The sequence below is a fragment of the Mammaliicoccus sp. H-M34 genome, assembly GCF_022386495.1.
Classification (GTDB): Bacteria; Bacillota; Bacilli; order Staphylococcales; family Staphylococcaceae; genus Mammaliicoccus; species Mammaliicoccus fleurettii.
Genome location: NZ_JAJNIK010000003.1, coordinates 57672 through 115342 on the forward strand (window position 1 = coordinate 57672; position 57671 = coordinate 115342).

Below are 57671 nucleotides of genomic sequence, written 5' to 3' on the forward strand. Positions count from 1 at the left end.
ACAAACAAGAGGTACTATGTTTCGACAAAGTCCAGTTGGATTTCTAATCGGTGTTTTACCAGGAGCTGGTGGTGCTATTGCGGCAATGTTAAGCTATTCATCAGAAAAACAAATATCCAAAAATGGTAAGAATTTTGGGAAAGGCCAAATAGAAGGCGTAGCTGCACCAGAAGCTTCTAATAATGCGGCTGCAGTAGGCGCTTTAATCCCCTTATTAACGATGGGCGTACCAGGATCAGGGACAACAGCTGTAATTTTAGGTGCGGTGGTTATGTTAGGCTTACAACCAGGACCTTTATTATTTGAAAACGAACCTGAAATGATATGGACACTCATTAACAGCATGTTTATTGGTAATTTATTTTTAGTTATTATAAACATTGCTTTAATAGGCTTATTACTAAAGATATTACGTACACCACCTAAAGTTTTATATCCAATTATTTTGGTGCTAGCGTTTATCGGTACATATACATTAGGATATAGTATAACTGATTTCTATATTTTAATTATTTTCGGCATTATTGGATTAGTTATGAAATTATTAGATTTTCCACTTGCACCTTTGATTTTGGCAGCAATTATAGGTTCAGATATGGAACAGAATTTCCGTAAAAGCTTAATAGTAAGTAATAATAATGTAGCAGATATATTTTTGGGATCCCCAATTAGTATCGTGTTATCATTGATGACTATTTTTGCATTGTTTTATCCACTGATTATACAATTTTCTAAAAGAATGAAAATGAAAAAAATAGGATAATTAACATAGTATTCGTTTATACACCAATCCCCTCACTATTACGAGTAGTGAGGGGATTTTTTTATGACTTAGTCGCTTTTATAATAAAATACGATTTGTAAGAGAACTATGAATATGAAATATTCTCATTTATTTTCTAGTCTTTTCCTGGACCATGAGTGAATTTTGTTCCTTTACCTATAGCATAAAATTGTCCTCCAGCTACGTAGTGTACGGTACGTAATTCATCAGGAGCATCGTCAAAGATCCAATGACCATTGTTAAAGACACGATCGTCACTCCAAGCACCAACAATTTCGCCCATAAACAAGTCATGATCTTGTTCATTTTGCTTATTTGGCATTACTTTACATACAATCCAGCCAGCACTACCTTCAACCAATGGGATGTCAACGTCATCTTGATAAAATATAGGAAGGTTATCAAGTTTATTATCCATTTCTTTAGAGCTATGTTCACCAACATATAAGACTGTTTCCATTTGTTTAACAGTTGGTATATGCACTACAAAATAACCACTCTTCTCGATGAGTTCACGTGTAAAAGCTTGTTTGCCAATATACGCCATAACTTTATAGTTTCCAACAAGACCAACCCAAGCAGCCGCCATCACATTTTCAACATTATCGTGCTTGGCAGAAATCATTGTTGTTGGTCCTACTTGTAATAAACGGTAAGCTTTAGATCTTTCAATAGGTTTAATTGCCATTATATATTCTCCTCTTTTATTTCAATTTATTTCTAATTGCTAGTATAATATGATGATATAAAAAAACTAGTATGCACTTTTTAGTAAGATACTATCAAAAAGGAGAGTATTATATGAATTACTCTAAAACTACAAATGGACAAGTACTCAACAATAAAGGCTTTGATTATACGTTATCGCTTATTGGAGGGAAGTGGAAAATGCATATACTATTTTGTTTATTAACAGAAGAAATTATGCGCTATGGTGAACTGAAAAAATCACTTCAAGGCATTACTCATAAAATGTTGAGTAATCAATTAAAAGAGTTAGAGTTCGATTCACTTATTATCCGCCACGAGTACCCACAAGTCCCACCCAAAGTAGAATATTATTTATCAGAACGAGGTAAGTCATTAATGCCTGCGTTACAGGAGCTTTGTAAATGGGGTTCAGAACATATAGAAGATGAATAATTAAGAGGCTCCTTATTGAAAAAGGAGTCTGAGATATATATTGTGTGTCTTTTGTTATACTTATAAGCACTATTAAGTGTGCAAATAAAGGAGGTATTTTAATAATGGATAATATTTATGATAACTCAGCATTTTTTGAAGGGTATAAGAATAAGAGGAATAGCCATTTAAGTTATAATGAGGTAGTGGAAATGCCTGAAATGATACGCTTGATGCCTGATTTATTTGGAAAGCAAATACTTGATGTTGGGTGTGGAATGGGGAATCTTATAACCTACATGTTAACGTATAATCCAAACCATATAGCAGGTATCGAACAATCAAAAAACATGATTGATGAAAGTAGTAAGAAATTTAAAGATAAGCCTGTGACATTATATCATGAGGATTTTATGAAACTTAATATTGATGAAACCTTCGATGTCATAGTGTCTTCACTAGTATTTCATTACATAGAAGACTTTAAAAAATGTTGTCAGAAATTAAATCAATTATTAAAAAGCGAAGGAACTCTTTTATTTACTATGGAACATCCAATACAAACTGCTACAATGGATCCAGAAGTTAGCAAAGAAGATGAAAACGGCGTTTATTTACGAATGGAACACTATTTTGATGAATCTATACGTTCTGCTAACTGGATAGGACAAGACGTCTTCAAATACCATCATACGATTGAGACTATTTTCAATAGTTTAATAAATAGTGGCTTTGAAATCGAATGTGTTAAGGACCTTGGACAATCAGAAGAAGTGTTTAAATACTATGATGAAGAACGTATCAACAAGTTAAAACAGTTTCCACCGTTTATTTTAATTAAAGCGAAAAAGAAATAAAGTAGCACTTATTTTCATTTTTTATGGATATTTAAGTTTAAAAACTTTGTTGATTTACAAATTAAAGGTATGAATGTATCGGTCAAAGATACAATGGGTAAGAAGTTCTTTACTATTATGTTATAATGTATTTAACAAGAATATCTGCATTTGATGCACCAAACCCCTCACTACTGAGAATAGTGAGGGGTTTTTGGTGTGACTTAGTCGCCAATTTTTTATGCTCATTTTTCTCTTTTTTTATATTCTGCTATTGCCAACTTAATTATTGTGTGAATATTACTAAACACAGCAAAACAAAAAATAAAAGACCTGTTAAAATATTATGCTTTTTTGTATTTTTGACTTCTACATCATTCTTTCCAGTTCTTCTTTTTTGAAAATTACTCATGCTAATTTTTAACAATAACAAAATAAAAGTAATAACAATCACTAAAAACAACTTATATATAATATCCAAAATATCACCCACTATACAAAATAAATACCCAATACAAAACCAAGTCTAACAAATTATTACGTGAAGTTAGTCCTAAATTCTAAAAATAAATAATTTCCTATCTGATAAGGTTTATGTATGTTATGTATTTTGTTTTTCATATGGAATTTATGGGCCGATTTTTAGTATCTAAAGTGGTATTAGTGTACCTTTTTACTCTAAAATAAATAACACGTTAAGTATATTTAATAAAAGTGACAAAAGTCAGTAGGTCTAATTACAAAGGGTTATTAATAATTAAATCCTATTCTATTATGTACTTTGCATTCGAAACCACTATGATGTTATAATTTATGTAACGAAAATAAGTATTCACTTATACACCAATCCCCTCACTATTACGAGTAGTGAGGGGATTTTTTGGTGTGACTTAGTGCATTTTTGAAAACTACAGTATAAGATATACCTCGGAAATTATGAACTTTCAAAGGCAAATGATTATAAATTATAAAAAGCATTAAAGACTTGGTCTAAGTCGTGCTCTGCGTTTTGTAAAACTGTTTCTTCGGTTAATATGGCTGTACCTTGGGCTCGTGCAATATAAAATGCATCAAATGCCATAATATCTTCAAACATTGCTTTTAAATAATTATAAGAAAAATCTAAAGCTGTATATCGATCATCATTTGTATATATTGAGCCACTGGCTTGTAAATATAAAGCTTTATAGTTATCAGTCATTAATCCTACTGAACCTTCCGAAGTATATTTGAAAGTTTGGCGTGCAATCAAAATATTATCTATATAGTCTTTTAGTTGAGAAGTTACATTAAAATTGTGAAGCGGTGAGATAATCACAATTCGATGAAATGATTTAAATTGGAAAAGTAAATTATTAGTGATTTCGGATATGTGTTGTTCTTCTTCAGTCATTGTTTTACCTGTTTGTTGTTTGTCCCAAATATTTAATAGCTGAGTTGTGTCAATACGAGGTAAATCAATAGCATGTAAATTTAAAATTTCTGGTGTATCATTTGCAAAAGTGTCTTTATACTTTCTTAGGAACAATTCTTGTAGTTTATAAGAAAAACTATTCTCATTGTTAAAATCGGGATGTGCATTAATAATTAAAGTTTTCATAGTATATACTCCTTATTTCTTTGATAGAATAAGTATAAAACTTAAAGGTGCCTAAATAAGGCACCTTTGAAGGAGGAATTATGAAAAAATCTGAGCGATTAAATCAAGAACTCATTTTCTTAAGTAATAAAACTACATTCCATTTAAAAGATATTATGCAAGAGTTTAGTATTTCCAAACGAACGGCACTAAGAGATATTCAAGAACTTGAAGCCATGGGGTTGGCACTATACGTTGAAAGTGGACGGTATGGGGGATATAAGTTGATTTCTCAAAATTTATTAACTCCTATTTATTTTAATAACAATGAAATATTGGCAATATTTTTTGCATTAAAAGCTTTAGATATTTTATCAAGTACCCCTTTTGAAAAATCTTATGAGCAAATTAAAGAAAAATTATTTGCAAGTTTACCTAATGAAAAGCAGCAAGATATCGCTAAGATATTAAAATATATTCATTATTATAATGTTGCGCCAATAAATAGTGCAGATAACTTAGATCGAATTTTAACTTCCATTATGAATGAAGATAGAGTTTATATCACATATACGCAATATAAGTATGTAGAAACTGAAATTCAAATTTATGATTTGTTTTATAGAAATGGTATTTGGTTTTGTAGTGCTTATGATTTCAATAAGAAGTCGTGGGGAATTTATCGATGTGACTATATAACAAAGCTAGATATAAGTGAGGGGAAGCAGCCTTTTTCTCGAAAAAAACTAGAGGACATAAAGCAGACTCATGAACAGATGTTTAATGATATACCATTTAAATGTAAATTAACGAATTTTGGGATAGAACTCTTTTTAAAGAAAAATTATCCGAATATGAAACTAGAATATATAGAAGATGTACCTTATATCACAGGCGGCTATAACATTGAAGAATTGGGCTATATGACTGATTATTTAATATCATTAGGTGAGCATGTAGAGATTATATATCCTAAGCAGCTTAAAGAAAATTATATAGGAAAACTAAAAAGTATTTTAAATAAATATTAATATTGGAGTTTGCCTTATGTTATTGAAGCAGATATTGGTAGTGCGATAGCATTAATTAGAAATATAGATCAAAAAAAACCATTCCCAACTTTTGGCAGAGTGGAATGGTTAATTAAAATTATTTAATTTTATTTAAAGCTTGTTCTAAGTCTTTTATAATATCATCACTTGATTCTGTGCCTACTGAAAGACGTACTAAATCTTTTGTTACGCCTGATGCAACTTGTTCTTCTTCGGATAGTTGTTGGTGAGTTGTACTTGCTGGATGTATTACAAGTGATTTAGAGTCTCCAACATTTGCTAATAACGAGAATAGTGATAGGGCTTCTACAAAGTCTGGAATTGCTTCGGAATCGCCTTTAACTCCAAATGTTAGTATTGCTCCTTGTCCTTTTGGTAAATACTTCTTAGCGAGTGTATGATATTGATTTGATTCAAGTCCTGGATAGTTCACCCAGCTTACTTTATCATGTGATTCTAAAAATTCTGCTACTTTTTGGGCATTTTCAGAATGACGTTCTGTTCTTAAATGTAATGTTTCAAGTCCTATTAAGAATTGTTGGGCATTAAATGGTGATAATGCTGGTCCAAGGTCTCTTAGTAGTTGAACACGTGCTTTTGTAATATAAGCTGCTGGACCTACGTCATTAGCGTAAGAAACGCCATGATAACTTGGGTCAGGTTCTACTAATCCTGGGAATTTTCCGTTATCCCAATTAAATTTACCACTATCTACAATTACGCCACCGATAGATGTTCCGTGACCGCCAATGAATTTAGTTGCTGAATGTACAACAATATCTGCACCATATTTAATTGGTTGTAGTAGGTGAGGTGAAGCAAATGTATTATCTACTATTAAAGGAATGCCATTTTTATGTGCTACTTCAGCGACACCTTCAATATCCAGTACATCAATACGTGGATTACCGATAGTTTCAGCGAAGATCAGTTTAGTATTGTCATTTATTGCAGCTTCGAAATTTGCTGGATCATCTGGATCTACAAAATGTACTTTAATGCCAAATTTCTTTAGTGTAACTGCAAATAAATTATATGTACCACCATATAAATTAGTAGATGCAACGACTTCAGAACCACTTTCAGCAATGTTTAAAATACTTAAAGTAATGGCAGCTTGTCCACTACCTACACTTAATGCAGCTAAACCTTCTTCTAATAATGCGATACGTTTTTCAAAGACATCATTAGTCGGATTCATAATTCGAGAATATATATTACCTTCTTCAGCTAAGGCGAATAAGTTTTTAGCGTGTTCAGTTGATTTAAATGTAAATGACGTAGTTTGATGAATAGGAACGGCTGTTGAACCAGTAACTGGATCAGGTACTTGACCACCGTGAATTGCAAGCGTTTCTTTATTCCAATTTTCTTGTGTCATTAATAAATACCTCCTTAAGTTATATATGTCATTATAGTCAGACAATTTTTAAAATTCAATCTAATCCGAGTAAAAAGATAAGAAAATTTTATAAATGGCGTGAATTAGGGATTTTAAATTAAAACCGACTTTACTTATATGAATAGTTGTGATAAATTCAATTTAATATTTTGTTCGGGAGTGAATGACTTGATAAAGGTTGAAGGGTTGCATCATAAGTTTGGGGATAATGAAATTTTGAAAGATATTAATTTTGAACAAGAAAAAGGGACAGTTACAGCAATTATAGGGCCAAGTGGTTCAGGAAAAACCACTTTATTAAGAAGTTTAAATATGCTTGAAACACCATATAAAGGTGTAATTGAATTAGGAGATACGTTATTTAATATTGAAAATTTTAATAAAAATGATGTAGCAAAATTAAGAAAACAGTCGGCTATGGTATTTCAGCAATATAATTTATTTAAAAATCGTACAATTTTAGAAAATATTACTGAAGGTTTGATCTATGGACAAGGCATGAGCAAGAAAGAAGCAAATGCTAAAGGTATGGAATATTTAGACAAAGTTTCACTAAAAGATAAAGCAAATGCATACCCAGTACAATTATCAGGCGGGCAGCAACAACGTGTAGGTATCGTAAGAGCATTAAGCATTGAACCAGAAGTGCTTTTATTAGATGAACCAACTTCAGCATTGGACCCTGAATCTGTTCAAGGCGTGCTAAATATTATTCAAGAAATTGCTAGTGAAGGTAGAACGATGGTTATCGTGACACACGAAATACAGTTTGCTAAAGAAGTATCAGACCAAGTCATATTCATGGATAATGGAGAAATTATTGAAAGTGGTAGTCCTGAGGATGTAATTGATAATCCATCATCGGAACGTACAAGAAAATTTTTAAGTCGTTTAACTTCAACAGTTGGGGCATAGGAGGTATGAAATGAAGTATATCAAATTTCTAATCGTAAGTGCATTAATCATTTCATTATCTGGTTGTGGTCAAATTTCTAAAGAAAATAATGATAAAAAAGTTATAAAAGTAGCATTATCCGCTGAAGTAAATCCGCCGTTTTTATATACAGACAGTGATAACAATCCAGTTGGCTATGATATGGATTATATGAAAGCTCTTGAAAAGAAGTTACCACAGTATGATTTTCAATATGAATTTGGTGAAGAGGAATCAAACGTCGTAGGAATTGGTGTAGGTAAATTTGATATGGGGATCAATTGGTTCTTCAAAACGCCAGAACGTGAAGAAAAATTTTTATATCAAAAAGAACCTTACGTATATTCTTTAACGACTCTAATTGTACATAATGATACAAATGATATTGAAACATTGGATGATTTACATAATAAGAGACTTACACCTATGGCTCCAAGTGGTGGGCTTTATTCTATTCTTTCTGGATATAACAAGTCTCATAAACAACAGATAGATATTGATGAAATTCAAAAAGTATCTAATGGTGAAAATTTTAAAATGATTGAATCAAAACGTCGAGATGCAATGTTCTTAAATTTAACAACATATCAAGCGATTCAAAAAGAATTAAATGCTGATGTTAAAGTAGGTGGCGTTGTTTCAAAAGAATCTATTCATATCTTATATAACAATAAAAATACACAATTACAAAAAGACATTGATAAAGCGACTAAAGAATTAAAAGAAGATGGTACGCTCGTGAAATTATCTAAAAAATGGTTTGGATTTAATGTATTTGAAGACAGAGATTCATTAAATGACATTAAAGATAGCTTATAAGGAGGAGAAAAATGGGAACGACAACTTGGCCAGATTTGTTTATGCAAATTTTAGATAAATTACCAATTACGCTATTCATCATTATTATTTCTCTTCTATTTGCTTTAATTTTAGGGCTGATTTTAGCAGTTATAAGAATAAAAGAAATACCGATATTAACTCAAGTTGTGAAACTGTATGTTTCTTTCGTGAGAAGTACACCGCTTATTTTGCAATTATTTTTAGTTTATTTTGCATTGCCGATTGTCTTGCAATGGGTTTACATAGATATCAATCATTTTAGTCGTCTATTTTTTGTCATATTAACCTTCACTCTGCATACAGGTTCATACTTATCTGAAGTGATGAGAGCTGGGTATAATTCAGTTGATAAAGGACAGATTGAAGCAGGAAAAACAGTTGGTTTACGTGATAGAACAATATTGACGAGAATTATTATTCCTCAAGGATTTAGAAATAGTTTACCAAACATCGGTAATCAAGTAATAGAACTGATTAAGGATACTTCACTTGCATTTACTATCGGACTTATTGACATGATGGGGCAAGTTAACTTAATTATAGGGAATAATTACGGTTTAGGAATGTTTCCTGTATATGTGGCGATATGTATTATTTACTGGGTTATTTGTATATTAGTAGAATTTATCGTCATGCTTTTAGAGAAAAAATATAATATACCATATCAAACTGAACAAATGAGGTGAATAAATTGTCTATAGATTTTCCTTTTATGTATGAACATGTTGGAGATATATTAAAAGGTGTTCCAACAACATTATTAATTGCAGTTATAAGTATGGTGTTTGGTTTAGTAATAGGTACTATATTTGCGTTAATTCGAAAAAGAAAGATACCTGTTATCAATCAAGTTATAGTTGTATTTGTGTCATTCTTTAGATCAACACCTCTCATTGTTCAGTTGTTTGCATTTTACTATGGTACACCTGTACTTATAGAATGGTTGAATAAAGTTTGGCAATTGAGTTTAGACCCTGATGGTGTCAGTTCATTAACAATCGTTCTCTTTGTATTTACATTACATTCAGCAGCATACTTAACAGAAGTTATGCGGAGTGGATTGAAAAGTGTAGACGATTCGCAAATAGAAGCAGCTATAACAGTTGGTCTAAGAAGACGACATATCTTGATGAGAATTGTAATTCCACAAGCGCTAGGATATGCGATACCGAATTTAGGGAATCAATTTATAGCTTTAATAAAGGGAACAGCAATTGCGTTTGTTGTTCAAGTAACAGAAATATTAGCAATTAGCCAAATTATAGCTAATGACGGTTATAGATTTGTCGAAGTGTATATCATCGCAAGTGTAATATATTGGATTATGGCGCTGTTTTTCGAATGGGTTTTCGGAAAAATGGAATCAAGGGTTGGGAAATACTTATATCAAACATAAAAAAACGAGGTCAGCATTACGTTTGTTCGAAAATATGATGCAGGACCTCCTTTTTTTATAAATTTTTTCAATTGATGTGTATACTAATATTATAAATATAAGTTGGAGGTACATCATGATTGAAATTCGACCAGTTAAAATAGAAGATGCAAATGAACTTTTAGAAATAGATATTAGAAATAGAGAACTATTTGAAACATATTCAGCTGCAGATAGAAAAGACTCAGATTATCAACTATATAATTATAGAAAAAATATAGAAAAATACTTACAAGATATGAAAAATGACGATGGTTACCATTACGTAATCATGCAAAAAGAAGAAAATAAAATAATAGGTACGATCGACTTATTCGCAGTGGTTAGACATAATATCCAAAGTTGCATGATGGGATATGCATTAGACGAAGCATATAGTGGGCAAGGAATTACGACAATCGCTGCAAAAAAAGTAATCAAAATAGCATTTAATGAGCTAGGATTTCATAGAGTAGAAGCAGGCGCACAACCAACAAATGTAGGGTCAGTAAGAGTGTTAGAAAAAGCAGGTATGATAAGAGAAGGTCTAAACAGATCAAACGTTAGAGTCAAAGGAGAATGGAAAGACCATTATTTATACGCAATCGTAAATGAGAACTTTTAAGGATGTGGAATAGTATAGTGTTTTCAGGCCGATAAAAATAAATATCGACCCGAAAACGCAAAATACAGGCCGATAAAAATAATTATCGACCCGAAAACGAGAAATACAGGCCGATAAAAATAATTATCGACCCGAAAACGCAAAATACAGGCCGATAAAATAAAATATCGACCCGAAAACACGAAATACGGACCGATAAAAATAATTAGCGGTCCAGAAACGCGAAATACGGACCGATAAAATAAAATAGCGGTCCAGAAACGCGAAATACGGACCGATAAAATAATTATCGGTCCGTATTTTTCCTATATTCCTCTTTACCTTGTGTCGGGTTGGTCGATTTTTCTATGATGGTCTATATAAAGTCCTAGTGGTGTGAGTATGAGTGCGATAATGATATATGCCCAATTGGATGTATAAATTTTTGGTCCTAGTTGCAAGTAAAATCCTGGTAAGTAAAAGGCTAATATTGTTAGTACGAATGTGCCTGATATTAAAACATTCGTTATTGTTGTGGTCCAATTTGATTCGCTATATATCCTTATTTGTACTACTTTGAATATCATCCATATAAAAATGAATATCATCGTAAATCCTGTTACAAACGTTATAAGAAATGTATATAGGTATGTGTATTCTATTTGAGTGAAGAATCCTGTAAATCCTCGTATAAATGAAAATACGCCTAATAACATTAATATGTGTAAGCCTATAAATTTAAAGATATTTTGAAAAGTACGGTTAGGCATGTTTTTAATCATATTATCTGCATGCTGTTTTGGGTCATGATCAAAGAATTCCATTGCATGCATACCGTCTTTTTCTGCACTTAATAAATGATTAAGTATGTTAAGTAACATTTTTTCTGAATCATGTTCGTTAATACTTAAGTTAGCACGGACATATGTTATATAGTTTTCATATACTTCTCTATCGTGACTATTTAATCTTAGTCGTTTTACATTGTTTTCAATTATAAGGTCGCGTGTTGATTTTTTCATCAGCGTTTTCCTTTCTTTGTTCAATAATTTCATTTTACCAAGTATTTTATTATAAAACATTACTAATTTGAGGTTTATACTTTTTACAGATGATTAAATTTCCGATATTATTAAATATGACAGGTGGTGAATGCTTGGAGATGTTGACTTTATTTATTGTATTTTTAGTAGGTATTTTTGCCGGAACGATTAATATAGTTTCAGCAGGTGGATCGTTAATTGTTTTACCATTACTTATATTTTTTGGATTACCTACTACAGTTGCGAACGCTTCGAACAGGGTTGCAATTTTAGTTCAGAATATACTAGGTTTATATGTATTTTACATAAAAGGAATGCGCAATGTTAAGTTAAGTCTTATCTTGAGTATACCCGCTATTATTGGCTCTTTTATTGGCGTACATTACGCAATTAATCTCCCAGACGCAATTTTCAACCGCATGTTAGGTATTATTATGCTTCTCGTTTTAATTATTATGATCATTCCAACTAGATGGAAAGGTGCAAACAAGCAAACTGAAAAATTATCCATCTTTAGAATCGTTCTTCTTATTATTGTATTTCTAGCATTAGGTATATATGGTGGCATTGTTCAAGCTGCTGTAGGATTTTTATTCATTATAGCTTTAAATTTAATTATGCCGAAATTAAATTATGCTGAAGTTCAGTGTATGAAAACTTTAGTCATAACAATTTACTTATCGTTATCGACATTTGTATTTATTTTTCAAGGGTATGTTAATTGGCCATTTGCAATCAGTTTGGCACTTGGATCAGGTATTGGTGGACTTATAGGTGGTCGTTTGACTGTTTCGTTGCCTGAAAAGAAATTAAAAATCATTATGTTTATCGTTATATTTATTTTAGCAATTAAATTATTGATAGAGAACAATTAGGTAGGTAGAACAATGTTTATAATAAAATACATTCAAGATGATGCAAATATTTATAAGATTAGCCAAATGGCTGCAAAGTCTTTTAAAGATGAGAGATATAGTATGAAATTGGCAGTGTCTCTACAATATGAAGCAATCAAAGGCTCTCTTGAATACGAAAAAAGTATCTTGATTGGTGCTTTTATTGAAGAAGAATGTGTTGGCTTCATATGGGCTAAATTTGATTATAAGGATAAAGAAGTTAAAATTTATAACCTTCTTGTTATTGAAAATCATCGAAAAAAAGGAATCGCTAAAACTTTAAAGCGAGAAGTAGAAAAGTGGGCTCAACAAATGGGTGCGTATTCCATAGTTTCAACTGTCCATGCCCACAATGAAAATATGATTCATATTAATGATTCAATGGACTATGAAGTTGAAAAAATTATTATGCGTAAAAAGTTATTTTAAATAGAAGAGAGGAATTCTATGGCCATATTCGAAGGTTTCTTATGGTTCATTATGGGAATTATCCTAAGTTCAATTATTCATCATTACATTTCTAAAATACCATTAAGTTTTGTTCAAATTATTATTGGTTTTGTTATATTTCTATCTCCAATTCCAGTTGAATTAAACTTTGAATCAGAAGTGTTTATGGTGGGCATTATCGCGCCATTACTATTTTTAGAAGGTATTTCAGTTTCGCGTGTCCATTTAGCTCGGTATTTAAAGCCCGTTATGTCAATGGCACTTGTACTCGTATTTACAACAGTTCTAGGGGTCGGGTTCTTATTACATTTAATCTGGCCAGAACTACCATTAGCAGCGTGTTTTGCTATTGGTGCAATTGTTTCTCCAACTGATGCGGTGGCAGTTCAAGCTATTGCAAAAGGTAAGATGTTACCAAAAGGTTCTATGACAATATTAGAGGGTGAATCTTTATTAAATGATGCAGCAGGTATCTTATCATTTAAGATTGCTTTAGCAGCTTTAGTAGGTGGATCATTCTCATTAACAGGAGCAGTTGGACAATTTCTTATCACGGCAGTCGGAGGCGCAATTGTTGGTCTTATACTTGGTTATGGCGTAGTACAGTTGCGCGTTTACTTAACTAGAAATGGTATTAATAATGGGAATATGTTGACGTTTATACAGGTTATAACACCATTTTTAGTATATATCGTTGCAGAAACATTCCATTCATCAGGCATTATTGCAGCTGTTATCGCTGGTTTAATTCATGGTGTTGAAAAGGATAGAATTGCACAAGCAACTACAAAGGAACAAGTTACTTATAATCATACTTGGGATTTATTAAGTTACTTATTAAATGGATTTGTATTTATTTTATTAGGTTTCTTAATACCAGAAGTATTATTTAACATTTTAGAAGAACCAAAACAGGAAGTAATGCATGTTATTGGCATGACACTGTTTGTAGCAGCATTAGTTTATACATTTAGATTCATTTGGGTGCTTATTTCATACCCGTATTTCTACTTACCTGAAAGTAGATTTTCTAGAATGTTAAATAGTGGGAAAGATATAGAACCACAATCTCAAATAGATAAGCCGAATCGTTTTAAATATGCATTTATTATGACGATATGTGGGGTGCACGGTACAATTTCATTGGCAATCGCTTTAATGCTACCATTTAAATTATCCGAACACACAGACTTTATTTATAGAGATAATTTACTATTTATAGCGACAGGTGTTATTTTGATCAGTTTAGTATTAGCACAATTAGTACTTCCACTTGTAACGCCTAAAACTAAACCGAAAGAACAAAGCTTACTAACGTTTAATGAAGCTAAAATCTTACTTATAGAAAGTGCATTAGAGAACTTACAAGAATTTTACAGCAAAGAAACAAGTTATATTTACGGAAAAATTACGCGTAGTTATCATATGCAACTATCATTCTTAAGAGAGAACGATGAAAAAGATGAAGATATTAAAGAATTAGAGCGTATGCAAAGAATCGCTATTGATACAGAATTTAGAACGTTAGATAAATTGATTAAAGATGATAAAATTTCACAAAATACATTTGATAACTATAGACAAATTACTGAACGTTCAACTACCTTTAAGAATGCATCACTGTATACGAAAGTTAAACTAATGGTGAAGTTATTTGTTCGACGTAGAAAAATTAAAACATTTGTCAATGCAACAAGTTCACTTTCAATTGAAGCAAACTTAAAAGAGATGAGATATATAACTAGAGAAGTTCATTTCCAAGTTGTAAAAAGATTAACTGAAGAAATGAATGATGATAATGAGTTTGAAATTAGCATCGTTTGTGATTCTTATTTAAATAAAGTTGAAAGATTAACACCTAATCATTTTAAAGGTAACCATTCAGCTGTCTATACAGAAATGGAAATATACGCTTTAAGAATTCAAAGAGAAATGATTAATGAGTTAACTGAAGAAGGTAAAATTGGGCGTGCAATGGCTATAAAATTAAGAGAATCCGTTAATTACGATGAAATGATAGTACTAGGAAATAGTATCTAATTTGTTTTCAATAGATAGCTTACATGTAGTGTGGTAAAATATTTAAGACTATATATAGGAGGCGACACCTATGAAGAAAGCACTTTTACTTATGGTGAGCTCATCAATTATTTTAGCTGCATGTGGCAATGATGATGAACAGAAGAATTTAGAACAAGAAATTAAGTCTTTAGAACAATCATCTAAAGATTATCAAAAAAATAAAAAGTCTTTAGAAAAAGAGAATGAAAAATTAAAAGATAGTATTAAAGACAAAGAAGATGAGTTGAAAAAACTCAAAGATGAAGTTAAAGCAAATCAATCTGATACAGAAGAGTCAAAGAGCAGTAAAGAAGATTCTAAAGATAAAAAGGAAACATCAAGTACTGAAAAAGAGCAATCAGCAAAAAAGCCTTTTCCTAATACAATTCGTACTTCAACAAATGGTGAAGTTGAAGTAGTAGATGACATTGATGGTAAACATTTTCAATTTGAAGATAGTGGTATGAAAGTAAGCATTGACCATTTACAGATTTTCCAAGTGAATAATATGCCAGAAGGTCAGGTGTTGCTTTTCAATGGAGCTAAAGATGGTTATGTTGTCATGTATGAAGTCGTAACTGAAAATACAACAAATGAAAAGTTATTCTATGACAACACAGCATCTATCCAACATGGAGAACAAACACAACGTTCTGACTATGCTTCATTTATACCAGATTCTCATAACGAGAAATATATGAAGAAATCTAAAGAAAACACTGATGAATATCAACCAGGTGAAAAGACTAAAAGTTTAAAATCTATTCCTATTTCTAAAAAAGTGTATCAAGCAATTAAAGATAATAGTGCAACATTCAATATTCATGGCGGCGTGAGTAAGACATCTACATATGATGATGCGTCTGACAAAGTTAAATCTTTTAAATTGAATATATAGGTTTGGTTTAGTTTGAATTGTATTAGGGAATAAACTATAAATGATTATTTGAAAAGAGGGATGTTATCGTGCATGAAAAAGAATTTGTTCTCATAGAAGGAAAGAAAATAACATTATTAGAATTAGGCAAAGAAATCGAGAATATAACTGGTCGTACTTTGAAAGTAACAACAGGTGAAGTGAGAAGTTGGCCATCAGAAGCAGTTGTTTTCGATCGTAAATCTAACGTTAATCAAGTAACATATCGATTTAATGATGTTAATGATATAATTGATGCAACGATTGAAGTTCCTAGAGGATTTAAAGACTATGATACAGACCCTGTAACAGTTAAATTGTTGACTTATATTAGAAGAGCATAGAATATGAACAAACCTCTAACATAATGAGTTGTTAGGGGTTTGTTTTATACATAAGGAGATTATAATGAAATCAAAAATCATCATGATTAGTTTAATAGGATTAATGGCATTTGTAATAGTTGGTTGTTCAAATAATGTTAGTGAAGACAAAGGAAAAGATGGAAAAATAGTTCTATCACCAAACAGTGATGATATAAAGGGTAAAGTACTTTTTGATAGTGCTCACGGTCAAACTGCAGGCAGTGCAGATTGGGTTATTAATGGTGGATTTTCTGATTTTGCTGATGCATTGACGAAAGAGAACTATGAAGTGACAGACTTAGGATTTAATCAATTATTAGAATATAACAAAATGAAAAATTATGACTTAGTTGTAATACCTGAAGCAAATAATCCTCTTAAAGCCAGTGAACAAGATGCTATTGAGCAATATGTGAAGTCTGGTGGAAGCATTTTGATGGTTAGTGATCATTATAATGCTGATCGAAACTTTAATCGATATGACTCATCTGAAGTAATGAATGGCTATAGAAGAGGGGCTTTTGATAATCCTACAAAAGGTATGACTTCTGAAGAAAGTGCTTCTGAAAAAATGAATGGCGTTGAAAGTAGAGACTTTTTAAATGAAGTATTTGGTTTAAGATTCAGATATAATGCTTTAGGAAATATAAAAGTAGATGATTTAGCTGATGAAAAAGATAGCTTTGGAATTACAAAAGGTGTTAATGCGGTATCAATGCATGCAGGATCTACCATTGCAATTACGGATCCTAATAAAGCAAAAGGTATAGCATTTGTTCCAAATTTATCGAAAGATGATGCATGGAATCACGCAGTCGACCAAGGCATTTATAATGGCGGCGGAAAAGATGAAGGTGCGTATATAGCAATTAGTAAAGCTGGAGAAGGTAAAGGCGCATTTATAGGAGATTCTTCAATGGTAGAAGACAAATCTCCAAAATATAAACGTGAAGACAACGGTGAAACTAAGAAAACATATGATGGCTTTAAAGAAGAAGATAATCAAAAAATGATAATGCAAATTGTTGAATGGTTAAATAACAAAGAAGATAATAAAGACTTTTCTTCAATGGATATACAACTAGATGACAAGACACCATTATTAAATTTTGAAGAACCTGAAAATAGTAGTGAAGCTGAGAAAGAACCTTGGGGAACACCAAAGCAAGGTTATAAATGGTTTGATGCTTCCACATATGCATCAGGCAGTTATGGCGCTACTGATGAAAAACAAAGTAACGAATCAAATAGTGACAGTAATGATTCATCAACAAGTAGTAATAGTAATAATCAAGGAAATCAAGGAAATCAAAGTGAATTCGATATGCCAACATCTGTTCAAAAACAAGAGAAATTCGAAATAACAGTACATGTAGACGAATCAAAATTAGTTAATCAAAAATTTCAATTATCCATTAAGAATAAAGATGGACAAGAAGTTGGGATGTTTAATGGACAAGCACCAGGCGTATCTGATTCAGTAAATCCTAAAATTAATAACGGAGTAACAGATTGGTATTTCAAAACTAAAATCGCCAATGAAGCTGATAATGAAGTAGACGTTGAAGTCTTATCAGGTGGAAACGTTATAGCTAAGACAACAATGAAAGTAGAATGAAAGACACCTCTAAAGTGGAATTTAAATCCAACTTTAGAGGTGTCTTTTTATGTTTGAAAGTGGAATGAGTGGAAATGTAATGAATATGAGGGAGATTGAAGCGACTGAATATTGCTAGTCGAGGTCAACAAGCAACATAGAGCGGCTGAATGTTGCAAGACAGGCCAAACAAGCAACATAGAGCGGCTGAATGTTGCAAGATGAGCCCAACATGATAAATAGAGCGGCTGAACATTCTGAACATTGCAAGACAGGGTCGACAAGCAACATAGAGAGGCTGAATATTGCAAGACAGGCCAAACAAGCAACATAGAGCGGCTGAATATTGCAAGACAGGTCCAACTAGCAACATAGAGCGACTGAACATTGCAAGACAGGCCAAACAAGCAACATAGAGCGGTTGAATATTGCTAGTGAAGCACAACATGATAAATAGAGAGCCCGAACTTATCAAGACTGGCTCAACATGATAAATAGCACTTCTGAATTTATTAAATCTCATTTCTCAATATCATATTTCAAATAATTATCTGAAATGTGTACAGTGATATTTGTAACTATTTATATAATTTTATATTAATATTGTAAAATGCTTTTTAGTTGATGAAAGCGCTTGCGTCAATTAAAATTAATATGTAATCAATTTAAGGGAGGCGTTTTAATATGGCTTTTGAATATCCAACTGCAACAAATGCAAAATACAAAGTAAAAGATAAGTATCAAAACTTTATTGGTGGTAAATGGGTTGATCCAAAAAACGGTGAGTATTTTGATAATGGATCTCCGGTAACTGGTGAAGTTTATGCTAAAATGCCGCGTTCAACTAAAGAAGATGTAGATGAAGCGGTAAAGGCAGCACATAAAGCACAAGTTGAGTGGGCTAAAAAGTCACCTGCTGAACATTCGCAATTACTCTTAGATATAGCTGATCGTATAGAAGAAAATTTAGAAGAACTAGCTGTAATTGAAACATTTGATAATGGTAAACCGATTAGAGAATGTCTAGCAGCAGATTTACCATTAGTTGTAGATCATTTTAGATATTTTGCTGGTGTAGTTAGAGCAGAAGAAGGATCAATTTCACAAATTGATAATGACACTGTAGCTTATCATTTTAAAGAACCAATCGGCGTAGTTGGTCAAATTATTCCGTGGAACTTCCCATTATTAATGGCAACATGGAAATTGGCGCCAGCGATTGTAACGGGTAATGCTGTTGTTCTTAAACCAGCTGAACAAACGCCTGTATCTATTCTTCATTTAATGGAATTAATTCAAGATATATTACCTGAAGGGTTAATAAACGTAGTAAATGGCTTTGGTGCAGAAGCTGGTCAAGCTTTAGCAACTCATGAAGATATTAATAAGGTAGCATTTACTGGCGAAACAACTACAGGTCGTATTATCATGCAAAATGCAAGTCAAAACTTAATTCCTGTAACGCTAGAATTAGGTGGTAAGTCACCAAATATCTTTTTCAAAGACATTATGGATGAAGATGATGACTTCTTAGATAAAGCTGTTGAAGGTTTAGTCATGTTCGCATTAAACCAGGGTGAAGTATGTACATGTCCTTCTAGAGCATTAGTTCATGAAGATATTTACGAAAAATTTATCGAAAAATGTATAGCACGTGTAAAACAAATTAAAACAGGTAATCCACTTGATACTGAAACAATGCTTGGTGCACAAACTTCTCAAGAACAATCTGAAAAAATTAAAAGTTATTTAGATATTGGTAAACAAGAAGGTGCAGAAGTATTAGTTGGTGGTAACGTTCGTGAAGAATCTGGAGATTTAGAAAATGGATTCTATATTGAACCAACAATATTTAAAGGTACTCAAGATATGAGAATTTTCCAAGAAGAAATATTTGGACCAGTCTTATCATTAGCTACTTTCAAAGATGACGACGAAGCATTAGAAATGGCAAATGATACTTTATATGGACTAGGTGCAGGTATTTGGACAAGAAACCAAAATAAAGCTTATCGTTTTGGTAGAGGTATCCAAGCAGGTCGTGTATGGGTAAATAACTACCATACTTATCCAGCACATGCGGCATTTGGAGGATACAAAATGAGTGGTATTGGCCGTGAAAACCATAAAATGATGTTAGATCATTATCAACAAACTAAAAACTTACTCGTTAGTTATGACGAGAAGCCAGCAGGACTGTTCTAAATGACTGAACAAGTCACTGCTACAGAAATAGCCAAATCACTCATTAGAGATTTAAAAAAGACACATGGTGAAAATCTTATTTTTCATCAATCAGGTGGATGCTGTGATGGTAGCTCTCCAATGTTATTTGTTGAAGGAACATTGATTATTGGAGATGTAGATGTGAAGTTAGGTGAAATTGAAGGTGTACCTTTCTATATGAACAAGAAGCAATACGAATATTGGAAACATACTAACTTAGAGTTAGATGTTGTAGATGGTAAAGGTGGAATGTTTAGTATAGAAGGCCCAACTGGTAAGAGATTTCACATTAGAAGTTCAGTAAGGTCATAATTTTTAGAAGGATGTGCTAAAATAATAGTACATCCTTTTTTTAATTTGATAAAGGTTGGGTGAAGAAAATGAGTTATTACATTGAAACAAAACGTTTAATACTAAGAAATTGGAAAGACGAGGATGTAGCTAAATTTCAAAGCATGAATGCTAATCCCGAAGTGAGAAGATACTTTCCAGATATACTAAGTTATGATGCAACTAAAAATGTTGTTGATCAAATGAAAGCGATTATTGACCAACATGAGATTGGTTTATTTGCTGTGGAATTAAAAGAAACAAAGTCTTTCATAGGTATGGTAGGGCTTAACTATATACCAGAGGGTAGTGAATTGAGTTTTCCTGAGTTGCCTTTTTATGAAATTGGATGGCGAATTGATAAAGATGTTTGGGGAAATGGTTTGGCAACTGAAGCGGCAGAAGCTGTCTTAACCTACGCAAAAGAGCAAGGTATTGATGAAGTTTATAGCTTTACATCTGAAATTAATAAACCTTCTAGAAGAGTGATGGAAAAGTTAGAAATGGAGCATATTAGAGATTTCTTACATCCTAAAGTGGTACATGATGAACGATTAGCGGCTCACGTTTTATATCATAAAGTGTTATAAGGAGAAGATTATATGATCGTTATTAGTGCATGCTTAGTAGGTGAACAAGTAAGATACGACGGCAATCATAAATTAGATATATTTTATAAGAATTTAATAGATGAAAAAAAGGCGATAAGTATTTGTCCGGAAATACTAGGCGGACTTCAAGTGCCGAGAGAGCCTGCAGAGATTACTGGAGGAGATGGCTATGATGTCTGGAATAATCAAGCTAAGGTTATGACAGTAACTGGCCAAGATGTTACGCATCAGTTTAAAGAAGGCGCCAAAAGAGCACTTTCTATAATAAAGGACTTAGATGCCCAAACAGTTATTTTAAAAAGTGATAGTCCATCGTGTGGGTCAACTGTCGTTTACGATGGAACATTTAAAGGAATTAAAAAAGAAGGTGTCGGTGTAACGACAGCCCTCTTTATATTAAATGCTATTGAAGTTTATGATGAAAAATCATTTCATGCTACTTTTGATAATCACGAAGTTTAACAGGTTGAGCAACTTTCATTGAATCAAACATACTTTGAATATCATCTTTAATAATAGCTAAATTTTTATAGTCTTTACTAACAAATCCAGTAGAAATCAAGTGTTCAATCATTGAGGATAAAGGATTGAAAAATTGTTTGATATTCAATGCGGCAATAGGTTTATGATGTAAACCTATTTGCGACCAAGTATATATTTCGAAAAATTCTTCTAATGAACCCGCTCCACCCGGTAACATGACAAATGCATCAGCCATATCAGACATCATTTGTTTTCTTTCATGCATCGTTTCCACAACATGATATTCAGTTAAGCTTTCATGTGCTATTTCACGTTCTCCTAAAAATCTAGGCATTATACCTATTGCAATCCCATCATGGTCTAATACACCATTTGCTACAGCACCCATCATCCCAGTCGAACCAGCTCCATAAATTAATTCATATTTGTTTTCTGCTAAGTATTTACCTAACGCATAAGCTTGTTCTGTGTAGATAGGGTCGTTACCTTTACTAGCTCCACAAAATACAGCAATTCTTTTCATATATATTACTCCTTTCACATATGTAGTATAATGATTTTAAATAGAGAATTCCATTTATTTTAAAGGGGGTCTATCAATTGGACGTATTTCTAATGGTAGTACTTATCGTGCTCATTTCAACTACAGCCGGACTTGTCAAAAATCATCAATCGAAAGCAGTTAAAATCGAAAAAATTAAATCACAACGAGTTAAAGATGAATTAGAACTAGAAAAAATAAAACATGAAAATTATTTATTAGAAACAGACAAAATGCGTATAGAACTAGAACAAATGAAAAATACTGATAATATTAATTTAGAGAAAGCTAAAAGCCAGCTCATAGAAAGATAAAGTAGATAATATATTAAGTTGTAATGAGCTAGTTCACAAAGTCTTGCCCGTTAGTCGGGAAAAGCTTTATCTATAAAATAAGACAATGTCACAAACTGACATTGTCTTATTTTATGAGGTTAGTTAGAAATTCCGAAAAAACTAAATGATCTTCTTGAGTAAGTTTTTTTGGTCCTTTTGTTCTACCACCTTGTTGTCGTACTTGTGCTGAAACATGTCTTTGTGTTAACAACTGTTCTATATTGTTTGTTGTGTATTCATAACCTTTATGATGAATAACGTGTTGCGCTTTATTTAATATAAGGCTCGCAAGTCCATAATCTTGTGTGACAACGATGTCGCTTGATTTTGTTAGTTTAACAATCCTAAAGTCAGCACTGTCTACACCATGATCTACATAAGTGGTTGAGACATTTTCAGGGTATTCTTTTAAAGAGAAATGGTTAACACTTCTTATTATCAGAACGGAGATGTCTGTATCTTGAGTTATACGTATGACATCATCCGTAACTGGACATGCATCCCCATCTATAATGATTCGATTAATCATTTATTACGGCGTAAATTTTTTTTAGATTTTTTATGTTCAACTGTATGTTCGTCATATGGAAACTGATCGATATGTTGTTCCATTGATATTTTATGTTGATTAAATAGTTTGTGGCTTGATTTTTCTTTTTTCTCATTTCTAACTCGTTCGTTAACTAATTCTTGAATATTCGGCTTAGCTTGTTTTGAACTAACATCAGCTAATGATTTTGGTTGAGTGCTTTCAGAAGATTTCTGTTTGTTTTCTTTTTCTTGATACTTTTTGTTTTCTTTAATACGTTGTTCTTTGTTTTCAGCTTCTAACTTTTGCTCTTCTTCTTCACGTGCTTCGATATTATCTTGTAGCTTCTTATCTAGCTTAGATACATCTTTTTTATTTTCTTTTTCAAGTTTTTCGCCTTTTTTCGCTTGTTTCTTTTCAAGCTTTTGATAATACTCTAGTTCTTTAATACGGTCTTTTTTGTTTTCTTTACGCGCTTTTTCTTCTTCTTTATTTCGTTCATCAATATTTTTTTGTAGTTTTTTATCTAGGTGGTCAATTTGTTTTTGCAATTCTTTTTCCTCTTTTTTCTCTTCTTTAAATGGTTGTTTCATTTGTTTGTTATAGTCGTGTAAACGTTTCTTTTGGACAACATAAGATTTAACAGGTTGTGATTTTTCCGCAACTTTATCTTTTGTTTCAATCGTTTTATCTTTAACTTTATGAGAAAGGTCAACTGTTGTTTCAGTTACGTTTTTCACATCTGGGTGTTCTTTGATTTTTTTACGTTCTTTAATTAATGGTACTAGTACTAATGGTAGTGTATTGACGATTAATTTTACTTTATCATTCATGAGTCATTCCTCCGTATTAATTTCTAATTATATATCTTATTTAAATACCCTTTAACAACGACTTCAAACTGTAGTATCTAAGTATTAACCTATGTTTTGGCCAATACCGAAACCGAAATAAGCAATAGCTATAATGATAACTAAGATAATTCGATAAATAGCAAAGGGTATTAATTTGACACGATTGATAAGTTTTAAGAATAATTTGATAGATATAAGACCAAATATAAATGATGCAATAAAGCCAACAATATAAAATGGTATTTGATCTAAAGTGATAAATTGTATATTACCTAAAAGTGCTTTTGCACTGGCAGCAAACATAATTGGAACTGCCATAATAAATGTAAAGTCAGAAGCTGCTTTATGATCTAATTTTAAAAATACACCTGTTGAAATTGTAGAACCTGAACGGCTAAATCCTGGCCATAAAGCAATCGCTTGTGATAAACCAATAACAAACGCTTTTGGATAGTTCATATCGTCTACTTTATGTGGATTTGGAACACGCTTAGAATAAATATCTGCTCCAATCATATAGATAGCACCTAGCAATAAACCAATTAAAACGGTTGGAACGCTAAATAAATGCTCCTCTATAAAATCATCAAATAATAAACCAAGTATTCCAGCTGGTACTAAACCAACAATAATGTGTGATAACTTTAATCGATGTTTCTTCTGTTCATTCTTTTTAATATTTAACATTTCTATATATCGACTTCTAAATATCCATGCTGCTGCAAGAATAGAGCCTAATTGAATGACAACTTTAAATGTAAATGCAGATTCACTTCCGAGAAATGATGTAGACTTTAGCCACATATCATCTACTAATATTTGATGACCTGTAGATGAAACTGGCGCAAACTCCGTTAAACCTTCTACAATACCTAAAATTATTGCTTTTATTAATTCGATTATAATCATATTTTAGCTCCTCAAATTTTCTGAAAGTCTGTGGTTATCAGTAGACAATCACTGTATCATTATTGTACCAAATATTACATAATAATATGTGAATAATTAATAATACATTTTAGTTTATTTTTTAATTAAAGACGTTATAATAGAAAAAGGTGGTGAGATTGTGAAAGAATTAACAAAGTACAGTATGCAGTATAAACGTTTGCAAATTTTTATGTTTTTAGCATCATTATTACTTAGTTTAACTGTCATATTTCAAAATATATATTTAGGGAAAATTATAAATCAAATGCTCGTTGTTAAATCAAAGTATGAGCAGCTTTACTTATGGCTAGCGATATTATTAGTTGTGCTGTTATTAAGAGCATGCTTTAACTATTTGAATCAATTATCCGGTCAGAAACTTTCTTTTAAAGTTAAAAAAGATGTAAGAAATAAATTGATGGATAAAGATACAAAACGATCAAAAGTCACAATATTAACAGAAGTAGTTGAAGGTATACATCCATTTTATGAATCCTATTTGCCTCAAGTCTTTAAATCAACCATTATCCCAATTGTTATTATTATCACTTTATTTTTCATACATTGGCCGGCCGCTGTAATTATGATGATTACTGCACCGTTCATTCCATTGTTTTATATTGTGTTTGGTTTGAGAACACGTGATAAAGCGAAAGATCAAATGCAATCTTTAGATCGTTTTGCAAGTGAGTTCATAGATTTAACGAAAGGACTTGTTTCATTAAAACTATTTAATAGAACAAATCAAACGACTGAAAAAATTCACAAATCTAGTACTTCATTTAGAGATTTAACGATGGAAATTTTAAAGAGTGCTTTTTTATCTGGATTAATGTTGGAATTTATTTCAATGCTAGGTATAGGTATTGTTGCATTAGAGGTAGGTTTGAGACTCATCGTATTCCATGATGTATCATTTGTTGTAGCAATTACGACATTATTATTAGCACCTGAATTTTATAATGCGATTAAAGATTTAGGACAGGCATTTCACACTGGTAAACAAAGTGAAGGCTATATAGAAATGATAGAAGAAATGAATAACGAAGAACAAACGAAACAATCATCTATTCAAATTAATCCAAATATGGACAATCAAGATATTATTCAATTTAACAATGTATCTTTTTCTTACCCTAAGCGTGACGATTTTTCTTTTGAAAATATTAACTTAAATATAAAAGGAAATAGTCATACTGCAATTATAGGTCCGAGTGGTGCAGGTAAATCGACATTGATTAAATTGTTATTAAATGAATTGAGTCCCAAAAAAGGTGACATCAGTTATAAGAAACCTTTAAAAATTGGTTATCTGTCCCAAAGACCTTACATTTTTAGCGCTTCTTTACTCGAAAATGTCACGATGTTCCTAAAATATGATGAGCATCATGTATTAAATGTATTAGATGAAGTGGGTCTTACGGAAAAAGTGTCTCAATTATCTAAAGGTATCAATACAATGATAGGTGATGGATACGAATTGTTATCTGGTGGAGAAATGAGAAGAATAGAACTTGCAAGGTTGCTATTGCTTAATCCAGACGTTGTTATTTTTGATGAACCTACAACAGGATTAGATATAAAAACAGAGCAGCTTATTGTTGATTCAGTTAATCAATTTGCGCATGAAAAAACAGTTATAACAATAGCACATAGAAAAGAAGTTCTGAAATATGCCACTCACTATATTGAAGTACTTAATGGAGAGGTTCATGAAATAGATTTGCCTAGAAAAGGTGGTGTCATACAATGAAAAGATTATCTATAAAATTTGATAAAGATTTCTATCTATCTATTATAATAGGTGTCTTTGGTATGCTGACCGCCTTAGGTATGTTTGCGTTAAGTGGTTATATGATTTCTAAAAGTGCACTTGGAACACCACTATATGCTTTAATGATTTTAATCGTAACGATTAAATTATTTGGTTTTGTTAGAGCGATAACTAGATATTTCGAAAGATTATATTCACATAGATCTACTTTTACAATGTTAAGAGATATACGGGTGGATTTATTTAATCATTTAATACCAATCGTTCCAAACGTGTTTAGAAGATATCGTTCAAGTGACTTGCTTACTCAAATGGTTAATAATGTCGAGCGATTACAAAATATATTACTAAGAGTCTATTATCCACCAATTGTCATTATTTTAACGACTGTAATCACGATTTTAGTTATGATTAATTTCAACATTTATGCCGGTATCATCATTGGTATATCAATGTTTATTTCAGTTATTTTAATTCCATATTTATCAGCAAAAAGAGCAAATATTCTCGCGGTGCAAGTTCAACAAAGTGAAGAGGACTATGTAGCAGAATATTTTGATTTCGAAAATGGTCGTTCAGAATTAAAAAGATTTCAGCAATTTTTACCTTTTAAAGAAAAAGTATTAAATAAACAAAATCAATATGAAAAGAAAAAATATAAAGAACAGAAATTTTTAAGTACGTATGATTTTATGTTGAACTTATCTTCAATGGTAAGTATATGGTGTATGACCATCTTATGCATATGGCAAATTCAAGATGGCGTATTAAATGCAGTATTCTTTGCAAGTATATTAATGATTACAATAACATTGTTTGAACAAGCAATTCCTATGACGAACGTTGCATTTTATAAAGCAGATACAGAAAGAAGTCTTCAAAGTATCGAAGAAGTCATTAATCAATCATTTGATGAAACAGATGAAAGTTCAGTAGTAAATAAAGCTTTATTTAATGCCGAAAATTTAACTTTTAAATATGATTTTCAAGAAAGACCAACTTTAAAAAATATAGACTTTAATATCCAAAAAGGGCAAAATGTTGCAATCATTGGTCCATCAGGTTCAGGTAAAACAACATTGCTCAATTTACTAATGGGATTATATAGTGCGAATCAAGGTGCTTTATCCCATAACGGAGCATTATTATCACGAATAAATAAAGAAGCATATGTAGACGAAATCAATACAATGTTGCAACATAATCATTATTTTGAAGGCACAGTGAGAGAGAATTTATTAAATGAAGCTGAAGATAAAGAAATGAAACAAGCATTATCAACAGTAAACTTAAGCTATTTAGATTTAGACCAACATTTAACACAAAATGCAGAAAATATCTCTGGAGGAGAAAGACAACGGTTATCAATGGCAAGATTACTATTAAGAAGTGCACAAATCTGGATGCTTGATGAACCAACTGCTTCTCTTGATGAAGAAAACGAAGAAAACATTATGAATGTATTATTAAATAAAGAAGATACAATTATCATTGTTACGCATAACTTAAAATATTTACAAAACTTCGATCATATTATTGTCATGAATGAAGGAGAAATTCTAGAGCAAGGTGATTATGAAACATTAATAGAAGACCGAGGATATTTGTATGATGTAATCCATTATAATGAGCAGTTAGTGTGAAATGAAAAAACCCAAGACATTATGTCCTGGGTTTTCTATTTCTCATGATTAATTTTATCTACATTGTTTATCAATTTTTGTAATAAGCAATTGAGTTGCTTTGTTTCTTCATCATTTAATTCAGATACATCTTGAATAAGTTGAGATGCTTGGTGTAAATGTTGTTTCATTTGTTTGCTTTTCTCTGTTAAATGAACAAATACTTCTCTTTGATCTAATTCAGAACGTTCACGTTTAATGAGGTCTAAATTTTCCATTCTTTTTAATAGAGGGGATACTGTTCCTGTATCTAAGGCTAAGTCAGTTACTAGCTTTTTGACATTGACTGGTTCGGTTTCCCATAAAACGGTTAGTACTAAATACTGTGGATAAGTAATGTTGTACTCTTTGAAAATTTTGTTTGAATAATAACGATTGACTTGTCGCTGTGCATTATACAAATTAAAACACAATTGGTTCTGGATATTTAAATTATCCGCCATAATCTTTCCCCCAAACTACAAATACAATGGTTCATATTTTTATAAGCTTCCTATTCATTATATAATGAATAAATTTAGTTTGTAAATATGTTTAAAAATATGTGGATTAAATGTACGAATTATAAGGTGGAACAACGTATAAATTTGAAGTCTTTGTAGTTTATTAGGTTATATCATATAATTACAGAAAGGTGGTTTGAACATGAGTCAAAGAAATGAAAATAAAAACAAAATGGCTGTGACAATTTTGACGGGATTTTTAGGAAGTGGTAAAACAACCTTACTTCAAAGGTTGATTTTAAAAGCAAAAGATTCCGGACAAAAAGTCGCAATTATTATGAATGAATTTGGTTCTTTTGATGTCGATAGTAAATTATTAGGTGATGATGTTTCTACTCAAAGCTTATTAAATGGCTGTATATGTTGTTCATTAAAAGATGATATTGAAGTAGTCTTACATAATTTATATCATAAAGAGAATCCTGATTTAGTATTAATTGAAGCTACTGGAATTGCGCATCCTGTTGAGGTGGTAGATGCATGTCAAAATCCAACTTTAATTGATAAAGTTGAAATGCCCTCAATTATCGGCGTGATGGACGGTAAAAGATACTTAGAACGAACACGATATACTAAACAAACGAAACATTTAATGGAAGAACAAATGTTGTATTCACATATTGTCGTTATTAATAAATCTGATGCGTTATCAGCAAATGAAAGAGAAGAACTAGAACAATCTTTACTTTCTTTTAAGCATCAACCTAAACTTCACTTTACGAATTACTCAAATATAGATGGAATTGAAATACCTGTGAATGAAGTGTTATCTATTGAAGGCAAACATAGTCATCATCACGGTATTCAGTCAATGAACTATACATTTAGTGGACCAATAGATATGCAATTATTAATTCAGTTTTTGAGACAGTTACCTGATTCTATACTTAGAATAAAGGGGTTTCTTAAATTTGATGAAGAACCAGAACAAACCTATTTATTTCAATATGCATTTGGGGTTCCTCAATACGAACCAGAAATAATGAATATGCCACTAACTATTGTCATAATAGGAGAAGAGCTAGATAAAGCGCATTTACGTAATAAATTAGATATGTTGAATTTTTCATAGGAGATGATGGGATGGAACGTATTCGTATAAATAAACATGTTAGTTATTCAAGAATTGTACATGGATTTTGGAGATTAAATGAATGGGGATATAGTAATCAGCAGTTGAATGATTTTTTACATGAAATTGTAGATAGAGGTATCACGACGATGGACCATGCAGATATTTATGGTAACTATACGTGTGAATCTTTATTTGGTGATGCACTAGCCCTAACACCGAATTTAAGAGAGAAACTTGAAATTGTAACTAAATGTGGCATTATTTTGCCGAATGAAAATAAACCTAAAAACATAGGGCATCGATATGATCAAAGTTATGAACATATTATTGAATCGGTTGATCAGTCTCTATTAAATCTTAAAACAGACTATATAGATACATTACTTATACATCGCCCATCACCATTAATGGACCCAGATGAAATGACAAGAGCAGTAATGCATCTAGTAGATCAAGGTAAAATTAAAGCATTTGGCGTTTCTAATTTTAAATGTAATCAATATGAGTTGTTAAATGAAAGTTTGAAAAAAGAAATGTCACATATCTCAGTCAATCAAGTAGAAGTATCACCATATCAACTAGAAAATATAGAAGATTGTACATTAAATAGAATGCTTCAACATGACGTTAAAGTGATGGCATGGAGCCCATTAGCAGGTGGTAAAATATTTGATGCTAACGACGAAAAATCTAGACGCATATTAGAGGTTATACAACCATTAGCTTCCAAATATAATGTGAGTGTTAGTACAGTAGTATATAGTTGGTTATTAAAATTACCATCAAACGTAATGCCTATTGTAGGATCAAGCAAAATAGATAGAGTAGATGAAGCGGTTAAAGCAACTAAGTTACAACTAACTGACCAAGAATGGTTTGATATATACGTCGCATCACGTGGCGAAGATATATTATAGTTGTTTATATAGAGGTTAGAGGTGCTGTAAGGGATATAATTCTGAGAAATGTCCGTAAGAGGTAGTATCTAAGTAGCATAATTCAGAATTCTGCTAGTAAGCGCACCCTAAGAACTACAAATCGATTAGCTACTCACAATATAACGAAACAGGCTGGGACTTTTTGAAAGTCCCAGCCTGTTTTTAATAATTTTTAATTATGTTGTTCATTAGTTATATTCACACAACTCAGAAGAAGTGTAATCAATACCTAACCTCAGCAATAGATCTACCGCTATTTATTTTCTAATCTATTTAACGTAATTTCAGCTAGTGATTTGGCAGCTACGAGCATGCAATCTTCATTTACATCAAATTTAGGGTGATGATTCATATATGGCTCGGTTACGCCTTCTGGTTTGCTTCCTACGATATAAAATGAACCAGGGATTTTTTGTAAATAATAAGCAAAGTCTTCTGATCCTGTTACTTGAGGGATTTCAACTAATTGTTGGAAGTAATCTCCTTTGCTTTCTGATAAAATTTCAGCTACTTTTTCTGTTTGTTCTATATGGTTATAAAGTACTGGATAACCATATTGATAATCTAGGTCATATTCGATATCAAATCCTACTGCTATGCTGTCTGCAATTTTTTTAATTTCTTGATACATTGTTTCTTCTAGTTCTGGATTTAAATATCTTGCTGTACCTTTAATTGTGACACTATCTTGAATAACGTTATAGCCTCCAGGTGCTTCAAATGCTCCGATTGTAACAACACCCATATCTAAAGGATCGATACGTCTTGATACGATTGTTTGAATAGCGTTTACAAAATTTGTTCCTGCTATTAAAGCATCATGTGTTCTATGTGGGCTGGCAGCATGACCACCTAAACCATTGATAGTCAATTTGAATGTAGAACTTCCTGAGAAAGAGGGTCCTTTATTATATCCAATAAATTCTGGTCCAGCTACTGGCACAATATGAATACCATAAACTTCGTCTAAATCATCTAGTACACCTGATTCTACTATTGCTTTAGCGCCACCAGGAGGTTTTTCCTCAGCGTGTTGGTGAATTATTTTAACTGTGCCTGGTAATTCTTCTTTAATTTCAATTAATGCATCTGCAAGTCCCATTAAATATGCTGTATGTACGTCATGTCCACAAGCGTGCATAACGCCTTCATTTTCTGATTTAAATGGAACATCTGTTTCTTCTTCGATTGGTAAAGCATCGAAATCTGCTCTTAATCCAATTGTTTGTCCTTCGTGTCCGCCATTTATTTCAACGATTATTGCATATTCATCATCTAAAGGTTGAGTCACTTTAACGTCTTTATCTTTATAAAATGATTTAATATAGTCAGCAGTTTGAACTTCTTCAAATGATAATTCTGGATGTTGGTGCAAATGTCTTCTAATTTCAATCATTTCACTTTCTTTATTTTCGATAAGATTAAATAGCTTTTCTTTTAAATTATTCATGTTTTTCCTCCTAAAAATATACTAAAGAAGTATAACAGTAATCTTTTTCTGCATAAAATATTTGAACTTATAAATTTGAAAAAAATTTTTGATTGATTTTGAATGTTTGTGATTGATTGTGATTGACATTTTAATGAAAACGTTTTATTATTTAAAATTGAACAGGGGAGATTGTATGTTAACGACTGAAAGACACCAATTAATTATAGATGAGATTAATCAACGGGAAACGGTTACACTGCAAGAACTTATTAATTTAACGCAATCAAGTACTTCTACGATTAGGAGAGACTTATCGCAACTTGAACAAAGAGGTTTACTTAAAAGAGTTCATGGTGGTGCTACTCAAATTGCGAAGCGTCATGAAGAAAGAAATATGACCGACAAGGAATTACGATTTCAAGATGAAAAACAAGAAATTGCTCGTTTAGCAGCAAGTCTTATTGTTGATGGAGATACTGTTTACTTAGATGCTGGAACAACTACTTTAGAAATGATTCCATTTATTACACAACAAGACATTATAGTAGTTACAAATGGTTTAACACATGTGAGACCATTATTAGAAAAAGGGATTCCAGTCTATATGACTGGTGGAGAAGTAAAATCAACTACATTTGCCAATATAGGCGTAAATGCAGTTAAATCACTTGAAAGATATCGTTTTGATAAAGCATTTATAGGTATAAACGGAATTGATTTAAACTACGGATTATCAACACCAGATCCGAATGAATCTGAAATGAAAGAAAAGGCTATCCACTTAGCATCACAAGTGTATGTTCTACTTGATCATTCTAAATTTAATGAAGTCTCGTTTGCAGAAGTAACTTATGAAAAATCAATAGAAATACTGACTTCTGAAAAAGCAATTCAAACTATTAGTAATTTCGATCAATTTAAAGAAAAATATAATATTAATGGAGGACTATGATGATATACACAGTTACGTTTAATCCATCAATTGATTATGTGATGTTTACTAATCAATTTGAAGTTGGTGAATTGAACAGAGCGCATGAGACAAATAAATTTGCTGGTGGTAAAGGGATTAATGTATCTCGAGTTCTTAAAACGTTAAACGTCAATAACACAGCTACAGGATTTGTTGGAGGGTTCCCTGGAGAGTTCATCAAAGATGCACTCGCTAAATCAGACATACTAACAGATTTTGTAGAAGTACAAGATGATACTAGAATAAATGTGAAGCTAAAATCTGGACTGGAAACAGAAATTAATGGACCTGGACCAAATATTGAACCAGAACATTATGAACAGTTTTTAACTAAGATGAGAAGAACAAATTCAGAAGATACAGTGATTATTGCTGGAAGTGTTCCAAGTACACTTAAAAAACCCGTTTACCAAGAAGTTGCAGAGGTACTTAAAGAAACCGGAGCAAATTTAATAGTAGACGCTGAAAAAGATTTAATGAAATCTATTCTTGCTTATAAACCTAAATTTGTGAAACCTAACAAGACAGAATTAGAAGAAATATTTGATAAGCAAATAGATACGGACCAAGAAGTTATAGAATGTGCTCAGTCATTATTAAAAGAAGGTGCACAAGCTGTGATTGTATCACTTGGTGGAGAAGGTGCTATTTATGTAGATAATACTACAAAATTAAAAGCAATTGTTCCAAATGGACAAGTGGTCAATACTGTCGGGTCTGGAGATAGCACTGTGGCAGGTATGGTAGCTGGATTAGAGACAGGTAAAGATATAGAATCAGCTTTTAAATTAGCAGTAAGTTGTGGAACGGCAACAGCTTTCAATGCTGATTTAGCAGAATATCAAGATATAGAAAAAATAACTTCAGAAGTGGTTATTAAACATATTTAAAATAAGGAGGTCATTAAAATGAAAATTACTGAACTATTGACTAAAGAAACGATAGCAATGGATTTATCAGCTACTAGTAAAGATCAAGTAATAGATGAACTTGTTACACAGTTAAATAAAGCAGGTAAATTAAGTGACGAAGCTACTTTTAAAGAAGCAATTCATAGTAGAGAATCACAAAGTACGACTGGTATTGGTGAAGGTATAGCAATTCCTCATGCAAAAACAGATGCCGTTCAATTAGCAGCTATTGCATTTGGTAAATCGATTGATGGTGTTGATTATCAATCTTTAGACATGCAACCAGCACACTTATTCTTTATGATTGCAGCTCCTGCAGGTGGTGCTCAAACGCATTTAGATGCATTAGCAAAACTTTCTGGAATTTTAATGGACGAAGATGTAAGAGCAGAATTATTACAAGCAAAAAATGAAGAAGAAGTATTAAACATTATTAACAAGCATGATGACGAAGCAACGGACGAACAATCAGAAGAACCAGCAGTTGCATCTAATGGAACAGATTCTCAAGAAGAAGGATTAGTGTTAGCAGTAACTGCATGTCCTACAGGAATTGCACATACTTATATGGCTGCAGATTCTTTGAAAAATCAAGCTAAAAAAATGGGTGTTCCTATTAAAGTAGAAACAAATGGTTCAGGTGGTATTAAGAATCATTTAACAGACGAAGAAATTGAAAAAGCTTCAGGTATTATTGTAGCTGCAGATGTACATGTTGAAACAGCTCGTTTCGATGGTAAGAATGTTGTGCAAGTTCCAGTAGCTGATGGTATTAAACGACCAGAAGAACTTATAAATATGGCACAAGATACTTCACGTAAACCATTTGTTGCAAAAGGTGGAAAACAAAGTAGTTCTACAAGCAATGAAAAGCAAAGTGTATCTAAAACAATTTATAAACACTTAATGAATGGTGTTTCTAATATGTTACCACTTGTAATTTCTGGTGGTATATTAATGGCAATTGTATTTTTATTTGGAGAGAATTCATTTGATCCTAAGAGTGACCAATACAATGAATTCGCCGCAAATTTATGGGCTATTGGTAGTGAAAGTGCATTCCAATTAATTGTGCCTATATTAGCTGGTTTTATCGCTCGAAGTATTGCTGATAAACCAGGATTCGCATCTGGTCTTGTCGGTGGTATGTTAGCAGTAGCCGGTGGTTCAGGATTCTTAGGTGGTATTATTGCAGGTTTCCTTGCAGGTTATTTAACTGAAGGTGTTAAATATGCATTTAAAAATCTACCTCAAATGTTTGAAGGTTTAAAACCAACTTTAATTTATCCAATATTATCAGTTTCATTAACTGGACTATTAATGGTGTATGTTATAAATCCACCAACATCTTGGTTGAATAATTTATTATTAGATGGATTAAACAATTTATCAGGTTCAAATATAGTGTTACTTGGCTTAGTATTAGGTGCCATGATGGCAATTGATATGGGTGGACCATTTAACAAAGCAGCTTATGTATTTGCTACAGCAGCCTTAACAGAAGGTAATGCAGCTGCAATAACAGCAGCTATGGTCGGTGGTATGATTCCACCAATCGCTATCGCAACAGCTATGCTTATCTTCAGAAGAAAATTTACAAAAGCACAAAAAGGTTCAATCATTCCAAACTATGTAATGGGATTATCCTTTATAACTGAAGGTGCTATTCCATTCGCAGCAGCAGATCCATTACGTGTAATACCATCAATGATGGTAGGTTCAGGAATCGGTGGTGCAATTGCTTTAGGATTAGGTTCAAGTATTCAAGCACCACACGGAGGAATATTCGTAATATTTGCAACTGACTTTGGACACGTACTACAAACATTATTAGCAGTAGTAATTGGAGCATTAGTAGCTGCCATAATGTACGGATTACTTAAACCAAAATTAACTCAAGAACAATTAGAAATGGTTGAAGAAGCTGAATAATAAAATCAAAAAAGAGCAGAAATTCATTGTAAAAATGAAATTCTGCTCTTTTTTTTATAAGAACCTTTCACTCTTCTTCCAACTTGTGTAAATATAGATACCCATGCTTACACTTCTTCTGACTTGTGTGAATATAGGTACCCATGCTTACACTTCTTCTGACTTGTGTGAACATAGATGCCCATGCTTACACTTCTTCTGACTTGTGTGAACATAGATACCCATGCTTACACTTCTTCTGATTTGTGTGAATATAGATATCCATACTTACACTTCTTCTGACTTGTGTGAACATAGGTACCCATGATTACTCTTCTTCCAACTTGTGTGAATATAGATACCCATGCTTACACTTCTTCCAACTTGTGTGAATATAGGTGGTCTATAAATAATTTTGTATTGTAAACATACAAATACATTCGTCTCAGTCAAAAGTATGATACTAAAATCACGTGTTTAAAATTGAATTCTCAGGGAATATTTTATATGATTAATTTAAAATATTCTCATTAAGAAGAATATGGTAAATATAAGGAAAGAGCGAAAAATGTTATATTACAAGACGATAATAAAATCAAATGAATCAGAGTGGGTTACATTATTACATGGAGCAGGTGGTAGTTCTTCGATTTGGTTTAAGCAGATGAGATATTATAGAAAGCATTTTAATATTTTATTAGTTGATTTGAGAGGCCACGGAAAATCTGCAAATAAAGAATGGAAGAAAAATGATTCTTTTAAACATCTGGCGAAAGAAGTTGTAGATGTATTAGATTATTTAAAAATTGATAAAACTCATATTATTGGTATGAGTCTAGGTACAATAGTTGGTCAAGCAATGGCTGAATCTTATCCAGAAAAAATTTCAACTTTAGTGTTAGGCGGAGCCATTATAAATGTGAATTTAAGAACAAAGTTTCTACTTGCTGTAGGACGTACAATAATGAATTTTGTACCTTACATGTTACTTTATAAACTTTTTGCATACATTATTATGCCGAAAAAAGCACATGAAGAATCAAGATTTAGGTTTGTGAACGAAGCTAAAAAAGTATCTCAAAAACATTTTATTAAATGGGTTAAGCTGACAAAACTAGTAAATCCATATTTAGCCCATTTACAAGTTGCTACGAGAGATATTCCAACTTTATTTATAATGGGTGAGGAAGATTATTTATTTATGCCACCAGTTGAGAAACTAGTTAAAGAGAATGAAAATTTCTCTTTAGAAATAATAGAAGAAGCTGGTCATGTATGTAATATTGATCAGCCTGAAGCTTTTAATCAAGTAAGTTCTGAATTTATAATGAAGCATTTAGCTAAGCCTATTCTTTTATAGAATATTTAAATTGAGATTAAATTGTGATATACTGGAAATAATATGCTAATATCGGGGGAGGTGACACTCAATGGGAAGGATTTAGTTTTAAATTCATATTTTATTATAAAACCTATAGAAAAACGTAATAAAAAGGTGACCATAGTGTCACCGCAAAATATTTGGAGGTGAATCCCTAGAAATAGGGAACTAATTGGAAATTTCGACCATAATGAACTTTATTGTATTCTTTATATTAATTGCATTTACAATGGTATTTGTAGGATCTGAATTCGCACTTGTTAAAGTACGTATGACTAGAATTGAACAGTTGATATCTGAAGGTAGTAAAACAGCTAAGATTGTTCACAAGATGGTAAAAGAACTAGATTATTATTTATCTGCATGTCAACTTGGTATTACAGTTACATCACTTGGATTAGGTTGGATTGGTGAACCAACATTTGAAGTACTTATTCATCCAGTACTAGATTTCTTTAGTTTACCAGATGCATTAACAACAACTTTTTCCATCGTAATCAGTTTCTTAATTGTTACATTTATTCATGTTGTAGTTGGTGAATTAGCGCCTAAAACGGTTGCTATACAACAAGCTGAAAGATTAACACTAGTTTTTGGTAGACCGCTATATTACTTTGGTATTGTTATGAAGCCATTAATTTGGTCTATGAATGGAACAGCACGTATTTTAGTAAGAGCAATAGGTATTCAACCTACTAACGAAGAACAGGCAATGTCAGAAGAAGAACTAAAGCTTATCATGACTCAAAGCTATCAAAGTGGTGAAATTAACCATACAGAATTAGCTTATATGCAAAATATTTTCTCATTCGATGAAAGATTAGCCAAAGATATCATGGTACCTAGAACGCAAATGGTTACTTTAACTGAACCATTTAATATCGAAGAATTATTAGAAATTATAAACGAACATCATTATACACGTTATCCAATTTCTGAAGATGGCGATAAAGACCATATTAAAGGCTTTATTAACGTTAAAGAATTTTTAACAGAATATGCTTCTGGTAACTCAATTAAAATTAATAGCTATATACATGATTTACCACTTATTCACGAAGTTACGAGAATCAGTGATGCATTAGTGAAAATGCAGAAAGATCATGTCCATATGGCATTAGTAATCGATGAGTACGGTGGCACTGCTGGTGTCATTACTATGGAAGATATTCTAGAAGAAATTGTTGGAGAAATACGAGACGAATTTGATGATGATGAGGTAAATGACATCATTAAGACTGGCGAAGATACTTACCAAATTAATGGTCGTGTAACTTTATCAGAACTTGAAGAAAAGTTCGGAATTGAATTTGAAGATTCAGATGATATAGATACTATCGGTGGATGGCTACAAGCACATAAACCAGAAATTGAAAAAGATGATTACGTAGACACTGAATATGACAAATGGGTTGTAATTGATGTTGAGAATCATCAAATTAAAACGGTAGCATTACACAAAGAATTCATGAAAGAACGTAGAAGTATTTTTGATGACGATGAAGAAGATGAAGATTAAAAAATAGTTTAATTATCAAGCAGTAGAAATCCATAATAATTGGACTTCTACTGCTTTTTTTAATTAAATACAAACGTGTCTTTTTTGTCTTAACGATGTGCATCATGTAAAATAGAAATCATAGTAGATTGTTTGAGAGAGGAACACATGTGTATGAGAATTAATAAATATTTAAGTGAAGCAGGCGTTTGTTCAAGGCGTGGTGCAGATAAATGGATAAGTGCTAATCGTGTTAAGATCAATGATGAGTTGGCAACATTAGGATCAAAAGTAGAAGAATCCGATATTGTTAAGGTCGATAATGAAATCATAACGATTGATAAAGGCTATGTTTATATCGCATTAAATAAACCTCGTGGTATTACATCCACTACAGAACGACATATTAAAGGTAACGTTGTTGACTATGTGAATCATCAAGAAAGAATTTTTCATATTGGTAGACTTGATAAAGATTCTGAAGGGCTGCTGTTGCTTACGAGTGATGGAGATATCGTAAATGAAATATTACGTGCTGAGAACAATCATGAAAAAGAATATGTCGTTTCAGTAGATAAACCAATCACTAAAGATTTCGTTAAACAAATGTCTGAAGGTGTAGAAATATTAGAACAGAAGACGCTCCCAGCCAAAATAGAGCAACTTAATGATAGAACATTTAAAATTATTTTAACACAAGGATTAAATCGTCAAATTAGACGTATGTGTGAAGCTTTAGGATATGAAGTTAAAAAATTAAAAAGAATACGTATTATGAATATTAAACTTGAAGGAATTAAATATGGTGAATGGAGAGATTTAACTAAAGAAGAATTTGAAGAACTAACGCAGTCACTTTCCTATAAACCAAAAAGAGAGCGAATGATATCTAAATAAAGGGGTTATTAAAATGGTCAAATTAAATAATGATGTAAATATTCCAGAATTAGGATTAGGAATTTATAAAATAGATGAAACAGATGTAGAGAGAGTATTGAATACGGCAATTGAAGCAGGTTATAGAGCAATCGATACTGCTTGGTTCTATAAAAACGAAAAAGCATTAGGTCAAGCATTAAATAAAATTAACATAGACCGTGAAGAACTTTTTATAACGACTAAATTATGGAATGATTTTCAAGGATATGAAGAAACGATTAAAGCTTTTAATGACTCTTTAGAATCGTTACAACTAACATATATAGATATGTATTTAATTCATTGGCCGTGTCCAGAAGATGAATTGTTCATTGAAACATACAAAGCGATGGAGCAATTGTATAAAGAAGGCAAAATTAAAGCTATAGGTGTATGTAATTTCAAAGAGCATCACTTAGAAAAATTATTAGCCGAAACAGAAATCGTACCTGCAGTAAATCAAGTAGAATTCCATCCAATATTTAATCAAAAGGATTTACAAGCATATTGCGAAAGTAAAGGTATTAAAATTACAGCATGGAGTCCGTTAATGAGAGGCGGAGAATGGCTTAATAACCCAGTATTGAAAGAAATAGCAGACAAATATAATAAAACTGCAGCACAAGTTATCATTAAATGGCACTTACAACAAGGCAGAATCGTTATTCCAAAATCACAAAATGACCAAAGAATTATAGAAAACTTTGATGTATTTAACTTTGAATTAACTGAAGAAGATTTAGCTGAAATTGATAGTCTTCATACAAACGAAAGACAATTTAGAGATCCTGATGAAGTTAAAATTGGAGATATGAAATAATATAAAAACTTTCACATATTTGTTTGAATTAAGATGTATTTCATATATATCTTTTAGTAGAATAAATGTGTGGAGGTGTTTTTTTGTTTAAATTTAAGAAACCAAATCAACATGGCGTTTGGTCAATGATTATATTGCCCATCGCATTCGGTATAGCAGTAAGCGGTTTTACATTTTTACATATATTATTATATTTGGGCGTATTAGCAGCTTATTTCATGAGTGATCAAGTATTTTTCTATTTAAAGAAAAGAAAAAAAGAAATTGGCTACATCTATACAGCGAGTTTATTTGGAATAATAGTACTCATATCATTTATACCTATAGTACTTTATAAATTTGATACATTTTGGATATTTTTATTAATGATTCCATTATCGTTAATCAATGCATTTTTCGCTAAAAAGAAAAACGAGAGAGCATTTACAAATGATTTAATAGCTGTCATTATCTTTTGTTTGTTCGGCGTAATAAGTGTATTACTAAATACACCATTATCTAATATTAATGCTTGGTTACCTGTATTTATATTGAGCTTTATGTATTTCTTTGGAACAATCTTATATGTAAAAACAATGATAAGAGAGAAAAAATCAATTAAATATAAATGGAGTTCTTGGATTTATCATTTATGTATCGTAATTATAGGATTAATAGTAAACCCTATAATAATGATAATGTTTTTACCTAGCTTAATTCGTGCAATAGTTTTATATGGAAAGAAAATAAAAATAATGCATGTAGGATTGATAGAAATAGCAAACTCTATATTCGTGTTAATAATTGGATCGATTTATTTACATTAATGACTATATTGAACCGGTTAACGAACACAAAAGAGCAACCATCCATACAGATGATTGCTCTTTTGTGTTTTCTTTTATTTAAAATTATAAATATTATTTTCTAATCAATTTTAAGATAAATGATAGTACGAGTATCAATATAATTGAACCGATAAGTGCTGGTATAATTGCTACTCCGCCCCATACTGGACCTAAATCGCCTAGTAAAGAACCACCAATTACTGAACCAATTAAACCGGCAATAATGTTACCGATAATACCGCCTGGAACATCTTTACCTAAAATAACACCTGCTAGCCAACCTATAAGTCCGCCTACGATTAACATTAATATAAAGCCCATTGAGTGTACCTCCTTATTATATTTCTATTTCTATAATTAAGTACCCAGTTATTTTGCATTTGAAACATAATAAGATGTTTTAAATAACTTTTGCCATAAAATAAACAAAATATAAAACAGGAATACTGGTATTAATATAAACCAGTGTGGAGTAAGTACAATCATACATATTATTGCTACAATTGATAAGATTTCTCCTACTAATCGAGGATGTATAAAGTATCTGTATATACCTTTTTGGTAGATTTTTGCAAGTCTTTTACCATCTGCTTCGATTGCTTGAGTAAACAATGAAAGGTAAGCAATGATTTGCCCAAATATAAATAAACTGACACCAAAATATGGCACAGATTGATATATTGAAAGTTTACTGTCTAAATAAACGACATTTAAAGACACACTAAATACAATAGTAATGATATAAAGTACAAAAAATTGATTTTCAATATAGTTTGGAGCATATTTAATTTGAATCCATGTATGCAAGAATGCCCATATAAGTAACATAATTGTTACAGCTATCGTGATGAAGTTAATTTCTTTGATGATTATAAAGGAAACTAAACCATTCAAAGCAATTGTTATTGAAATAGCGAAATGGTTTATACGCTTTTTCTTATTCATTACTATAAAGTTATATGACATTAGGACGATACACAGAATGATATTAATTGAAACGAGAAATGCCATATCTGTCTCCTACCTTAAACTAGTCTCATCTACGAATTATAACAATTCCTTAACATTTAATCACTAAATATATATTTATGTAAAGATTTTGCAAGAGTATTTGACATTATAAGTGTAATTTACTAGTATTGAAGTAAGCTATCTTGTAATACAAAGTAGTAGTAAAAATTGGAAGAGGTTATTACTATGTCGTCTATAAAGACACAAATGAGAAAAGGTTTGTTAGATGCTTGTATCTTGTCTATTATTCAATCTCAACCAGTATATGGTTATGAATTATCTCGTAAACTAAATGAACATCAGTTTACAGAAGTAAGCGAAGGAACGATTTATCCGATTTTACTGAGGTTGTTGAACAAAGAATTTATTTATAGTGAATTTAAGCATAGTGAACAAGGACCAAAGAGAAAATACTATTATATAACTGTTAAAGGGCGAGAAGAGTTAGAAATAGTTAGTGACGAATGGCTTAAAATAAAAGACCCAATTACTAAATTGTTAAAAGGGAGTACTGACGATGACGAGAACAACTAAACAATTGATTGATGAAAATAATACTAAAAGAAAGCAATTAAATGAAGAAGATTTAGAAGTATATGAAGACTTCTTATTATATGTAAGAACAGACTTAAGAGTTAGTGAACATGAGACAGAAGTTATTTTGATGGATGTATTAGATCATTTATTAGAAGCTACTTCTCACGGTACATCAGCTATAGCATTTTTTGGACATGACGTTAAAGGACATGCTGATGAAATGTTAGAAGAGCTGCCTAATGAATCTAACAAAGCAATTATGAAGATGGTAATGATGGGTGTTGCTTACTTCTATAGTATTTATTTTATTGTCTCAGGTATAGCTGGCATTTTTGTAGACTATAAGACACCGATAATATCCATGATTTCGCTATTAATACTAGTTCCAATAGGTGGATTCTTTATAGTGAAAATTCTATTCAATATTATTCAAAGATATATATTTGATAAATCTAAATATAAGACACTGAAAGAAACAGCTTATGCAGGTTTATTAGTTGGCGTAATACCAGCTTTATTAATATTAACACCAAACATTATATTTAAAGATATGATGAAAGTTTATATTCCATGGTGGATATTCATGTTAATAGGTATCGCTATTTTTGGACTATATAAAATGTCGCAGAATAAAAAGAAAACAGCATAAAAGAGGGTTGGACAGAAGTCTAATCTCAATATAACGAAAGCCTGAGACAAAATAGTTGTCCCAGGCTTTCGTTGTATCTCATTTTTTCAAAAATCTTAATTCTATCTCACTTACATCATTAAAAATTATTTCCTGAGAAATATTAAACGCCTTTTTTATTACTCCATAATAAAGTGTGCAATTGTGGTAAGACGTAAATGTCATTTAATGTATCGTTCATGACTTTATCTATTAATTGTTCGTATTTTTCTAATAGTTTTTCTGTATGATTTGAAACGCTGTCGTCTAAATATGGATTACCAACTTGTAGATAAAATGGTATTGAAGGGTAACGGTTGTGTATGTCTTTCGCGAATTGATAATCGTCTTCATCGAAAATGACAACTTTAAGTGAAAGACTGTCTTGAACGCATTGTGTTATAACTTCATCAAGAATTGGTAAATTTGGTTTCATTCCAGAACTAGGTGGCTTTGGACTAATTGTTAAGTCATCGATTAGTGTCATCCAAGCTTGAAATTTTGATCCTTGTGTTTCGAGTGCAGTCTTAATACCTCTATCGTTAAGAGTTTCTACTAATGGACCTATATTTTTTATTAGTGCTGGATTACCACCTGATATTGTTACGTGTTGATATTTGTTTGGAGCAAGTGCGTCTAATTCAGATATAATATCTTCTGGTTCAAGTAGTCGAATATCATCTTTAGCTGAACCATCCCAAGTGAAACTAGAATCACACCAGCTACATCTATAATCACAGCCACTTGTTCTAACAAACATCGTTTTTCGTCCGATGACTGATCCTTCACCTTGAATGGTAGGACCGAAAATTTCTAATACAGGTATTTTAGGCATTATTGTCACCGTTTTTTAAAGGACGATAAACGACATAACTTGTTGGTGTTTCTCTGACAAAGACTTGCACACATTTAGGTTTGTTTACTCTTTTGTCTAAAGATTCTTGTACGATATTGTATATTGTTTGTGCAACTTGTTCAGTAGAAGGACTGTTATCTTTAAATTCTTCAAAGTCATTTAATAGTCTATGGTCATATCTTTTATGAATTAATGTCTTGAGTTCGCTAAAGTTTACTAAAAATCCCATCTTATCTAGCTCGTTACCTGCGATCGTTAAGTTTACAAAGTAAGTATGACCGTGGATGTTTTCACATTTTCCAGCTTCTTCATAAGGAATGTAATGAGCACTAGAAAAGTTGAAATCTTTATTGAGTTCAAAGGCATAAGGATGTTGAACACTTGGATAAATTTGTTGTAGCATTATAAACTTCCTTTCGTTTGTAGGTATTGGTCTAGACCTTGATTTCTTAATTTACAAGCAGGGCATTCACCGCAACCATCACTCATAACACCGTTATAACAGGTTAATGTTTTTTCTCTAACATAGTCTAGCGCACCTAATTGGTCACTTAATGCCCATGTTTCTTTTTTATTTAACCACATAAGTGGTGTATGTATAACGAAGTCTTTATCCATTGATAAGTTAAGTGATAAATTCATAGATTTGATGAAACTATCTCTACAATCAGGATAGCCACTAAAATCTGTTTCGCAAACACCTGTAATAATGTGTCTAGCACCTATTTGATAGGCTAACGCACCAGCAAATGATAAGAACAGTAAGTTTCTAGCAGGTACAAATGTGTTTGGAATTCCATTTTTATCATTTTCTATTTTCATATTATGATCTGTTAATGCGTTTGGAGAAAGTTGTGAAAGTAAAGACATATCAAGTACGTGGTGTTTTAATCCTTGTTCTTTAGCTATGTCCTCAGCAACTTTAATTTCTAAATCATGTCTTTGCCCATATTGGAACGTAACTAATTCTACTTCTTTAAAATGTTCTTTTGCATAAAATAAGCATGTTGTACTATCTTGTCCTCCACTAAATACGACAAGTGCTTTTGCATTTTTTAATGTTTCTGACATAATGTTTCTCCTTTATAAAGGCATAAAAAAAGCCTGCCTTCTATAAAAAGGTAGACGTAGGAGTCTAGTTTTTTATAGAGGGTGTAAGCTAGTAACCTCTTAGTTTATTGAATATACAAATGATAATATAATCATTTTGTAAAAGCAAGTTTATGATATGGTATGATTAATTTGAAATTAAGGAAAGAAGAGCGTGTAAACTTATGATCATGATGATAGATAACCACGATTCATTTACATATAACATTATTGAATATATAAAAATAATTACTAAAAATATTGAAATAAAAGTTTTGAAGTCTGAAGAGGTAACTGCAGAAATAGTTAATGCTATTAATCCGGACGTGATTATTATTTCGCCAGGACCTGGGCATCCTGATGATTATACACAGTTAAAGTCTTGTATCTACAATATTTATAAAGATGTACCGATACTTGGCGTATGTCTAGGTTTTCAACTGTTAATTTCTACATTTGGAGGCAAAGTGATAAAAGGTGAACGACCAGTTCATGGGCATACTGCTCAAATAACACATGATGGAATGGGATTATTTAAAGACTTACCTCAATCATTTCAAGTAACTAGGTATCATTCTTTAATAGCTGATAATCAACAGATTCCGCAAGATTTTATTGTTACGGCGCGTACAAAGAACGGAATACCAATGGCAATTCGACATCAGTCTTTACCAATTGAAGCTGTTCAATATCACCCTGAATCAATATTAAGTGAATTTGGTTTAGAACAATTAGCGAACTTCTTAAGGAAAGCAGGTATTCAAATTGAAAACACATATTCAGTTTAAATATATTAGTGACTTACAAAATGAAGAAAAATTAGACTTAAAATTTCAAAATCCAATTGATACACTTACTGCTAATAGTTTAGATGAAGTGCAATCATTAGTTGATAAAGCGAGTTATTATCAACGTAAAGGATTCTACGTTGTTATGACTTTGCCATATGAAAGTGCAATAGCGTTTGATCCATCTCTAGAGGTGTACGGAACTGGAGATAATTATGGCTCAATTCAAGTGTATGACAAACCTGTTCAACAATTTAGTGAATTAGTTAGTCATAATCAATCAAATGACAACATTGAATGGCATGCAATGAACACTAATGACGAGTTAGCTCATAATATACATGCTATACAAGATGAAATAAGATTAGGTAATACATATCAAGTGAACTATACGACACAATTAACATCTAATTCAATTCAAGATGGGTATTCTTATTTTAAATCATTAACTGAAGAATCTAATGGTGATTACCAAGCATATATTGAACACGATAATGAAACGATTATTTCTATTTCTCCAGAACTCTTCTTTCAACTAGGGCCGCATCAGCATTTAGCAAATTCATTGTTAACTAAACCAATGAAAGGTACGATTTCTAGAGGTAATAATGAAACTGAAGATCAAGAAAATCTCAATACATTAAAGAATTCTAAAAAAGATAGAGCAGAAAATGTAATGATAGTTGATTTATTAAGAAATGATTTAAGTAAAATTTCAAAAGTTGGAACAGTAGAAACGATAGATTTATTTAAAATCGAAAAATATAAAACGGTTTATCAAATGACGAGCACAATACGTAGCCAAATAAAAAATAAACTTACTTTATTTAATATTCTTCAAGCGCTATTTCCATGTGGATCAATAACGGGTGCACCTAAAGAATCAACTATGCAAATTATTAAAAGTTTAGAGAAAAAGCCTAGAGGTATTTATTGTGGGGCGATTGGTATATTATTACCAGATGGGAAAATGATTTTTAATGTGCCTATTAGAACGATACATAATAATGAGCATAGAGCTATTTATGGAGTTGGTTCAGGTATAACAATTGATTCAGTTGCTGAAGCGGAAATCGAGGAATTTAAAATGAAAACTAGAATTCTTAATATACCTAAAGTAAATTTGATAGAAACGATGAGAATAGAACAGGGAAATATACAAAGACGTTATAAGCATACACAAAGAATTTTAAAAAGTGCTAAAGATTTGGAAATACCATTTGAACTTGAAAAATGGAACGAATTACTTGATGATGCCGAACAAAGTCAAAGAGATGGAACGTATAAATTAAGAATAGAACTGACTTCAGATGGTGTATTTAAAGTGGAAACTAAAGAGTTAGTTGAATCTTTGAAACCACTAACAGCAAAATTAAAACAAGCTAAGCCAATCGCTTCTAAATATATTAGAAATAAAACAACTGAACGTAATCATTTTATTCATGAACAGGATAATGATGTCATATTATATTATAATGAAGAGAATGAAATAACCGAATTTGATATAGGTAATGTTGTTATTAAAGATGGAGAAACTTACATAACACCCTTATATAAAGAACAAATTTTAAATGGTTGTATGAGACAAGAATTGCTAGAAAAAGGATACATTAAAGAACAAACCATTGATAAGAATTCAATGTTAAAACATATAAAAAATGGTAATTACGAAGTATTTATGATTAATAGTTTGAGAGAATGGACTAAAATAGATTTTAAATTTTGATGGTAATCTAAAGATACAAATAGTAAAATAGTAAACATCATATAAGGACGGGTGAAAAGATATGTTCTTAGCATTATTATATTTAGTAATAGTGATCTTAATAGCATTTTACTTAAAACGTGTAGTCTTGAGTCAATTAAGACAAGAAAAAAATAAGCAAAGTTTTGCGTATTTATATATTGGATTTGCCGTAGCAATTGTTTTTGTAGGCTTATTTGTTAATCAGTTAACACATGTTTTTATTGATTTAACAGATGTATTTTATCGTAAACAATGATGCTTTATATAGCAAAATAGAATGAGGTGTCTTTAAATGCGCATATATCCTAAGGGGGATTCTGCACTAACAGTAATGAGTGATCGTGAACCTTCAAGACAGTTAACGCATGAAATAAATGAATTTAGATTAGAAATATTGAATCAAGAAATGCCTTTTATAGATGAGGTCATTCCAAGTGAGAATAGTTTAATGGTTGTTTACCATCCATATAGTATGATGATGAATCATCAAATCAATGAGCCATATAAATATATGACAGAATTTGTTGAACGTATTATTTATCAGAAGAAAAAGGATTTAAATAATAGAGAAATCATAAAAAAATCTATTGCAATAGATGTCGTAATTGGTGGTAAGTATGGTATTGATTTTGACCATTTAACAGATTTATCAACAGACGAACAATTACAAGTACTCGAATCGAGAACTTATTTTGTTTCCATGATAGGGCACACACCAGGATGCCCTTATTTGTCTGGGTTAAGTCACCGTTTATTTTCGGAAAACTGCAATTACAAACAATTTATTCCTAAAGGCTCATTATGTATAGAACGAGATAAGTTATTTATCACTACTACTGATACGAGCGGAGACTGGCCAGTTATTGGTTGGACGAACGTTGAGATCTTTGATAGACAGAGTAGTGAATGTAAACTTAATTTTGGTGATGATGTCATTTTAAATGTAGTTGAAGAATTAGAAAGCAAGGACGGAGGGTATAAACCATGTCAGTAATTATTAGAGAGTCTGGATTATACACTTCAATACAAGACTTAGGTAGACAAAAGTATCAACATATAGGGATTGTTAAAAATGGTTCTATCGATCAATTTAATCATAGATTAGCTAATATGCTAGTTGGAAATGATGAAGATGAAGCATTAATTGAAATGACATTTAAGTTACCTGCCATTCAATTTACTGAACCTACTTTAATCGCTTTTACTGGTGCTAATTTCCCCGCATATAAAGATAATGAAAAAATAACACCATATAAGATTCATTTAATGAATAAAGGTGAGGTACTAAGTTTTGGTGAAGCCGCAAAAGGCACAAGAGCATACTTAGCGATTGCTGGTGGCATTGTAGCTGAAGAATGGTTAGGTTCTAAGTCAACGAGTATACGCTTGCAAATGGGCGGCCACAATGGTCGTATACTGCAAGTAGGTGATGAGATAGAAATGTGTAGAAATTATACATCATTACAAAAGAAACTATTCGAGAACTTAGAAGAAACTAAGACTGCTGATTGGGGTGTTGATCAATATACGTTAGCCTTAAATTATTTTACAGATATATTCCATGTAGTTTCTGGAGAAGGCATGACGCACTTTAATGAAGCAGAAATAAAGCATCTTGAAAATCAAGTTTATAAAGTAACAAATCGTTTTAATAGAACAGGATTAACATTAGAAGGTAAGTCTGTTATCAATCGTAAAATTGTGGATCAACCATTCTTAAGTGTAAAAAAAGGTACTGTTTTATTAAATCAAGAAAATCAACCTGTTGTAATGTTAAACGATCATCAATCGTTATCAAGTTATCCTCAAATAGGTACAATAGCTTCTTATCATATTGATAAATTAGCGCAAAAAAAACATAACTCTAAAATGATTTTTAAGAAACTCACAATTCAAGAAGCTGAATTAAATTTAAAAAAACACGCTCAGTTTATAAAACAAATTAAAACAGGGATAAAATATAAGTTAAATGAAGAATTAAATAAATAATGCACATGTGTAAATTGTGTCTTTTGTATGCACTTTTTACACATTTTTTGGATTAATTTATGGTTATTAGTTGAAATTTATTGTAAAGTAGTATAAATTATAATACTGAACATAAATAAATATTACGAGAATATTACAACCTTCAATAATATGTAATGAAATAATAATGATAATTGATATGAGTTGAGATACGGAGGAAAGGTATGAAAACTAAAAATAGGAAGATAGGCGTCTTTACATTCTTCTTGCTAACGATTTTAGCAATAGCATTAAAGACTTATTTTGCCTATTATGTAGACTTGTCACTCGGGGTAAAGGGACTCGTACAGAACTTGATTTTATTAATGAACCCATATAGCTTAATTGCGTTAATTCTAAGTGTGTTCTTATTCTTTAAAGGGAAAAAGTCATTTTGGTTTATTTTTATAGCGGGATTTGTATTATCGTTCTTGCTTTATGCAAACGTTGTATACTTCAGATTCTTTTCTGATTTCTTAACATTCAGCACTTTAAACCAAGTGAGTAATGTTGAATCTATGTCTGGTGCAGTATATAGCTCGTTCTCTTGGTACGATTTTATATATTTTACAGATACAATTGTATTTTTATTTGTACTTATCTTTAAAAGCAAATGGTTTACTACAAAAGCATTTCCGAAAAAATTCGTCCCAGTTGTTATGGGTGTAGCAGTTGCACTATTCTTCTTAAACTTAGCTTTTGCTGAGTCAGATAGACCAGAATTATTAACAAGAACGTTTGACCATAAATATTTAGTTAAATATTTAGGACCTTACAACTTCACTGTTTATGACGGTGTTAAAACGATTCAAAATAATTCACAAAAAGCTTTAGCAAGTGAAGATGATTTAACAGAAGTTAAAAACTTTACGAAACAAAAATATCAAGAACCAAACAAAGAAACATTTGGTATCGCAAAAGATAAAAACGTTATTAAGATTCATTTAGAAAGTTTTCAATCTTTCCTAATTGATTTTAAAGTAAATGGTGAAGAAGTAACACCTTATTTAAACTCGTTAGCAAAAGGTAATAAAGGTTATAAATATTATCCAAACTTCTTCCATCAAACCGGTCAAGGTAAAACTGCCGATTCAGAATTAACGATGGATAATAGTATTTATGGCTTACCACAAGGATCAGCATTCTCGTTGAAAGGCGACAATACTTATCAATCCTTACCAGCAATATTAAATCAAAAGCAAGGCTATGAAACATCAGTCATGCACGGCGATTACAAAACATTCTGGAACAGAGATCAAGTGTACAAACATTTTGGTGTAGATAAGTTCTATGATGCAACTTATTACGATATGCAACAAAAAAATCTTGAAAACTTAGGTTTAAAAGATGAAGTATTCTTTGATGAATCAATATCACATTTAAAAGAACAAAAACAACCTTTCTATTCTCATTTAATTACGTTAACAAATCATTACCCATTCACAGTGAGTAAAGAAGACGCAACTATTGAGAAACCAGATACTGGCAGTACAACATTAGATGGTTATGTACAAACAGCACGTTATTTAGATGAGTCATTAGAGAAATTTATGACACAACTTAAAAAAGAAGGCCTGTATGATGACTCAGTTATCATCATTTATGGTGACCATTATGGTATTTCAGAGAACCATAATAAAGCAATGGCTAACTTATTAGGTGAAGATGAAATCACACCAGCTAAATTTATGGACTTAAACAGAACACCGTTCTTTATGAAAGTTCCAGGTTTAGAAGGTGGAGTTGATGAAACATACGGTGGTCAAACTGATGTTATGCCTACTTTACTTGATGTTTTAGGTATAAAATCAAATAACTACTTAATGTTTGGTACAGATTTATTATCTAAAGGACATGATGAAACAGTCGCATTTAGAAATGGTGACTTTATCACACCAGAATATAAATCGATTGGAACGACAACATACGACAACAAGACCAATAAACCTATGAAGACTAAACCTAAAGATTTAGAAGAAAACAAGAGTAATGTTGAAAAAGAACTAGAATTATCCGATCAATTATTACACGGAGACTTATTCAGGTTCTATGACAATCCAGACTTCAAGAAAATCAAGCCATCAGACTATGAGTATAAATCAGGTAATGGCTATCAAGAAGAATAAAATTAATATTAAAAAGCCGGGACAAATTAATTTGTCCCGGCTTTTTAATTGTGAATAGATGAATTTAGCAAGACGTGGCTGACAAGCTAAATAGAGCGGCTGAATGTTGCAAGACGAGTCCAACATGATAAATAGAGCCCGTAAATTTATCAAGACAGGTCCAACATGATAAATAGAGTGGTTGAATGTTGCAAGACAGGTCCAACATGATAAATAGAGCGGTTGAATGTTGCTAGTCGAGGCAAACATGATAAATAGAGCGGTTGAATATTGCTAGTCGAGTCAAACATGATAAATAGAGAGGGTGAATATTGCAAGACAGGCTAAACATGATAAATAGAGCGGTTGAATGTTGCTAGTCGAGGCAAACATGATAAATAGAGCGGTTGAATATTGCAAGTCGAGACAAACATGATAAATAGAGCGTCTGAATGTTGCAAGACGAGTCAAACATGATAAATAGAGCCCGTGAAATTATCAAGACGATTCAAACATGATAAATAGAATACTATTTCCATACTGAAATCTCTATTTACAGCATATATTTATAAAAAATCCCCGAAGTTTTAATCAAAACTTCGGGGATTGTCTTTATCCTAATGCTACGTCTAGAATCATCATAATAGTGAATCCACCCATTAGACCTAATGTGGCTAAGTCTGTGTTATTACCAGACTGTGATTCGGGTATTAATTCTTCTACAACTACAAATATCATAGCACCAGCTGCAAATGCGAGTGCATATGGTAAAACTGGTGTCGCTACAACGACTAATAATGCACCTAACATTGCAAATACTGGTTCAACTAATGCCGATGCTTGACCGTAGTTAAAGGATTTCCATCTTGTTAAACCTGAGGCACGTATTGGCATTGAAAGTGCTGCACCTTCAGGGATATTTTGGATACCGATACCTATTGCTAAACCAAGTGCGCCTAATAATGTAGCACCATCATTACCAGTTGCTACTCCACCAAAAGCAACACCTATTGCTAGACCTTCTGGAATATTATGAAGTGTGATTGCTAAAAATAGTAATGTATTTTTACCTAATTTAGTATCAGGTCCTTCGACTTTTTGACTCTTGTCTACAGCATTTTGGTGTGCGTGTGGTATAACAAAGTCTAATAATCTAATGAATAATCCACCTAATAAAAAGCCAATTGCCGCTGGTAACCATGGCATTGCCGAGTCAGAACTTTGCTCAATTGAAGGTTGTAATAGTGACCAAAAACTAGCTGCAATCATTACGCCAGCTGCGAAACCTTGCATTGTATTAATTACTTTTGTGTCTATATTTTTAAACAAATAAACGAATGATGCACCGAATGCAGTTAACAGCCATGTGATAATACCTGCGAATAATGCTTGTAAATATGGGGGTAGTTCTGTAAAAAAGTCTTGCATAGTTTTTGCTCCTTCGTATCTTTTGTTTGAAAAAAAGTGTATAATATATTAATTGAAAACTGAGAAAATTAAAGGATGTTAATTCATGGAAGCATATAAAATTGAAAAACTTAATAAGCAATATGGTGATAAAGTTATTTTTAATGATTTAGATTTATCCGTATCTTACAAAGAACGCATTGGACTAGTTGGTATTAATGGAACAGGTAAGAGTACTTTGCTTAAAGTTATAGCAAATATTGATGATGATTATGATGCAAAGACATCTTATCCTAACCAATATCAAATAGCATATGCAAGCCAAAAGCCTGAACTTGATGGATCTTTATCTGTAATAGATGAAGTATTAAATAATGAAACTGAAATGACAAAAGTCATTGCCCAATACGAAAGCGCTTTAAATCGATATCAGCAAACTGGTGAATCTAAAGATTTAGATCTTATGATGCAATATCAATCTGATATGGATCGATTAAATGCTTGGGATTACAGTGCAGACGTTAAAACTATTCTATCAAAACTAGGTATAAATGACTATCTTAAAAAGGTTTCTACTTTGAGTGGAGGACAACAAAAGAGAGTTGCACTAGCTAAAGAATTGATACGTAAACCTGATTTATTATTGTTAGATGAGCCTACAAACCATTTAGATATTGAAGGAATAGAATGGCTCGTTAATTATATCAAACAATACCCTCATACAATCATGTTTGTTACACATGATCGTCACTTCTTAAATCAAGTTTCAACTAGAATTGTTGAACTTTCAAATGGTAAATTAACAAGTTATCCCGGTAATTATGAATCTTATATTGAAGCAAGAGCTGAAAAAGAAGAAATAGAAGCTCAGCAACATGTTAAGAAAAAAGCACTATATAAACAAGAATTGCATTGGATGAGACAAGGTGCAAAAGCTAGATCAACTAAACAACAAGCGAGAATTCAAAGATTTAATAATTTAGAAGATGATTTGTCTAACAAGAAGACACAAGGAGAAGCGAGCTTGAATTTAGCACATTCTCGATTAGGGAAACAGGTCTTTGAATTAGATGATATCTCGAAGTCAATCGGTGACAGAACTTTATTCGAGCACTTTACGACAATTATACAAAAGGGCGATAGAATTGGAATTGTTGGAGAAAATGGTGCTGGTAAGACAACACTCCTTAACATTATAAGTGGCTTAGACCAGACTTTTGATGGTAACTTGATTACTGGTCAAACAGTAAAAATAGCTTATTTCAAACAGCAAGATGAAAGTTTGACGTCTGATGACAGAATGATAGATTACTTGAGAAAAGAAAGTGAAGTAGCTAAAGAGAAAGATGGTACTGTTGTGTCAGTTACACAATTGTTAGAAAGATTCCTATTCCCAAGTCAAACACATGGCACACAAATTAATAAACTATCAGGTGGAGAGCAGAAGAGACTTTACTTACTTAAATTATTAGTACATGAGCCTAATGTTTTAATTTTAGATGAGCCAACAAATGATTTAGACACTGAAACATTAACAATTTTAGAAGCGTATATTAATGAGTTCGGTGGAACAGTTATCACTGTAAGCCATGATAGATATTTCTTAAATAAAGTGGCTAATAAATATTGGTATATCCATGATAAGCAAATAGAACCAATGTTAGGTACTTTTGAAGATTATTTAGCATATAAAAAAACAGTCGATAAAAAAGCAACACAACAATATAAAGAAGCTCAAAAAGCTGAAGTAAAATCTAAAACAACTACTAGATTGTCATTTAAAGAAAAACGAGAACTTGAACAACTAGAAGAAAATATTGAATATATAGAATCAAGATTAGTAGAGCTTGAGCAAGAAATGGTTGAACATGCGACTAATTATGAAAAATTAAACGAACTAACAAATGAAAAAACATCGATTGAAGCGCAATATGAAGAAGATTATATGCGTTGGTCATCCTTATCAGACAGATTATAAGCGTATAGAGGTGTATATATAGATGCAAAATATTTTAAAAGAGTATTTCGGATATCAGCAATTTAGAGATGGACAGAAAGAAATTATAGATAAAGTTATCAATCATCGTCCCACTTTAGGTGTTATGCCTACTGGTGGAGGTAAATCAATTTGTTATCAAGTGCCAGGTCTATATTTAGATGGACTTACAATTGTCATTAGTCCGTTGATTTCTTTAATGAAAGACCAAGTTGATAGCTTGAGATCGATGGGTATTAAGGCTGAATTTTTAAATAGTACTTTAACGAGTAAAGAAAAGAAAAGAGTTGAGAGCGAGCTCATTTCAGGACAGTTAGATTTTCTATATATTGCACCAGAACGATTTAACCAACCACAGTTTATCCAAATGATTAATAAGTGTGATGTTCAACTTATAGCATTTGATGAAGCACATTGTATCTCTAAATGGGGACATGACTTTAGACCAAGTTACCAAGAAGTAATCACACACGTCATGAGTTTACCTCATCACTTTAGACTAGTAGCTTTAACTGCAACGGCTACAAAAGAAGTTCAAGCAGATATCTCTCAAAAATTAGGGATTGCTGAAAATGATATTATTGAAACATCTATTAAACGTGAAAATTTAACATTTAAAGTGAACAATACATATCAAAGACTTAATTTTGTTAAAGACTATGTGAGAACAAACATTAACCAGTCAGGAATTATTTATTGCTCCACACGAAAGCAAGTAGAGCAGTTGAGTGAAACGCTTGATGATATGAATATTAAAAATGTTATGTACCATGCAGGGCTTCCTAAAGAAGAAAGAGAACGTGCCCAACGTAAATTTATTGAAGATGATATAAAGTTAGCAATCGCTACAAATGCATTTGGGATGGGTATAGATAAATCCAACGTAAGATTTGTCATTCATTACAATATGCCTCAAGATATTGAATCTTATTATCAAGAAGCGGGTAGAGCTGGTCGAGATCAATTAGATAGTGAATGTATTCTATTGTTCTCAGATAGAGATATTGACCTTCAAAAATTCTTTATATCTTCTAGCCCTGCTGATGATGAGTATAAAGAAAAACAAGGTGAAAAGCTTAGACAAATGATTCAATATACTAAGACAACTAAATGTCTTGAAGCAATGATGATACATTATTTCAACCCTGATGAGAAATTAGAAGAATGTGGTAGATGTTCAAGTTGTATTCAATCTGAAAAATCATACAATATGACAACAGAAGCACAAAAAATATTGAGTTGTGTAGCAAGATTAAAACAAAAAGAAAAAAGAAATATGATTATACAAGTATTAAGAGGTGAACAAACACCTCAAATTTCATCACTAGGATACGATGAATTAAGTACGTATGGTATATTAAAAGACTATACAACAAATGAATGTCATCATTTATTAGATGAATTACGTTATAAAGGTTATTTAAATGAGCATAAAGAAATATTAAGCGTAGACCAAGATGCTATGGAAGTACTTAGAGGAAATGTCGAAATTATGACCACACCATTCAAGACTAAGCCGAAAGAAATAGTAGACATACAAACAATTACAGATGTTGACCGTTCTTTATTTGAACGCTTAATTGAGGTTAGAAAAGATTTAAGTAAAGAGCTAGAAGTGTCACCTTTATCTATCTTCTCAGATCAAATTTTAGAACAATTTGCTAAGAAGTTACCAGAATCTAAAAAAGAAATGATTCTAATTGATGGAATTGGAAGTTATAAGTTGAAACATTATTGTCCAATTTTTATTGATACTATTAAAAATTATAAACAACCAATATAAGGCGTTATAGGCATTTTATTGTGACATTAGGGTAAATAATTAAAAAGTAATTTAGTTACAGACAATAAAAAGAAATGTGGTGTCTATGAATGATCCAATTTGAAGAGGTTTCAAAAATATACGGGGATAAAAAAGCAGTAGATAATATAAGTTTCAATATTAACGAAGGAGAATTTTTTGTTCTAATTGGGCCATCAGGTTGTGGAAAAACAACAACTCTTAAAATGATTAATAGACTCATTTCATTATCGGAAGGATATATATATTTTAATGATAAACCGATTAGTGATTATGATGTTTC

At 31.6% G+C, this 57671-nt stretch carries 58 protein-coding genes and 1 pseudogene (2 of these 59 cut by a window edge); 43 read left to right on the plus strand and 16 right to left on the minus strand.

The window, feature by feature from the left end:
• Window positions 1-763, plus strand: the 3' portion of a protein-coding gene (locus tag LQ608_RS04540) for a tripartite tricarboxylate transporter permease (RefSeq protein WP_239750109.1). The gene continues 743 nt to the left of window position 1, outside the view; the window shows 763 of its 1506 coding nt (coding positions 744-1506); its start codon lies off the left edge, out of view; the stop codon is at window positions 761-763.
• Window positions 764-899: 136 nt separating this feature from the next.
• Here the strand turns inward: LQ608_RS04540 and LQ608_RS04545 are convergent, their stop codons facing one another.
• Window positions 900-1472 carry a flavin reductase family protein gene (locus LQ608_RS04545; protein WP_239750114.1) on the minus strand — a complete coding sequence of 191 codons (573 nt, stop codon included), beginning with the start codon at window positions 1470-1472 and terminating at the stop codon, window positions 900-902.
• A 113-nt stretch (window positions 1473-1585) separates the two neighbouring features.
• Here LQ608_RS04545 and LQ608_RS04550 point away from each other — a divergent pair, with 113 nt between their 5' ends.
• Both LQ608_RS04550 and LQ608_RS04555 read left to right on the plus strand, forming a co-directional pair.
• Window positions 1586-1927 carry a winged helix-turn-helix transcriptional regulator gene (locus LQ608_RS04550; protein WP_078357300.1) on the plus strand — a complete coding sequence of 114 codons (342 nt, stop codon included), beginning with the start codon at window positions 1586-1588 and terminating at the stop codon, window positions 1925-1927.
• A gap of 104 nt (window positions 1928-2031) precedes the next feature.
• Entirely contained in the window at window positions 2032-2763 is a 732-nt protein-coding gene (locus LQ608_RS04555) for a class I SAM-dependent methyltransferase (protein ID WP_239750115.1), read from the plus strand.
• A gap of 937 nt (window positions 2764-3700) precedes the next feature.
• Here LQ608_RS04555 and LQ608_RS04560 read toward each other — a convergent pair.
• On the minus strand, window positions 3701-4342 hold the full coding sequence (locus LQ608_RS04560) for an FMN-dependent NADH-azoreductase (RefSeq protein ID WP_239750123.1): 642 nt from the start codon (window positions 4340-4342) through the stop codon (window positions 3701-3703).
• A gap of 80 nt (window positions 4343-4422) precedes the next feature.
• On the opposite strand from LQ608_RS04560, the gene LQ608_RS04565 reads away from it, so the two are divergent.
• The gene (locus LQ608_RS04565) at window positions 4423-5352 is read left to right on the plus strand and encodes a helix-turn-helix transcriptional regulator (RefSeq protein ID WP_239750146.1); all 930 of its coding nucleotides are present in this window, start codon (window positions 4423-4425) and stop codon (window positions 5350-5352) included.
• A gap of 118 nt (window positions 5353-5470) precedes the next feature.
• Here LQ608_RS04565 and LQ608_RS04570 read toward each other — a convergent pair whose 3' ends face one another.
• The gene (locus LQ608_RS04570; protein WP_239750147.1) at window positions 5471-6754 is read right to left on the minus strand and encodes a homocysteine synthase; all 1284 of its coding nucleotides are present in this window, start codon (window positions 6752-6754) and stop codon (window positions 5471-5473) included.
• A 189-nt stretch (window positions 6755-6943) separates the two neighbouring features.
• Between LQ608_RS04570 and LQ608_RS04575 the strand changes: the two genes are divergently transcribed.
• From LQ608_RS04575 to LQ608_RS04595, 5 genes are all read left to right on the plus strand, one after another.
• Entirely contained in the window at window positions 6944-7690 is a 747-nt protein-coding gene (locus LQ608_RS04575) for an amino acid ABC transporter ATP-binding protein (protein ID WP_239750149.1), read from the plus strand.
• A 10-nt stretch (window positions 7691-7700) separates the two neighbouring features.
• Window positions 7701-8528 (plus strand): transporter substrate-binding domain-containing protein, encoded by an 828-nt coding sequence (locus LQ608_RS04580; protein ID WP_239750151.1) that lies wholly within the window; start codon window positions 7701-7703, stop codon window positions 8526-8528.
• 11 nt (window positions 8529-8539) lie between these two features.
• Window positions 8540-9235 (plus strand): amino acid ABC transporter permease, encoded by a 696-nt coding sequence (locus tag LQ608_RS04585; RefSeq protein ID WP_239750163.1) that lies wholly within the window; start codon window positions 8540-8542, stop codon window positions 9233-9235.
• A 5-nt stretch (window positions 9236-9240) separates the two neighbouring features.
• On the plus strand, window positions 9241-9945 hold the full coding sequence (locus LQ608_RS04590) for an amino acid ABC transporter permease (protein ID WP_481817127.1): 705 nt from the start codon (window positions 9241-9243) through the stop codon (window positions 9943-9945).
• Between the two features lie 115 nt (window positions 9946-10060).
• The gene (locus LQ608_RS04595; protein ID WP_239750165.1) at window positions 10061-10588 is read left to right on the plus strand and encodes a GNAT family N-acetyltransferase; all 528 of its coding nucleotides are present in this window, start codon (window positions 10061-10063) and stop codon (window positions 10586-10588) included.
• Window positions 10589-10905: 317 nt separating this feature from the next.
• Here LQ608_RS04595 and LQ608_RS04600 read toward each other — a convergent pair whose 3' ends face one another.
• Complete coding sequence (locus LQ608_RS04600; protein ID WP_239750167.1) at window positions 10906-11589, minus strand: DUF1129 family protein; 684 nt, start codon at window positions 11587-11589, stop codon at window positions 10906-10908.
• Between the two features lie 140 nt (window positions 11590-11729).
• Here LQ608_RS04600 and LQ608_RS04605 point away from each other — a divergent pair, with 140 nt between their 5' ends.
• The 10 genes from LQ608_RS04605 (at window position 11730) to LQ608_RS04650 (ending at window position 21524) form a co-directional block, all read left to right on the plus strand.
• Window positions 11730-12485, plus strand: coding sequence for a sulfite exporter TauE/SafE family protein (locus LQ608_RS04605; RefSeq protein ID WP_088368997.1), 756 nt, complete (start codon window positions 11730-11732; stop codon window positions 12483-12485).
• Window positions 12486-12497: 12 nt separating this feature from the next.
• Complete coding sequence (locus LQ608_RS04610; protein ID WP_239750168.1) at window positions 12498-12935, plus strand: GNAT family N-acetyltransferase; 438 nt, start codon at window positions 12498-12500, stop codon at window positions 12933-12935.
• A gap of 18 nt (window positions 12936-12953) precedes the next feature.
• Window positions 12954-14996: a cation:proton antiporter gene (locus LQ608_RS04615; RefSeq protein ID WP_239750169.1), complete on the plus strand. Its 2043-nt coding sequence runs from the start codon at window positions 12954-12956 to the stop codon at window positions 14994-14996.
• Window positions 14997-15066: 70 nt separating this feature from the next.
• On the plus strand, window positions 15067-15915 hold the full coding sequence (locus LQ608_RS04620) for an SA0632 family lipoprotein (protein WP_239750171.1): 849 nt from the start codon (window positions 15067-15069) through the stop codon (window positions 15913-15915).
• Window positions 15916-15983: 68 nt separating this feature from the next.
• Entirely contained in the window at window positions 15984-16277 is a 294-nt protein-coding gene (locus LQ608_RS04625; protein WP_078357319.1) for a hypothetical protein, read from the plus strand.
• 64 nt (window positions 16278-16341) lie between these two features.
• Window positions 16342-17916 (plus strand): GldG family protein, encoded by a 1575-nt coding sequence (locus tag LQ608_RS04630; protein WP_239750173.1) that lies wholly within the window; start codon window positions 16342-16344, stop codon window positions 17914-17916.
• Between the two features lie 663 nt (window positions 17917-18579).
• Window positions 18580-20100, plus strand: a complete 1521-nt coding sequence (gene exaC / locus LQ608_RS04635; RefSeq protein ID WP_078357321.1) for an acetaldehyde dehydrogenase ExaC — start codon at window positions 18580-18582, stop codon at window positions 20098-20100.
• Entirely contained in the window at window positions 20101-20433 is a 333-nt protein-coding gene (locus LQ608_RS04640) for a DUF779 domain-containing protein (protein ID WP_239750174.1), read from the plus strand.
• A gap of 68 nt (window positions 20434-20501) precedes the next feature.
• The gene (locus LQ608_RS04645) at window positions 20502-21041 is read left to right on the plus strand and encodes a GNAT family N-acetyltransferase (protein ID WP_078357323.1); all 540 of its coding nucleotides are present in this window, start codon (window positions 20502-20504) and stop codon (window positions 21039-21041) included.
• 12 nt (window positions 21042-21053) lie between these two features.
• The gene (locus LQ608_RS04650; protein ID WP_239749535.1) at window positions 21054-21524 is read left to right on the plus strand and encodes a 2-thiouracil desulfurase family protein; all 471 of its coding nucleotides are present in this window, start codon (window positions 21054-21056) and stop codon (window positions 21522-21524) included.
• Here LQ608_RS04650 and LQ608_RS04655 read toward each other — a convergent pair.
• Entirely contained in the window at window positions 21499-22068 is a 570-nt protein-coding gene (locus tag LQ608_RS04655; RefSeq protein ID WP_239750181.1) for an LOG family protein, read from the minus strand. The two genes, LQ608_RS04650 and LQ608_RS04655, sit on opposite strands and share 26 nt — an antisense overlap.
• Before the next feature lie 77 nt (window positions 22069-22145).
• On the opposite strand from LQ608_RS04655, the gene LQ608_RS04660 reads away from it, so the two are divergent.
• Window positions 22146-22400 (plus strand): hypothetical protein, encoded by a 255-nt coding sequence (locus tag LQ608_RS04660; RefSeq protein ID WP_078357326.1) that lies wholly within the window; start codon window positions 22146-22148, stop codon window positions 22398-22400.
• A gap of 106 nt (window positions 22401-22506) precedes the next feature.
• Here the strand turns inward: LQ608_RS04660 and LQ608_RS04665 are convergent, their stop codons facing one another.
• The 3 genes and pseudogenes from LQ608_RS04665 to LQ608_RS04675 all read right to left on the minus strand — a co-directional run bounded on the left by LQ608_RS04665 (window position 22507) and on the right by LQ608_RS04675 (window position 24713).
• Window positions 22507-22947, minus strand: a complete 441-nt coding sequence (locus tag LQ608_RS04665) for a YaiI/YqxD family protein (RefSeq protein WP_170167652.1) — start codon at window positions 22945-22947, stop codon at window positions 22507-22509.
• A 254-nt stretch (window positions 22948-23201) separates the two neighbouring features.
• Window positions 23202-23783 (minus strand): annotated as a pseudogene (locus LQ608_RS04670) (hypothetical protein); the annotation flags it as partial.
• 84 nt (window positions 23784-23867) lie between these two features.
• Window positions 23868-24713 carry an undecaprenyl-diphosphate phosphatase gene (locus LQ608_RS04675; RefSeq protein WP_239750183.1) on the minus strand — a complete coding sequence of 282 codons (846 nt, stop codon included), beginning with the start codon at window positions 24711-24713 and terminating at the stop codon, window positions 23868-23870.
• Window positions 24714-24873: 160 nt separating this feature from the next.
• On the opposite strand from LQ608_RS04675, the gene LQ608_RS04680 reads away from it, so the two are divergent.
• A complete protein-coding gene (locus LQ608_RS04680) occupies window positions 24874-26487 on the plus strand; it encodes an ABC transporter ATP-binding protein/permease (protein WP_239750189.1) in 1614 nt (537 codons plus the stop codon).
• Window positions 26484-28151: a thiol reductant ABC exporter subunit CydC gene (cydC, locus tag LQ608_RS04685; protein ID WP_239750202.1), complete on the plus strand. Its 1668-nt coding sequence runs from the start codon at window positions 26484-26486 to the stop codon at window positions 28149-28151. The genes LQ608_RS04680 and cydC overlap by 4 nt, the downstream gene beginning before the upstream one ends.
• Window positions 28152-28186: 35 nt before the next feature.
• Here the strand turns inward: cydC and LQ608_RS04690 are convergent, their stop codons facing one another.
• Window positions 28187-28633 (minus strand): MarR family winged helix-turn-helix transcriptional regulator, encoded by a 447-nt coding sequence (locus LQ608_RS04690; RefSeq protein WP_239750209.1) that lies wholly within the window; start codon window positions 28631-28633, stop codon window positions 28187-28189.
• A gap of 202 nt (window positions 28634-28835) precedes the next feature.
• Here LQ608_RS04690 and LQ608_RS04695 point away from each other — a divergent pair, with 202 nt between their 5' ends.
• Both LQ608_RS04695 and LQ608_RS04700 read left to right on the plus strand, forming a co-directional pair.
• On the plus strand, window positions 28836-29765 hold the full coding sequence (locus tag LQ608_RS04695; RefSeq protein WP_239750218.1) for a CobW family GTP-binding protein: 930 nt from the start codon (window positions 28836-28838) through the stop codon (window positions 29763-29765).
• Window positions 29766-29776: 11 nt separating this feature from the next.
• Entirely contained in the window at window positions 29777-30685 is a 909-nt protein-coding gene (locus LQ608_RS04700) for an aldo/keto reductase (RefSeq protein WP_239750223.1), read from the plus strand.
• A gap of 274 nt (window positions 30686-30959) precedes the next feature.
• On the opposite strand, the gene LQ608_RS04705 is transcribed toward LQ608_RS04700, so the two are convergent.
• Window positions 30960-32156 carry a M20 metallopeptidase family protein gene (locus tag LQ608_RS04705; protein ID WP_239750226.1) on the minus strand — a complete coding sequence of 399 codons (1197 nt, stop codon included), beginning with the start codon at window positions 32154-32156 and terminating at the stop codon, window positions 30960-30962.
• A gap of 175 nt (window positions 32157-32331) precedes the next feature.
• Between LQ608_RS04705 and LQ608_RS04710 the strand changes: the two genes are divergently transcribed.
• The 8 genes from LQ608_RS04710 to LQ608_RS04745 all read left to right on the plus strand — a co-directional run bounded on the left by LQ608_RS04710 (window position 32332) and on the right by LQ608_RS04745 (window position 41356).
• On the plus strand, window positions 32332-33090 hold the full coding sequence (locus LQ608_RS04710; RefSeq protein ID WP_239750227.1) for a DeoR/GlpR family DNA-binding transcription regulator: 759 nt from the start codon (window positions 32332-32334) through the stop codon (window positions 33088-33090).
• Window positions 33090-34001, plus strand: a complete 912-nt coding sequence (pfkB, locus tag LQ608_RS04715) for a 1-phosphofructokinase (RefSeq protein ID WP_239750229.1) — start codon at window positions 33090-33092, stop codon at window positions 33999-34001. The genes LQ608_RS04710 and pfkB overlap by 1 nt, the downstream gene beginning before the upstream one ends.
• A gap of 18 nt (window positions 34002-34019) precedes the next feature.
• On the plus strand, window positions 34020-35954 hold the full coding sequence (locus LQ608_RS04720) for a PTS fructose transporter subunit IIABC (RefSeq protein WP_239750237.1): 1935 nt from the start codon (window positions 34020-34022) through the stop codon (window positions 35952-35954).
• A gap of 547 nt (window positions 35955-36501) precedes the next feature.
• The gene (locus LQ608_RS04725; RefSeq protein ID WP_239750239.1) at window positions 36502-37293 is read left to right on the plus strand and encodes an alpha/beta fold hydrolase; all 792 of its coding nucleotides are present in this window, start codon (window positions 36502-36504) and stop codon (window positions 37291-37293) included.
• 193 nt (window positions 37294-37486) lie between these two features.
• The gene (locus tag LQ608_RS04730) at window positions 37487-38833 is read left to right on the plus strand and encodes a hemolysin family protein (RefSeq protein ID WP_239734320.1); all 1347 of its coding nucleotides are present in this window, start codon (window positions 37487-37489) and stop codon (window positions 38831-38833) included.
• Window positions 38834-38986: 153 nt separating this feature from the next.
• Entirely contained in the window at window positions 38987-39709 is a 723-nt protein-coding gene (locus LQ608_RS04735; protein ID WP_239750246.1) for a pseudouridine synthase, read from the plus strand.
• A 13-nt stretch (window positions 39710-39722) separates the two neighbouring features.
• Window positions 39723-40550 carry an aldo/keto reductase gene (locus LQ608_RS04740; RefSeq protein ID WP_239750248.1) on the plus strand — a complete coding sequence of 276 codons (828 nt, stop codon included), beginning with the start codon at window positions 39723-39725 and terminating at the stop codon, window positions 40548-40550.
• 83 nt (window positions 40551-40633) lie between these two features.
• Window positions 40634-41356: a YwiC-like family protein gene (locus LQ608_RS04745; protein WP_239750250.1), complete on the plus strand. Its 723-nt coding sequence runs from the start codon at window positions 40634-40636 to the stop codon at window positions 41354-41356.
• A 93-nt stretch (window positions 41357-41449) separates the two neighbouring features.
• Here the strand turns inward: LQ608_RS04745 and LQ608_RS04750 are convergent, their stop codons facing one another.
• Window positions 41450-41698 (minus strand): GlsB/YeaQ/YmgE family stress response membrane protein, encoded by a 249-nt coding sequence (locus LQ608_RS04750; RefSeq protein ID WP_239750252.1) that lies wholly within the window; start codon window positions 41696-41698, stop codon window positions 41450-41452.
• 48 nt (window positions 41699-41746) lie between these two features.
• Entirely contained in the window at window positions 41747-42388 is a 642-nt protein-coding gene (locus LQ608_RS04755) for a hypothetical protein (RefSeq protein ID WP_239750261.1), read from the minus strand.
• Window positions 42389-42574: 186 nt separating this feature from the next.
• On the opposite strand from LQ608_RS04755, the gene LQ608_RS04760 reads away from it, so the two are divergent.
• Entirely contained in the window at window positions 42575-42922 is a 348-nt protein-coding gene (locus LQ608_RS04760) for a PadR family transcriptional regulator (protein ID WP_239750262.1), read from the plus strand.
• Window positions 42906-43574: a DUF1129 family protein gene (locus LQ608_RS04765; protein ID WP_239750264.1), complete on the plus strand. Its 669-nt coding sequence runs from the start codon at window positions 42906-42908 to the stop codon at window positions 43572-43574. Before LQ608_RS04760 ends, LQ608_RS04765 begins: the two co-directional genes overlap by 17 nt.
• A gap of 142 nt (window positions 43575-43716) precedes the next feature.
• On the opposite strand, the gene queE is transcribed toward LQ608_RS04765, so the two are convergent.
• Genes queE through queC form a run of 3 tightly spaced genes read right to left on the minus strand, consistent with a single transcriptional unit; the run spans window position 43717 to window position 45519 of the window.
• Window positions 43717-44427 (minus strand): 7-carboxy-7-deazaguanine synthase QueE, encoded by a 711-nt coding sequence (gene queE, locus LQ608_RS04770; protein ID WP_078357346.1) that lies wholly within the window; start codon window positions 44425-44427, stop codon window positions 43717-43719.
• Window positions 44420-44851 carry a 6-carboxytetrahydropterin synthase QueD gene (gene queD, locus LQ608_RS04775; RefSeq protein ID WP_078357347.1) on the minus strand — a complete coding sequence of 144 codons (432 nt, stop codon included), beginning with the start codon at window positions 44849-44851 and terminating at the stop codon, window positions 44420-44422. Before queD ends, queE begins: the two co-directional genes overlap by 8 nt.
• Window positions 44851-45519: a 7-cyano-7-deazaguanine synthase QueC gene (gene queC, locus LQ608_RS04780; protein ID WP_239750268.1), complete on the minus strand. Its 669-nt coding sequence runs from the start codon at window positions 45517-45519 to the stop codon at window positions 44851-44853. The genes queD and queC overlap by 1 nt, the downstream gene beginning before the upstream one ends.
• 203 nt (window positions 45520-45722) lie before the next feature.
• On the opposite strand from queC, the gene LQ608_RS04785 reads away from it, so the two are divergent.
• The 6 genes from LQ608_RS04785 (at window position 45723) to ltaS (ending at window position 52205) form a co-directional block, all read left to right on the plus strand.
• Window positions 45723-46325, plus strand: a complete 603-nt coding sequence (locus tag LQ608_RS04785; RefSeq protein WP_239750269.1) for an anthranilate synthase component II — start codon at window positions 45723-45725, stop codon at window positions 46323-46325.
• Window positions 46303-48051 carry an aminodeoxychorismate synthase component I gene (gene pabB, locus LQ608_RS04790; protein ID WP_239750275.1) on the plus strand — a complete coding sequence of 583 codons (1749 nt, stop codon included), beginning with the start codon at window positions 46303-46305 and terminating at the stop codon, window positions 48049-48051. The genes LQ608_RS04785 and pabB overlap by 23 nt, the downstream gene beginning before the upstream one ends.
• Window positions 48052-48112: 61 nt before the next feature.
• A complete protein-coding gene (locus tag LQ608_RS04795; RefSeq protein WP_078357351.1) occupies window positions 48113-48328 on the plus strand; it encodes a hypothetical protein in 216 nt (71 codons plus the stop codon).
• A gap of 36 nt (window positions 48329-48364) precedes the next feature.
• Window positions 48365-49066: a carboxyltransferase domain-containing protein gene (locus tag LQ608_RS04800; protein WP_239750285.1), complete on the plus strand. Its 702-nt coding sequence runs from the start codon at window positions 48365-48367 to the stop codon at window positions 49064-49066.
• The gene (locus tag LQ608_RS04805) at window positions 49057-50061 is read left to right on the plus strand and encodes a 5-oxoprolinase subunit C family protein (RefSeq protein WP_239750291.1); all 1005 of its coding nucleotides are present in this window, start codon (window positions 49057-49059) and stop codon (window positions 50059-50061) included. Before LQ608_RS04800 ends, LQ608_RS04805 begins: the two co-directional genes overlap by 10 nt.
• A 203-nt stretch (window positions 50062-50264) precedes the next feature.
• Window positions 50265-52205: a polyglycerol-phosphate lipoteichoic acid synthase LtaS gene (gene ltaS / locus LQ608_RS04810; protein ID WP_239750298.1), complete on the plus strand. Its 1941-nt coding sequence runs from the start codon at window positions 50265-50267 to the stop codon at window positions 52203-52205.
• Between the two features lie 591 nt (window positions 52206-52796).
• Here ltaS and LQ608_RS04815 read toward each other — a convergent pair.
• On the minus strand, window positions 52797-53612 hold the full coding sequence (locus LQ608_RS04815; RefSeq protein ID WP_078357355.1) for a ZIP family metal transporter: 816 nt from the start codon (window positions 53610-53612) through the stop codon (window positions 52797-52799).
• Window positions 53613-53697: 85 nt separating this feature from the next.
• Here LQ608_RS04815 and LQ608_RS04820 point away from each other — a divergent pair, with 85 nt between their 5' ends.
• The 3 genes from LQ608_RS04820 to LQ608_RS04830 all read left to right on the plus strand — a co-directional run.
• Complete coding sequence (locus LQ608_RS04820) at window positions 53698-55569, plus strand: ABC-F family ATP-binding cassette domain-containing protein (protein ID WP_239750300.1); 1872 nt, start codon at window positions 53698-53700, stop codon at window positions 55567-55569.
• Window positions 55570-55591: 22 nt separating this feature from the next.
• Window positions 55592-57370 (plus strand): DNA helicase RecQ, encoded by a 1779-nt coding sequence (recQ, locus tag LQ608_RS04825; protein ID WP_078357357.1) that lies wholly within the window; start codon window positions 55592-55594, stop codon window positions 57368-57370.
• A gap of 89 nt (window positions 57371-57459) precedes the next feature.
• Window positions 57460-57671 carry the start of an ABC transporter ATP-binding protein gene (locus LQ608_RS04830; protein ID WP_078357358.1) on the plus strand. 748 nt of this gene lie beyond the right edge of the window, so 212 of the gene's 960 nt are visible here — the first part of the coding sequence; its start codon is at window positions 57460-57462; its stop codon lies beyond the right edge, outside the window.

Bases quoted from the DNA above. Each gene is read 5' to 3' on its own strand.
- LQ608_RS04545 (WP_239750114.1), bottom strand. From the start codon at position 1,472: ATGGCAATTAAACCTATTGAAAGATCTAAAGCTTACCGTTTATTACAA.
- LQ608_RS04550 (WP_078357300.1), top strand. From the start codon at position 1,586: ATGAATTACTCTAAAACTACAAATGGACAAGTACTCAACAATAAAGGC.
- LQ608_RS04555 (WP_239750115.1), top strand. From the start codon at position 2,032: ATGGATAATATTTATGATAACTCAGCATTTTTTGAAGGGTATAAGAAT.
- LQ608_RS04560 (WP_239750123.1), bottom strand. From the start codon at position 4,342: ATGAAAACTTTAATTATTAATGCACATCCCGATTTTAACAATGAGAAT.
- LQ608_RS04565 (WP_239750146.1), top strand. From the start codon at position 4,423: ATGAAAAAATCTGAGCGATTAAATCAAGAACTCATTTTCTTAAGTAAT.
- LQ608_RS04570 (WP_239750147.1), bottom strand. From the start codon at position 6,754: ATGACACAAGAAAATTGGAATAAAGAAACGCTTGCAATTCACGGTGGT.
- LQ608_RS04580 (WP_239750151.1), top strand. From the start codon at position 7,701: ATGAAGTATATCAAATTTCTAATCGTAAGTGCATTAATCATTTCATTA.
- LQ608_RS04585 (WP_239750163.1), top strand. From the start codon at position 8,540: ATGGGAACGACAACTTGGCCAGATTTGTTTATGCAAATTTTAGATAAA.
- LQ608_RS04595 (WP_239750165.1), top strand. From the start codon at position 10,061: ATGATTGAAATTCGACCAGTTAAAATAGAAGATGCAAATGAACTTTTA.
- LQ608_RS04600 (WP_239750167.1), bottom strand. From the start codon at position 11,589: ATGAAAAAATCAACACGCGACCTTATAATTGAAAACAATGTAAAACGA.
- LQ608_RS04605 (WP_088368997.1), top strand. From the start codon at position 11,730: ATGTTGACTTTATTTATTGTATTTTTAGTAGGTATTTTTGCCGGAACG.
- LQ608_RS04610 (WP_239750168.1), top strand. From the start codon at position 12,498: ATGTTTATAATAAAATACATTCAAGATGATGCAAATATTTATAAGATT.
- LQ608_RS04615 (WP_239750169.1), top strand. From the start codon at position 12,954: ATGGCCATATTCGAAGGTTTCTTATGGTTCATTATGGGAATTATCCTA.
- LQ608_RS04620 (WP_239750171.1), top strand. From the start codon at position 15,067: ATGAAGAAAGCACTTTTACTTATGGTGAGCTCATCAATTATTTTAGCT.
- LQ608_RS04630 (WP_239750173.1), top strand. From the start codon at position 16,342: ATGAAATCAAAAATCATCATGATTAGTTTAATAGGATTAATGGCATTT.
- exaC (WP_078357321.1), top strand. From the start codon at position 18,580: ATGGCTTTTGAATATCCAACTGCAACAAATGCAAAATACAAAGTAAAA.
- LQ608_RS04640 (WP_239750174.1), top strand. From the start codon at position 20,101: ATGACTGAACAAGTCACTGCTACAGAAATAGCCAAATCACTCATTAGA.
- LQ608_RS04645 (WP_078357323.1), top strand. From the start codon at position 20,502: ATGAGTTATTACATTGAAACAAAACGTTTAATACTAAGAAATTGGAAA.
- LQ608_RS04650 (WP_239749535.1), top strand. From the start codon at position 21,054: ATGATCGTTATTAGTGCATGCTTAGTAGGTGAACAAGTAAGATACGAC.
- LQ608_RS04655 (WP_239750181.1), bottom strand. From the start codon at position 22,068: ATGAAAAGAATTGCTGTATTTTGTGGAGCTAGTAAAGGTAACGACCCT.
- LQ608_RS04675 (WP_239750183.1), bottom strand. From the start codon at position 24,713: ATGATTATAATCGAATTAATAAAAGCAATAATTTTAGGTATTGTAGAA.
- cydC (WP_239750202.1), top strand. From the start codon at position 26,484: ATGAAAAGATTATCTATAAAATTTGATAAAGATTTCTATCTATCTATT.
- LQ608_RS04690 (WP_239750209.1), bottom strand. From the start codon at position 28,633: ATGGCGGATAATTTAAATATCCAGAACCAATTGTGTTTTAATTTGTAT.
- LQ608_RS04695 (WP_239750218.1), top strand. From the start codon at position 28,836: ATGAGTCAAAGAAATGAAAATAAAAACAAAATGGCTGTGACAATTTTG.
- LQ608_RS04700 (WP_239750223.1), top strand. From the start codon at position 29,777: ATGGAACGTATTCGTATAAATAAACATGTTAGTTATTCAAGAATTGTA.
- LQ608_RS04705 (WP_239750226.1), bottom strand. From the start codon at position 32,156: ATGAATAATTTAAAAGAAAAGCTATTTAATCTTATCGAAAATAAAGAA.
- LQ608_RS04710 (WP_239750227.1), top strand. From the start codon at position 32,332: ATGTTAACGACTGAAAGACACCAATTAATTATAGATGAGATTAATCAA.
- pfkB (WP_239750229.1), top strand. From the start codon at position 33,090: ATGATATACACAGTTACGTTTAATCCATCAATTGATTATGTGATGTTT.
- LQ608_RS04720 (WP_239750237.1), top strand. From the start codon at position 34,020: ATGAAAATTACTGAACTATTGACTAAAGAAACGATAGCAATGGATTTA.
- LQ608_RS04725 (WP_239750239.1), top strand. From the start codon at position 36,502: ATGTTATATTACAAGACGATAATAAAATCAAATGAATCAGAGTGGGTT.
- LQ608_RS04735 (WP_239750246.1), top strand. From the start codon at position 38,987: ATGAGAATTAATAAATATTTAAGTGAAGCAGGCGTTTGTTCAAGGCGT.
- LQ608_RS04740 (WP_239750248.1), top strand. From the start codon at position 39,723: ATGGTCAAATTAAATAATGATGTAAATATTCCAGAATTAGGATTAGGA.
- LQ608_RS04750 (WP_239750252.1), bottom strand. From the start codon at position 41,698: ATGGGCTTTATATTAATGTTAATCGTAGGCGGACTTATAGGTTGGCTA.
- LQ608_RS04755 (WP_239750261.1), bottom strand. From the start codon at position 42,388: ATGGCATTTCTCGTTTCAATTAATATCATTCTGTGTATCGTCCTAATG.
- LQ608_RS04760 (WP_239750262.1), top strand. From the start codon at position 42,575: ATGTCGTCTATAAAGACACAAATGAGAAAAGGTTTGTTAGATGCTTGT.
- LQ608_RS04765 (WP_239750264.1), top strand. From the start codon at position 42,906: ATGACGAGAACAACTAAACAATTGATTGATGAAAATAATACTAAAAGA.
- queE (WP_078357346.1), bottom strand. From the start codon at position 44,427: ATGCCTAAAATACCTGTATTAGAAATTTTCGGTCCTACCATTCAAGGT.
- queD (WP_078357347.1), bottom strand. From the start codon at position 44,851: ATGCTACAACAAATTTATCCAAGTGTTCAACATCCTTATGCCTTTGAA.
- queC (WP_239750268.1), bottom strand. From the start codon at position 45,519: ATGTCAGAAACATTAAAAAATGCAAAAGCACTTGTCGTATTTAGTGGA.
- LQ608_RS04785 (WP_239750269.1), top strand. From the start codon at position 45,723: ATGATCATGATGATAGATAACCACGATTCATTTACATATAACATTATT.
- LQ608_RS04795 (WP_078357351.1), top strand. From the start codon at position 48,113: ATGTTCTTAGCATTATTATATTTAGTAATAGTGATCTTAATAGCATTT.
- LQ608_RS04800 (WP_239750285.1), top strand. From the start codon at position 48,365: ATGCGCATATATCCTAAGGGGGATTCTGCACTAACAGTAATGAGTGAT.
- LQ608_RS04805 (WP_239750291.1), top strand. From the start codon at position 49,057: ATGTCAGTAATTATTAGAGAGTCTGGATTATACACTTCAATACAAGAC.
- ltaS (WP_239750298.1), top strand. From the start codon at position 50,265: ATGAAAACTAAAAATAGGAAGATAGGCGTCTTTACATTCTTCTTGCTA.
- LQ608_RS04815 (WP_078357355.1), bottom strand. From the start codon at position 53,612: ATGCAAGACTTTTTTACAGAACTACCCCCATATTTACAAGCATTATTC.
- LQ608_RS04820 (WP_239750300.1), top strand. From the start codon at position 53,698: ATGGAAGCATATAAAATTGAAAAACTTAATAAGCAATATGGTGATAAA.
- recQ (WP_078357357.1), top strand. From the start codon at position 55,592: ATGCAAAATATTTTAAAAGAGTATTTCGGATATCAGCAATTTAGAGAT.